This window comes from Acinetobacter sp. AOR01_HL, from assembly GCF_027855455.1.
Taxonomy (GTDB): Bacteria; Pseudomonadota; Gammaproteobacteria; order Pseudomonadales; family Moraxellaceae; genus Acinetobacter; species Acinetobacter baumannii.
Genome location: NZ_JAKTIM010000024.1, coordinates 1 through 57671, shown reverse-complemented (window position 1 = coordinate 57671; position 57671 = coordinate 1). Strand labels below are relative to the sequence as shown.

General features: G+C 39.8%; 50 protein-coding genes and 1 pseudogene (1 of these 51 running past the window's edge). 42 read left to right on the top strand and 9 right to left on the bottom strand.

Annotated elements, in window-relative coordinates:
* The 12 genes from MKL62_RS08165 to MKL62_RS08110 form a co-directional block, all read left to right on the top strand.
* Nucleotides 1-348 carry the final stretch of an oligosaccharide flippase family protein gene (locus MKL62_RS08165; protein ID WP_033917746.1) on the top strand. Its footprint begins 945 nt before the window's first position, so 348 of the gene's 1293 nt are visible here — the last part of the coding sequence; its start codon lies off the left edge, out of view; it ends in the stop codon at nt 346-348.
* Nucleotides 345-1235, top strand: coding sequence for a glycosyltransferase family 2 protein (locus tag MKL62_RS08160; protein WP_033917745.1), 891 nt, complete (start codon nt 345-347; stop codon nt 1233-1235). The genes MKL62_RS08165 and MKL62_RS08160 overlap by 4 nt, the downstream gene beginning before the upstream one ends.
* Before the next feature lies 1 nt (nt 1236).
* Nucleotides 1237-2319: a glycosyltransferase family 4 protein gene (locus tag MKL62_RS08155; RefSeq protein ID WP_033917744.1), complete on the top strand. Its 1083-nt coding sequence runs from the start codon at nt 1237-1239 to the stop codon at nt 2317-2319.
* Nucleotides 2316-3452: a hypothetical protein gene (locus tag MKL62_RS08150; protein WP_033917743.1), complete on the top strand. Its 1137-nt coding sequence runs from the start codon at nt 2316-2318 to the stop codon at nt 3450-3452. The genes MKL62_RS08155 and MKL62_RS08150 overlap by 4 nt, the downstream gene beginning before the upstream one ends.
* The gene (locus MKL62_RS08145) at nt 3449-4531 is read left to right on the top strand and encodes a glycosyltransferase (RefSeq protein WP_033917742.1); all 1083 of its coding nucleotides are present in this window, start codon (nt 3449-3451) and stop codon (nt 4529-4531) included. The genes MKL62_RS08150 and MKL62_RS08145 overlap by 4 nt, the downstream gene beginning before the upstream one ends.
* Entirely contained in the window at nt 4521-5681 is a 1161-nt protein-coding gene (locus tag MKL62_RS08140) for a glycosyltransferase family 4 protein (RefSeq protein WP_270899756.1), read from the top strand. The genes MKL62_RS08145 and MKL62_RS08140 overlap by 11 nt, the downstream gene beginning before the upstream one ends.
* Nucleotides 5665-6279 (top strand): sugar transferase, encoded by a 615-nt coding sequence (locus tag MKL62_RS08135; protein WP_005112626.1) that lies wholly within the window; start codon nt 5665-5667, stop codon nt 6277-6279. The genes MKL62_RS08140 and MKL62_RS08135 overlap by 17 nt, the downstream gene beginning before the upstream one ends.
* A gap of 23 nt (nt 6280-6302) precedes the next feature.
* Nucleotides 6303-7178, top strand: coding sequence for a UTP--glucose-1-phosphate uridylyltransferase GalU (gene galU, locus MKL62_RS08130; protein ID WP_032007988.1), 876 nt, complete (start codon nt 6303-6305; stop codon nt 7176-7178).
* A gap of 115 nt (nt 7179-7293) precedes the next feature.
* A complete protein-coding gene (locus MKL62_RS08125) occupies nt 7294-8556 on the top strand; it encodes a nucleotide sugar dehydrogenase (protein ID WP_000686128.1) in 1263 nt (420 codons plus the stop codon).
* Nucleotides 8553-10223: a glucose-6-phosphate isomerase gene (pgi, locus tag MKL62_RS08120; protein ID WP_005112622.1), complete on the top strand. Its 1671-nt coding sequence runs from the start codon at nt 8553-8555 to the stop codon at nt 10221-10223. The genes MKL62_RS08125 and pgi overlap by 4 nt, the downstream gene beginning before the upstream one ends.
* Nucleotides 10216-11235 (top strand): UDP-glucose 4-epimerase GalE, encoded by a 1020-nt coding sequence (gene galE, locus MKL62_RS08115; protein WP_005112620.1) that lies wholly within the window; start codon nt 10216-10218, stop codon nt 11233-11235. Before pgi ends, galE begins: the two co-directional genes overlap by 8 nt.
* 316 nt (nt 11236-11551) lie before the next feature.
* Nucleotides 11552-13213, top strand: coding sequence for an LTA synthase family protein (locus MKL62_RS08110; RefSeq protein ID WP_109850635.1), 1662 nt, complete (start codon nt 11552-11554; stop codon nt 13211-13213).
* Between the two features lie 27 nt (nt 13214-13240).
* Here MKL62_RS08110 and MKL62_RS08105 read toward each other — a convergent pair whose 3' ends face one another.
* A complete protein-coding gene (locus tag MKL62_RS08105) occupies nt 13241-14611 on the bottom strand; it encodes a phosphohexomutase domain-containing protein (protein ID WP_000209946.1) in 1371 nt (456 codons plus the stop codon).
* Between the two features lie 368 nt (nt 14612-14979).
* On the opposite strand from MKL62_RS08105, the gene lldP reads away from it, so the two are divergent.
* From lldP to dld, 4 genes are all read left to right on the top strand, one after another.
* Nucleotides 14980-16647, top strand: coding sequence for an L-lactate permease (lldP, locus tag MKL62_RS08100; protein WP_011857993.1), 1668 nt, complete (start codon nt 14980-14982; stop codon nt 16645-16647).
* 19 nt (nt 16648-16666) lie between these two features.
* Nucleotides 16667-17419, top strand: a complete 753-nt coding sequence (gene lldR, locus MKL62_RS08095; RefSeq protein ID WP_001222772.1) for a transcriptional regulator LldR — start codon at nt 16667-16669, stop codon at nt 17417-17419.
* Nucleotides 17416-18567 (top strand): FMN-dependent L-lactate dehydrogenase LldD, encoded by a 1152-nt coding sequence (lldD, locus tag MKL62_RS08090; protein WP_000587282.1) that lies wholly within the window; start codon nt 17416-17418, stop codon nt 18565-18567. The genes lldR and lldD overlap by 4 nt, the downstream gene beginning before the upstream one ends.
* Before the next feature lie 325 nt (nt 18568-18892).
* Complete coding sequence (gene dld / locus MKL62_RS08085; protein ID WP_030423786.1) at nt 18893-20599, top strand: D-lactate dehydrogenase; 1707 nt, start codon at nt 18893-18895, stop codon at nt 20597-20599.
* A gap of 47 nt (nt 20600-20646) precedes the next feature.
* Here dld and MKL62_RS08080 read toward each other — a convergent pair whose 3' ends face one another.
* Nucleotides 20647-21861: an amino acid aminotransferase gene (locus MKL62_RS08080; RefSeq protein ID WP_000486246.1), complete on the bottom strand. Its 1215-nt coding sequence runs from the start codon at nt 21859-21861 to the stop codon at nt 20647-20649.
* Nucleotides 21862-22196: 335 nt separating this feature from the next.
* Nucleotides 22197-22331 (bottom strand): annotated as a pseudogene (locus tag MKL62_RS08075) (hypothetical protein).
* Between the two features lie 45 nt (nt 22332-22376).
* Between MKL62_RS08075 and MKL62_RS08070 the strand changes: the two are divergent.
* The 7 genes from MKL62_RS08070 (at nt 22377) to MKL62_RS08040 (ending at nt 29989) form a co-directional block, all read left to right on the top strand.
* Nucleotides 22377-23087, top strand: coding sequence for a GntR family transcriptional regulator (locus MKL62_RS08070; protein WP_001153625.1), 711 nt, complete (start codon nt 22377-22379; stop codon nt 23085-23087).
* Nucleotides 23080-23964 (top strand): methylisocitrate lyase, encoded by an 885-nt coding sequence (gene prpB / locus MKL62_RS08065; RefSeq protein ID WP_001118924.1) that lies wholly within the window; start codon nt 23080-23082, stop codon nt 23962-23964. Before MKL62_RS08070 ends, prpB begins: the two co-directional genes overlap by 8 nt.
* Nucleotides 23965-24219: 255 nt before the next feature.
* Nucleotides 24220-25377 (top strand): bifunctional 2-methylcitrate synthase/citrate synthase, encoded by a 1158-nt coding sequence (gene prpC / locus MKL62_RS08060; protein ID WP_000097515.1) that lies wholly within the window; start codon nt 24220-24222, stop codon nt 25375-25377.
* A complete protein-coding gene (gene acnD, locus MKL62_RS08055; RefSeq protein WP_001093589.1) occupies nt 25377-27983 on the top strand; it encodes a Fe/S-dependent 2-methylisocitrate dehydratase AcnD in 2607 nt (868 codons plus the stop codon). The genes prpC and acnD overlap by 1 nt, the downstream gene beginning before the upstream one ends.
* A gap of 125 nt (nt 27984-28108) precedes the next feature.
* Nucleotides 28109-28828: a hypothetical protein gene (locus MKL62_RS08050; protein WP_002123357.1), complete on the top strand. Its 720-nt coding sequence runs from the start codon at nt 28109-28111 to the stop codon at nt 28826-28828.
* Between the two features lie 327 nt (nt 28829-29155).
* Nucleotides 29156-29290, top strand: coding sequence for a zinc ribbon-containing protein (locus MKL62_RS08045; protein ID WP_001983336.1), 135 nt, complete (start codon nt 29156-29158; stop codon nt 29288-29290).
* 123 nt (nt 29291-29413) lie between these two features.
* Entirely contained in the window at nt 29414-29989 is a 576-nt protein-coding gene (locus MKL62_RS08040; RefSeq protein WP_000447801.1) for a DUF4126 domain-containing protein, read from the top strand.
* Nucleotides 29990-30110: 121 nt separating this feature from the next.
* On the opposite strand, the gene MKL62_RS08035 is transcribed toward MKL62_RS08040, so the two are convergent.
* Nucleotides 30111-30806 (bottom strand): SDR family NAD(P)-dependent oxidoreductase, encoded by a 696-nt coding sequence (locus MKL62_RS08035; protein ID WP_004836383.1) that lies wholly within the window; start codon nt 30804-30806, stop codon nt 30111-30113.
* 800 nt (nt 30807-31606) lie between these two features.
* On the opposite strand from MKL62_RS08035, the gene MKL62_RS08030 reads away from it, so the two are divergent.
* The 4 genes from MKL62_RS08030 to MKL62_RS08015 all read left to right on the top strand — a co-directional run bounded on the left by MKL62_RS08030 (nt 31607) and on the right by MKL62_RS08015 (nt 33978).
* The gene (locus tag MKL62_RS08030) at nt 31607-32308 is read left to right on the top strand and encodes a DUF1003 domain-containing protein (RefSeq protein ID WP_030423785.1); all 702 of its coding nucleotides are present in this window, start codon (nt 31607-31609) and stop codon (nt 32306-32308) included.
* A gap of 110 nt (nt 32309-32418) precedes the next feature.
* The gene (locus MKL62_RS08025; protein ID WP_002123285.1) at nt 32419-33084 is read left to right on the top strand and encodes an RluA family pseudouridine synthase; all 666 of its coding nucleotides are present in this window, start codon (nt 32419-32421) and stop codon (nt 33082-33084) included.
* 110 nt (nt 33085-33194) lie between these two features.
* The gene (locus MKL62_RS08020) at nt 33195-33569 is read left to right on the top strand and encodes a ribonuclease E inhibitor RraB (protein ID WP_001078193.1); all 375 of its coding nucleotides are present in this window, start codon (nt 33195-33197) and stop codon (nt 33567-33569) included.
* Nucleotides 33570-33597: 28 nt separating this feature from the next.
* Nucleotides 33598-33978, top strand: coding sequence for a nuclear transport factor 2 family protein (locus MKL62_RS08015; RefSeq protein WP_000059268.1), 381 nt, complete (start codon nt 33598-33600; stop codon nt 33976-33978).
* Between the two features lie 44 nt (nt 33979-34022).
* Here the strand turns inward: MKL62_RS08015 and MKL62_RS08010 are convergent, their stop codons facing one another.
* Nucleotides 34023-36122, bottom strand: a complete 2100-nt coding sequence (locus MKL62_RS08010) for a TonB-dependent receptor (RefSeq protein WP_030423784.1) — start codon at nt 36120-36122, stop codon at nt 34023-34025.
* Nucleotides 36123-36197: 75 nt separating this feature from the next.
* Between MKL62_RS08010 and MKL62_RS08005 the strand changes: the two genes are divergently transcribed.
* Nucleotides 36198-37343, top strand: coding sequence for an acetyltransferase domain-containing protein (locus MKL62_RS08005; RefSeq protein WP_002123341.1), 1146 nt, complete (start codon nt 36198-36200; stop codon nt 37341-37343).
* Between the two features lie 40 nt (nt 37344-37383).
* Here MKL62_RS08005 and MKL62_RS08000 read toward each other — a convergent pair whose 3' ends face one another.
* Nucleotides 37384-37851: an Lrp/AsnC ligand binding domain-containing protein gene (locus MKL62_RS08000; protein ID WP_001247568.1), complete on the bottom strand. Its 468-nt coding sequence runs from the start codon at nt 37849-37851 to the stop codon at nt 37384-37386.
* Nucleotides 37852-37987: 136 nt separating this feature from the next.
* Between MKL62_RS08000 and MKL62_RS07995 the strand changes: the two genes are divergently transcribed.
* The 5 genes from MKL62_RS07995 (at nt 37988) to MKL62_RS07975 (ending at nt 44150) form a co-directional block, all read left to right on the top strand.
* Nucleotides 37988-39253, top strand: a complete 1266-nt coding sequence (locus MKL62_RS07995) for a D-amino acid dehydrogenase (RefSeq protein ID WP_002123329.1) — start codon at nt 37988-37990, stop codon at nt 39251-39253.
* A gap of 20 nt (nt 39254-39273) precedes the next feature.
* Nucleotides 39274-40377, top strand: a complete 1104-nt coding sequence (alr, locus tag MKL62_RS07990; protein WP_002123309.1) for an alanine racemase — start codon at nt 39274-39276, stop codon at nt 40375-40377.
* A gap of 10 nt (nt 40378-40387) precedes the next feature.
* Nucleotides 40388-40747 (top strand): RidA family protein, encoded by a 360-nt coding sequence (locus MKL62_RS07985; protein WP_000071347.1) that lies wholly within the window; start codon nt 40388-40390, stop codon nt 40745-40747.
* Between the two features lie 162 nt (nt 40748-40909).
* Nucleotides 40910-42349 carry an amino acid permease gene (locus MKL62_RS07980; RefSeq protein WP_000205436.1) on the top strand — a complete coding sequence of 480 codons (1440 nt, stop codon included), beginning with the start codon at nt 40910-40912 and terminating at the stop codon, nt 42347-42349.
* Between the two features lie 370 nt (nt 42350-42719).
* A complete protein-coding gene (locus MKL62_RS07975; protein ID WP_030423783.1) occupies nt 42720-44150 on the top strand; it encodes an amino acid permease in 1431 nt (476 codons plus the stop codon).
* Between the two features lie 57 nt (nt 44151-44207).
* Here the strand turns inward: MKL62_RS07975 and MKL62_RS07970 are convergent, their stop codons facing one another.
* Complete coding sequence (locus MKL62_RS07970; protein WP_000861801.1) at nt 44208-45089, bottom strand: LysR family transcriptional regulator; 882 nt, start codon at nt 45087-45089, stop codon at nt 44208-44210.
* A 165-nt stretch (nt 45090-45254) separates the two neighbouring features.
* Here MKL62_RS07970 and MKL62_RS07965 point away from each other — a divergent pair, with 165 nt between their 5' ends.
* From MKL62_RS07965 to MKL62_RS07935, 7 genes are all read left to right on the top strand, one after another.
* The gene (locus tag MKL62_RS07965) at nt 45255-46772 is read left to right on the top strand and encodes a CoA-acylating methylmalonate-semialdehyde dehydrogenase (protein ID WP_030423782.1); all 1518 of its coding nucleotides are present in this window, start codon (nt 45255-45257) and stop codon (nt 46770-46772) included.
* An 11-nt stretch (nt 46773-46783) separates the two neighbouring features.
* Entirely contained in the window at nt 46784-47674 is an 891-nt protein-coding gene (mmsB, locus tag MKL62_RS07960; RefSeq protein ID WP_001017305.1) for a 3-hydroxyisobutyrate dehydrogenase, read from the top strand.
* 81 nt (nt 47675-47755) lie between these two features.
* The gene (locus MKL62_RS07955; protein ID WP_030423781.1) at nt 47756-49405 is read left to right on the top strand and encodes an AMP-binding protein; all 1650 of its coding nucleotides are present in this window, start codon (nt 47756-47758) and stop codon (nt 49403-49405) included.
* Between the two features lie 11 nt (nt 49406-49416).
* Nucleotides 49417-50544, top strand: a complete 1128-nt coding sequence (locus MKL62_RS07950) for an acyl-CoA dehydrogenase family protein (protein WP_001160766.1) — start codon at nt 49417-49419, stop codon at nt 50542-50544.
* 21 nt (nt 50545-50565) lie between these two features.
* Nucleotides 50566-51339, top strand: coding sequence for an enoyl-CoA hydratase (locus MKL62_RS07945; RefSeq protein WP_001198683.1), 774 nt, complete (start codon nt 50566-50568; stop codon nt 51337-51339).
* A 12-nt stretch (nt 51340-51351) separates the two neighbouring features.
* Nucleotides 51352-52377 (top strand): enoyl-CoA hydratase/isomerase family protein, encoded by a 1026-nt coding sequence (locus MKL62_RS07940; protein ID WP_001091038.1) that lies wholly within the window; start codon nt 51352-51354, stop codon nt 52375-52377.
* A gap of 119 nt (nt 52378-52496) precedes the next feature.
* Nucleotides 52497-53849: an MFS transporter gene (locus tag MKL62_RS07935; protein WP_001193289.1), complete on the top strand. Its 1353-nt coding sequence runs from the start codon at nt 52497-52499 to the stop codon at nt 53847-53849.
* Nucleotides 53850-53941: 92 nt separating this feature from the next.
* On the opposite strand, the gene abaI is transcribed toward MKL62_RS07935, so the two are convergent.
* A complete protein-coding gene (abaI, locus tag MKL62_RS07930; protein WP_086263473.1) occupies nt 53942-54508 on the bottom strand; it encodes an acyl-homoserine-lactone synthase AbaI in 567 nt (188 codons plus the stop codon).
* 84 nt (nt 54509-54592) lie between these two features.
* Nucleotides 54593-54988, bottom strand: a complete 396-nt coding sequence (locus MKL62_RS07925; RefSeq protein WP_031999926.1) for a DUF4902 domain-containing protein — start codon at nt 54986-54988, stop codon at nt 54593-54595.
* A gap of 758 nt (nt 54989-55746) precedes the next feature.
* On the opposite strand from MKL62_RS07925, the gene abaR reads away from it, so the two are divergent.
* Together abaR and MKL62_RS07915 are read left to right on the top strand one after the other, a co-directional pair.
* Nucleotides 55747-56463: a LuxR family transcriptional regulator AbaR gene (abaR, locus tag MKL62_RS07920; RefSeq protein ID WP_000446790.1), complete on the top strand. Its 717-nt coding sequence runs from the start codon at nt 55747-55749 to the stop codon at nt 56461-56463.
* A gap of 223 nt (nt 56464-56686) precedes the next feature.
* Nucleotides 56687-57619, top strand: coding sequence for an IS5 family transposase (locus MKL62_RS07915; protein WP_001040033.1), 933 nt, complete (start codon nt 56687-56689; stop codon nt 57617-57619).
* Nucleotides 57620-57671 lie beyond the last annotated feature (52 nt).

Sequence of the window (57671 nt, the reverse complement as noted above, 5' to 3'; positions counted from 1 at the left end):
GAGTTTTCAGCACATTATATTGTGACTTTTTTATATGGTAATGAATATCTTAAATCTATTGAAATTTTAAGGTGCTTATTGATTTTTCAGTTTTTTTGGGTAATAGGATTTTACTTTTCACGTTTAATTATTAAATTTAATGGATATAAATTTTTAGCATATAAATCAATATTCTGTTGTTTATTAAATTTAGCTTTATCTTACTTTTTTATAAAAAAATGGGGTGTAATTGGAGCAGCATATGCGGTTCTAGTTACAGAAATTATATCATCTTTGATTTTAAATTTATTTTATAAAAAGGCAAGTATCGTAAAGGTTTTATTGCCTATAGGAGCCTACAAAATATGAGTGTTGCATTAACAATTTTTACTCCAGCATATAATCGTGCTCATACTTTAGGTCGTTTATATGAAAGTTTAAAAAAACAAACTTTGAAAAATTTTGAATGGTTAATTGTAGATGATGGCTCAACAGATCATACAGAAATTGTTGTAAAAGAGTTTATACAAGAAAGTATCATAAATATACGTTACTTAAAACAAGAAAATGCTGGTAAGCAGGCGGCATGGAATAAAGCTGTACTTAATGCGAATGGATTTTTATTTTGTGGAGTTGACTCAGATGATGCTCTCGCTAAAGAAACAAATATAGAAGAAATATTCCAGAAGTATATATCTTTACTAAATTCTGACTTTATTATAGGCTTGAGATTTCTAGCTTATTCAAATGTTAAAAAGAAATTTGATGGAAAAAAAATATCTGAAAATATTGTAATAAGTTCATATTTTGAAGAATTCTCTAATGCAAAAAATTTTGGTGAAAGAATTGATGTTTTTAAAACAGATATTTTGAAATGTTTTTTATATCCAGTCGCTTCGAATATTAAGTTTATTCCTGAGATATGGTTTTACGTCCAAATTTCGCATGCAGGGTATAAATTTGCATATATACCTGAACCATTAAGATTGTTTTTTGATGATGCAACAGAAAATCGTTTAAGTAAAAGTTCATTATTGAAGCATGCTGAAGGACATTATATATCCCGTGCTACTATGTTGAAACTTATTCCTATATATGTGTACTTTGGAAATGTAATGGCTTGGGTTAAAACAATTATTAGATTTGGACAGTGTGCACATTATTTAAACAAGAGTTTCATGCAACGTAAGCAAGATACAAATATTATTTATGCTATTTTTTCGTATTTTTCAAGATTTATAAAAGTTGGTATATAGTATGAAAAAAATTTGTTTTATTATTGGTAATATTAATAATTCAGGTGGAACAGAGCGTGTTACTACTTTAATTGCAAACAATTTAGCTCAACAGAATAATAATGTCTTTATTTTATCATTAAGTCATGGAGACCAGCCTTTTTTTGAACTTAATTCAAATATTAAAATTCAGGCTTTATTTAATGAAAAAGTTTCAATGAAAAAGAATTTTTTCCAAGCAGTTAGAAAAATCCGGAATTTTTTGATATCTAAGCAAATAGATACCCTGATTGTTGTAGATAGTATCAGTTGCGTTTTTACAGTGCCTGCTTGCGCTGGATTAAGAATTAATCATATTTGTTGGGAACATTTTAACTTAAAAGTCAACCTTGGCTCTCGGTTTCGTGACTTGGGGCGATGGATGGCTGCAAAATGGGGTAATAAAATTGTTACATTGACTGAAAGAGATAAGTCTTTTTGGGATAAAAGATTTAATCTTACTCATACGAATAAAGTTGTTGCAATAGCAAATCCTAGTCCTTATGAGCTTCAAGACAATACCCCAAGCCTAGAACATAAAATTATTCTGTGTGTTGGACGTTTAACTTATCAAAAAGGTTTCGACTTACTCATACCTAGTTGGTCGAAAGTTGCTCATAAATTGGATGGTTGGAAAATTATAATCGTTGGAACTGGAGAGGATGAGGTTAGCTTAAAAGAAATGGCTGTAAACTATGGCGTTTCAGAGTCAATTATTTTTGCTGGTCAGCAAAAAAATATGAGTCAGTTTTATAATAAAGCTTCTTTTTTTTGTATGAGCTCAAGATTTGAAGGACTTCCTATGGTTTTGTTAGAAGCTAGAAGTTATAAATTGCCTATAGTTTCTTTTGATTGTGATACTGGTCCAGCAGAAGTGATAGAAGATGGGAAAGATGGCTTTTTAGCACAAGCTGATAATTTACATGATTTTAGCCAAAAAATTTTAAAAATGGCTAAAATGGACGAAAATACTTTTTTGAATTTTGTAGAAAGTTCAAAAAGTACTTCGAATCGTTTTGAAATTCAAAATATCATTAATTTATGGATTGAGTTATTAAGCCAATGATCCAGTTAAAACGAGAGCCTAGCATATTTTTCTTATGTGCTTTATTTTTTTGCTTTACGTTAGATGTACAAGCTCCTCTTGCCTTTTATGGAACGCAGTTTATTGGATTATCAATTTTAACCTTGTGTCGATTTTATATTTATCCTTATATAAGATTAGATATTATTAAAATTTTAATTTTATCTATAGTTCTCTTAGAATTTCTTTGTTTTTTCCAATATTTATATATTCAGCAAATAATTCTAATACTTGTATATCAAAAAGTAATTTTCTTTATAGCCGTTGCTTTATTAATGTATGATTATATTATTAAGGCAAATATAGATACTTTAAGAAAATCTATCGCATTTTATATTTGTTTTTTATCATTTATAGTGATTGCACAATTTTCTTCTTTTTATTTTTTAGGTGTAGATCGTAGTTTATTAGATTTTGGTATTTTATTAGGCGGAGAGGAATCTCGAACATGGTATGTTGGGGATTGGATGTATAGACCAACTAGTATAACATCTGAACCAGCAGTTTTTGTTGGAGTTCAATTTGGGTTATTAACTTTACAGTATTTTATTGATAAAAATGCTAAATTTTCCAGAGTATTAGGTATTCTGTCTTTGACACTTTCCATGTCATTTCTGGGTTTAATTTTATCAGCTTTATATCTTCTTATTATTTATTCAAAAAATATTAAAAACTATATTTTTGGCGGAATTGCAATTTTTGTTTTTTATTTATTTAGTTTTGAGATGATTAATGAAAGAATTCAGCGTTTTAATGATGGAGATGATGGAAGTAATAATGTAAAGTTACAAGCTATACAATATTTTTTTTCAGACTTTAATATGATTGTTGGTGGATATGGATTTCTTTTACCCTCAGAAAATTCACCTCAGTTTTACGAAGCATTATTGGATTTAACTTTTTATTTAAATACTATAACAGTATTTGGAGTTTTAATTGGCTCTTTTATTCTTATTTTATTTGCTTATTCATTATTTAGGTCAAACACAACAATTAAAGAGAAGTTGTTGATTTGTTTGTCACTGATAAAGCTTTCTAATCCTTCTGTATTGTTTTTTGCATGCTTTGCACTACTTTGTTTTTCAATTTTAAATAAGAGAAATTTTTTAAAATGAAAATATTATATTTAATCACGGGTCTTGGCGGAGGGGGGGCTGAAAAAGTAGTAGCTGACCTTGCTGATCAAATGCATTTGCGAGGGCATTATGTAAAAATAGCTTATTTAAAAGGAGAAGCTATTGTTAAACCTCAGTCTGCTGATATTGAATTAATTTGTTTGCAGCTAAATAAAGTAGCACAGTTTGGTAGCGCTCTTAAGAAATTTAAAACTGTTATTGAGCAATTTAAGCCCGATGTTGTACATGCACATATGGTACATGCAAATATTTTTGCAAGATTAGCCCGTAAATATGTTTCTTTTCCACGTTTAATTTGCACTGCACACAATTCAAATGAAGGTGGTTTATTAAGAATGCTAGCTTATCGCTATACAAATAATTTGTCTGATATTAATACAAATGTAAGTAAAGAAGCTACTGAATCCTTTCAAAAAAAGAAAGCTTTTGATTCAACTGCTATCACTATTTATAATGGAATAGATTTAAATAAATTTAGGAAAAAGGTTGTTGATAAAAATATAATTTTATCGAATCAGGTTAATCTAAATCAAAAAATAATTTTGGCTGTTGGTCGTTTAAATGAGCAAAAGGATTATCCAAACTTACTTAAAGCTATTAGTCTCTTAAAAGAAAATTCTTCTGAAGATTTTAAGTTATTAATAGCAGGAGATGGTGAGCAAAAGAAAGCTATCGAAGAGTTAATAAGTAAACTCAATCTTGATAATGACGTTATTTTACTAGGTAGGCGAAATGATATTGCAGAGTTGATGTCAATAGCTGATTATTTTGTACTTTCATCAGCTTTTGAAGGATTTGGCCTTGTAGTTGCAGAAGCTATGGCTTGCGAAACATTTGTTGTGGCTACAGATTGTGGTGGCGTAAAAGAGGTTATGGGAGGTTATGGTTTAATGGCATCTCCTAAAGATTCAAAAGAATTAGCTGATCAATTGCGAAAAGCAATAAATATGCCTTTAAATGCTCGTTTAGAGAATAATCGAAAAGCTTTAAACTATGTTCATGAAAATTTTGATTTAGAAAAAACAACATTGCAATGGTTAAAAATATATGAATCTTAGTAAGAAAATTGCATTGGTTGGAACAACAGGTTCAAGTTTTTATGGCTTCCGCGCTGATTTAATACGATCTCTCCTAAAAAATGGCCATCAAGTATATGCTTTCACTTCTGAATATACAGAAGACTGTTTAGAAAAAATTAAAGCATTAGGTGCTGAACCTATTACTTACCAATTAAGTCGCGGAGGACTAAACCCTTTTGCCGATATTGCGTCCACATATCAGCTTATTCGGAAAATAAAAAAAATTAAGCCAGATATCGTTTTTTCATATTTTGCCAAGCCTGTTATTTATGGGACATTGGCTGCAAGCTTTGCAAAAGTACCTCACATTATTGGGATGCTTGAAGGGCTCGGTTACACCTTTACAGAACAACCAGAAGGTCAAAGTAGCAAAACGAAACTTATTCGTAATATTCAGGTCTTATTATATCGTTTAGCCTTTCCCAGATTAGACGATATGATTTTTTTAAATCCTGATGATGAAAAAGATCTTATACATACATACACTCTCCCAGTCAAAAAGGTACACATTCTGGGTGGCATCGGTTTAGACTTGAAAGAATATAGCTATAGTGTTGCTCCAGTAAGTCCAGTAAGTTTTTTATTTATTGGTCGTTTATTAAAAGAAAAGGGTATATTTGAATTTATTGATGCAATTAGAATAGTAAAACATAAATATCCTAACACAAAGTTTACAATACTAGGTGGCTTAGACACCCAGAATATGGGAGCATTGTCGAAGTCTCAGCTAGATGAACTGATCGCAGAGGGTTTATTTGAATATCCTGGTCATGTTTCTAATGTAAAAGACTGGATCGCTAACTCGAGTGTATTTGTACTTCCTTCTTATCGAGAAGGTGTACCACGGAGCACACAAGAAGCTATGGCTATAGGACGTCCTGTTATTACAACAGATGTCCCAGGATGTAGAGAAACGGTAATTAACGATGTGAATGGCTTTATTGTTCCTTGTTGGGATGCTAAAGCTTTAGCAGAAAAAATGTGCTTTTTTATCGAGTCACCATCTCAAATAAATCTTATGGGGCTAGAAAGTATGAAAATGGCCCATCAAAAGTTTGATGCTGAAAAAGTAAATAATAGATTATTCGAAATCATGGGTTTAAATAGTTCTTATGAAAAGATTGGTTGATATTTTCATTGCTACAATAGCCTTAATCCTTCTATCTCCTATTTTTTTAATAGTGGCATATAAGGTAAGAAAAAATTTAGGTTCACCTATTTTCTTTCTTCAGGAAAGACCGGGCAAAGACGGCAAAATTTTTAAAATGATTAAATTTCGGTCCATGAAAGATGCTTTAGATAAGAATGGAAATCTCTTGCCCGATGAGGAAAGAATTACACCTTTCGGACAAAAATTACGTTCTACTACTCTCGATGAAATGCCTCAGCTTATTAATGTATTAAAAGGTGATATGAGTATTGTTGGTCCACGCCCTCAGCTTGCCGATTTTATGAAACATTATACACCAAGACAAATGCGACGCCATGAGGTGAGACCAGGGATGACAGGCCTTGCTCAAGTGAGTGGAAGAAATAATTTAAGTTGGGAAGAGAAATTTGAGCTAGATGTTGAGTATGTTGAGAATCATAATATCTGGTTAGATTTTAAGATTATGGTAAAAACAGTTTTGGTTATGCTAAAAAAAGAAGGTATCAATGCGCCAGATCAGTTAGTAGGAGCCAGTCGTTTCTCTGGTTCTCCAAAAAAAGATGAAGTACAGTATTAATTGTTAACTATAAAGTTAGTCATATGATCAAAAAAGCAGTTTTACCTGTAGCTGGTTTAGGTACACGTTTTTTACCAGCAAGTAAGTCTATCCCAAAGGAAATGGTAACGGTCGTTGATCGTCCTGCAATTGAATATGTAGTACGCGAGGCGGTAGAGGCTGGAATTGAACAAATTATTTTAGTTACTCATTCATCGAAAGCATCAATTGAAAATTATTTTGATCGTAACTTTGAGTTGGAAACCACTCTAGAACAAAAGAAAAAATTCGATTTACTTGCAGAGATTACTCAAATTGTGCCTGAGCATGTGAGTGTAGTAAGTGTAAGACAACCTCAGCCTTTAGGCTTAGGGCATGCTGTGTTATGTGCAAAGAGTGTTGTCGGTCAAGATGATTTCGCTGTGCTATTACCAGATGTATTGGTGAAAGATAGCTCTGGACAAAATGATCTATCCCGTATGATTTCTCGTTACAACTCAAGCCAAGCTGCTCAAATCATGGTTGAAGCAGTGCCAGACCATTTAGTAGATCAATATGGGATTGTGGATGTAAAACATAGCCCAAATGAAGGTGAAAGTATTGTCATGCAGGGCATTGTTGAAAAGCCCGCAGTAGGCTCTGCACCGTCTAATTTATCTGTGGTTGGCCGCTATGTATTGCCTGCAAAGATTATGCAATTACTTGAGAACACACCGAAAGGTGCAGGTAATGAAATTCAGTTAACTGATGCAATTGCAATGCTTCAAGAGACAGATATTGTTGAAGCTTATCGTATGCAAGGTCAAACATTTGATTGTGGTAGTAAGATTGGCTATTTAAAAGCTGTACTACACTATGGAGTTGAACACCCTAAGTTAGGAAATGATTTTAAACAGTTGATTCAGGAACTTAAATTATAAAATTTTGTAGCTCTGCTTAACTATTTGTAAAAACGAATGAATATATGAGCAGAGCAATATATTCTCTTCCTGTAAAGGGAAGAGAATTTTATAGAATATTAAAATCAGGTGTACAATGAAAATCGCGGTATTTGGAACCACCTTACATGCTGGTGTAATGGCAGCATTATTAGCTGAATATGGTAATCAGATCTATTGGTGTACAAGTGTCACCTGTGAAGAAAACATTTCTATACTTTCTTATCAAGATCAAGAAGTTAATCATTATTTAAATAAACAGAGAAAAGCAGGTTTTTTAAAAGAAAGTCCTTTTTCTGAAATTCCTTTAGATATTGAAGTTTATTTATTTTGTTTTAGCCCAACACAAATCGAGCTTGCTTTAAAAACAGTTGAAAAGTTGAGCGAGCGCCCGATAGTTCATCCACGTTTAATGATCAATGGCTCTACTTTTGGTCTACATGGTACGGATCAATTAAAACAACATTTGCCAAAAGATGAGTGGGTTTATTTTCCTGATGTGATTCAAGAAGGAAATGCGATTAATAGCGTGCTGAACGTAAAACATGTAATTGTTGGTGTTGAATCGAGCTATGCTCAAGACACCATGCAAGAGTTATTACGTCCTTTTTTCCGTTTTAGCTATCAATATTTATTTATGCCAATTTTAGATGCTGAATTTACGAAGCTCAGCATTTCGGGAATGTTGGCAACCCGTATTAGCTATATGAATGATTTGGCGATGGTGGCCGAAAAACTTGGTATTGATATTGCTAATGTAAAACATGGTATTGCTGCAGATACACGTATTGGTGCAGCCTATTTGTCGGCAGGTGTTGGATTTGGTGGTGAAAACTTTTCACATGATATTTTAACGCTTTCGAGTACTGTATCTGGAACAGGGGCTAAAAGTCGGTTGCTAGAGCAAGTGTGGGCGATTAATGAACAACAAAAAGAAATTTTATTCCGTAAATTATGGAATTATTATCACTGTGATTTGAGCGGTAAAACTGTTGCGATCTGGGGGGCTTCATTTAAGGAAAACACCTCTAGCACTCATAACTCACCTATTCATATTTTGTTAGCTGCATTATGGGCACAAGGGGTAAAAGTGCGTTTGCATGACCCACAAGCCTTAGATGAGATCGCAACAACTTATGGAGACCGTGAAGATCTTGTTTTATGTGCTGACCAATATGAAGCTGCACAGGGAGCTCATGCTTTATGCTTAGTGACAGCATGGAAACAATATTGGAGCCCTGATTTTAAACAGTTACAACAAGTAATGCAGCATCCTCTTATTTTGGATGGGCGTAATATTTACGATCCGGCATATGTGAAAGCAAAAGGTTTCGCTTATGAAGGAGTAGGTCGATTATGAGTAAATCTATCGAGAAGTTTCCTAAAGAGTTAGTCTCGCCTATAGCACAGCTTCATTCCTTGGTTGAGAAGAATTCAAAATTACATATCAAAGAATTATTTGCAGCCGAGCAAGACCGCTTTCAAAACTATTCGGTAAAGTTCGATCAATTGGTTTTTGATTATAGTAAACACCGTATAACTAAAAGTGTTTTAGAACAATTGTTTGCTTTAGCAAAGACGAAACAATTAACTCACTGGATTGAGCGCTTATTTTCCCAAGACAAAGTCAACTGTACTGAGCAGCGTTCAGCTATGCACTGGGCCTTACGTTTACCATCGGAATATTCTAAATTTCCTGAACTCACAAAACAGGTTCATACTCAATTACAGCGTATGTATGCTTTGGTTGAAAAAATCCATGCTGGGCAATACCGCGGTGCTACGGGTGAAGTGATTCAGGATGTCGTTAATATTGGTGTAGGTGGTTCCGATTTAGGGCCTCAAATGGTGACCCATGCACTATGCGATTTTAAAGTAAAAACTGCCAAACCACTTAATGTACACTTTGTTTCGACTATGGATGGTAGCCAGTTATCAGACCTACTCCATCAACTGCGTCCGGAAACAACTTTATTTATTATTTCTTCAAAGTCATTTGGTACCATTGATACCTTATCAAATGCACAAACAGTTCGTCAGTGGCTTGAAAAAGCTTTAGGAAAGCATGACCGCGTTGTAAAAAGTCACTTCATTGGTGTATCTACAAAAGCTGAAAAAATGACTGAGTGGGGTATTGCTCCTGAAAATCAGTTGTTACTTTGGGACTGGGTAGGTGGACGTTATTCTCTTTGGTCTTGTATTGGTTTCCCTATAGCTCTAACGATTGGTATAGATGGCTTTCAACAGCTTTTAGCTGGCGCACATGCTGTCGATGAGCACTTTCAAAATACAAGCTTTGAGCAAAATATACCGGTTCTCATGGCATTACTCGGTATCTGGAATAATAATTTTTTAAATATTCAAACCCATGCAGTATTACCTTATGACGGAAGATTAAAGTATTTTGCTGCCTATTTGCAGCAGCTTGAAATGGAGTCTAATGGTAAGTCGGTACAACGTGATGGCCAAAAAGTTGAATTAGATACTTGTCCGATTGTATGGGGTGAGGTTGGTCCAAATGCCCAACATGCATTTTATCAGCTACTTCATCAAGGAACACAGGCAGTAAGCTGTGATTTCATTGCACCGATCCAACGTTATAATGCAGATCACTTTACGTATGTGGAGAATGCTGAGGCATTGATTGAACAACATCACCTCGCATTATCGAATTGTTTGGCGCAATCACGTTTATTGGCTTTTGGTAATGAAGCTTTGGATTCAGCTGAATTAAAGAATTTACCAATTTATAAACAATATGAAGGTAATCAGCCAAGCTCGACATTACTTTTAAAAGAACTTAATCCATATAGTTTAGGGATGTTGATTGCTTTATATGAGCATAAAGTATTTGTTCAGTCTGTAATCTGGAACATTAACCCATTTGATCAATGGGGTGTTGAAAAAGGTAAGCAGATTGCTGATCAGTTACTTCCAATTTTAAATGGTGCTCAAAATGATCTTTCAACACTCGATGCTTCAACACGTGGTTTGATTAAAATTTTATTAGGAAAAGTCGATGGCTAAAATTTTAGTTACGGGTGGTGCAGGTTATATTGGCTCACACACTTGTGTAGAGCTTTTAGAAGCAGGCCATGAAGTTATTGTATTTGATAATCTTTCAAATAGCTCAAAAGAATCTTTAAATAGAGTTCAAGAGATCACTCAAAAAAGTTTAACTTTTGTAGAGGGTGATATACGGAATTCTGGTGAGCTTGACCAAGTGTTTCAAGAGCACGCAATTGATGCGGTTATTCATTTTGCAGGTTTAAAAGCAGTAGGTGAAAGCCAGGAAAAACCGCTTATTTATTTTGATAATAATATTGCGGGCAGTATTCAACTGGTGAAGTCAATGGAGAAAGCTGGTGTTTATACATTAGTATTTAGTTCCTCTGCGACCGTATATGATGAGGCAAATACCTCTCCGCTGAATGAAGATATGCCAACGGGTATGCCAAGTAATAACTATGGATATACAAAACTAATTGTTGAGCAATTATTACAAAAACTTTCAGTAGCTGACTCTAAATGGTCTATTGCTTTACTACGTTATTTTAACCCAGTAGGTGCACATAAGAGTGGGCGTATTGGTGAAGACCCGCAAGGTATTCCAAATAATTTAATGCCTTATGTGACTCAAGTTGCTGTGGGTCGCCGTGAGAAACTATCTATTTATGGTAATGATTACGATACAGTAGATGGTACAGGTGTACGAGACTATATCCATGTTGTTGACTTGGCGAGTGCACATTTATGCGCTTTAAATAACCGTTTACAGGCGCAAGGTTGCCGTGCATGGAATATTGGTACAGGTAATGGTTCATCTGTTTTACAAGTCAAAAATACCTTTGAACAAGTGAATAGTATACCTGTTGCTTTTGAGTTCGCTCCACGTAGAGCAGGGGATGTTGCGACTTCTTTTGCGGACAATGCTCGTGCAGTTGCTGAGTTGGGCTGGAAACCTCAATACGGTTTAGAAGATATGCTTAAGGATAGTTGGAATTGGCAAAAGCACAATCCGACGGGTTATAAGAGATAATTATTTAAATTTTCTAAATTCAAATATATAGCAGTTGTTGGCTAATAGAACGTGTGTTTTCTAAAAGAGGCTGCAGTTGTAGTGACTACTTTCATGCTAGTATTCGCCACTATTACGTTAGCCTCTTTTTGCAGTCATGGTTTTTCTACGTCAACAACTGTTATTTATCTTTATTGCCTTTTTATCTACCTGTGTAGGTGTATATGTTGCATGGGATATGAATCTAACTTGGCATAAGTTTTATACCTATTTGATTTCAGAAAAGGCTATTTTTTCAATTCTTTTTAACTATGCAGTCATTCAGCTATTTTTTATTATACTTGGACGTAAATACACTGCACTGTGTTTAAGCCAATTATTTGTTATATTTTTAAATTTTATTAATAAAAAGAAGCAACAATATTTATTTAGTAATTTAAGTCCAGAAGATATTTTCTTACTTCCAGAAGCAATGAAGGCCACCCCTTGGCACTTACAACTTATCTTTTTTACCCTCATTATTTTCTTTCTTATCATACTCCTCATTGCTGTACGCAAAGAAAGTAAAGCGACTTTTCATACTTATGTCCCTAATATTATTATCTTTGGACTAATCAGTAGTGGTTTAATTTACTTAAATTTTATTAGGAACCCTACAGGCGCTTGTTTTTCCGAAAATAAACCTATGATTTGTGCTAGCTTGCAGGAATTCCCGAATACCAGAAATGACTGGATCGGTGATTACCGAAAAATTCAAGATTATGGGTTTGTGACTTTTTACGTTTCTAAAGTATTGGATAATGTAACCAGCGTATTGTTACCTAGTCGTAAAGTATCTGAGCAAGACATACAGCAAATTTTGCAGCAACATCAGTTGGTTCAACCTTTAGAAAAGAATGAGAGAGAATATCCGAATATTATTATTGTTATGGAGGAGTCTTTTTGGGACTCTCATCATTTAGAAAATGGATTACCTAAAGATTTATTATCTTTTATTCACCAAAATCAAGTTTCTAATTTATTGTCGCCTTCATTTGGTGGGGGTACGGCGAATGTAGAATTTGAAGTGCTTACGAGTCTGAATACGACTTTTTTCCCAAATGAATTGTTATATGTCTCTAAACTAAAAAAATCAATTTATGCTTTGCCTTATTATTTAAAATCAATTGGTTATCAAACGGTTGCAATGCATAATAACTACAGTTATTACTATAATCGTAATAAGGTATATCCAGAGTTAGGATTTGAGAAATTTATATCACTTGAAAATATGATCGCCCAAAAAGATCGGAGTAACATATTTAATCAAGGGGGCTGGGCCACAGATGATCTTATTTTTGATTCGATTAAGTCTACTTTAAAAGAAAATGAGCAGCAGCCAAAGTTTATTTATGCGATTACTGTCGAAAATCATCCAATGTATAATGATGATCGCTTTGGTAAACAAAATTATAAATTTAATAAAGAGTTGTCTGAAACTGAAAAACAAAAACTAAGTACTTATACTGCTGGAACTGTGCGTGCTAACCAAAAGTTAAAAGAACTCGCTGAATATTTAAAGACAGTAGATCGACCAACAATTTTAGTGGCCTTTGGCGATCATTTGCCGAATCTACAAGAAGTTTATGAGAGTTATGGATTTTTTAAAGATGATCCTGAGCGAACTAGCTTAAAAAATTACCAGACACCGTTTGTGGTATGGAGCAATTATAAATTAGATAAGAAGCCTTTGAAGCAACCTTATATTGCTGCAAGTTTCGTTGCTCCAAAATTATTAAAGCTGGCAGGGTTGCCTTTGTCAGATTACTATCAATTTGTTGATGATGTCTCGAGTTGTTATAGTGCCATTCACCAAAAATTTATTAATGAAAATCCAACGTGTAATTTTGATAAGAAAGTATTGTTAAAAGGTTATGAAAATCTAAATAAGGATGTATTAGACGGACATAATCATACTTATAAAATTATGCAGAATAACAAAGAAGAGATGGAACAATAATGTTCCATCTCTTTGATATGAGTTCTATTAAGACTGAATTAAACTCGTCAACTCATCTACATAATATTGCATTGGCTGAGCTTGACGGTCTGCACGGCTTTCAATGTTGAGGCGTAATAACGGTTCAGTATTTGAAGCACGGACATTAAAACGCCATGCGCCAAAGTCGAGGCTTACACCATCGGTACGGTCAATTTCCGGGTTTTGAGCAGCATAGAAATCAAAAATTTTTTGAATAGTGATTTGTGTATCAGCTACTTTAAAGTTGATTTCACCACTACAAGGAAACTTGGTAATCATATTTTCAACGAGTGTTGAAAGTGATTGTCCTGTTTCAGAGAGTAGGGCAACAGTAAGTAACCACGGAATCATACCGCTATCGCAGTAAGCAAAGTCACGGAAATAGTGATGGGCACTCATTTCACCGCCGTATACGGCATTGTGTTCACGCATAACATCTTTAATAAATGCATGCCCCGATTTCGACTGTACAGCAACACCTTTATATTCGTCGACGATATCAAATGTGTTCCACACTAAACGTGGATCATGCACAATTTTTTCGCCTGACTGTTTGATTAAGAAAGCTTGAGCCAATAGGCCGACAATATAGTAGCCCTCAATGAATTGTCCTTTTTCATCGAACAAGAAACAGCGGTCAAAGTCGCCGTCCCATGCAATACCCATATCTGCTTTATGCTCAAGAACAGCATTTCGGGTACTGTCACGGTTTTCAATTAAAATTGGGTTAGGGATGCCATTTGGGAAAGTACCATCTGCTTCATGATGAATTTTAATAAATTCAACCGGTACATTAAGCGCTTTAAATTTTTCTTCAATAGCATCAATCACATGACCAGCTGCACCATTACCCGCGTTTACCACTAACTTTAATGGACGGATTTTTGTAGGTTCAATATAAGTCAGTAGATGGTCAACGAACTCAGGCAAAATGTTATAGCTTTGTGTTGCACCTTTTTGGCTAACTTCTTCAAAGTTATTGGTCTCTGCTAAAGCCTGAATTTCTTTTAAACCAGTATCGGCACTAATTGGACGAGCATTTTCTCGAACCAATTTCATACCGTTATAGTCCATTGGGTTATGACTCGCAGTTACTTCTATACCACCTTGTACGTCTAAATGAAAAGCGGCAAAGTACACTTCTTCAGTACCCGTCATGCCTAAATCAAGCACATTCACACCCGCATCATTTAAACCGCGTATGGTCGCTTGTTTTAAAGCCTCACTGCTTAGACGAATATCACAACCTACAACCACAGTCTTTGGTTTATAGATTTGTCCGTAAGCGCGGCCAATTTTATAGGCGATTTCTTCATTCAATTCGGTGCCGAGTTTGCCTCGGATATCATAAGCTTTAAAACACGTTAAAGTAGTCATTATTCAATTCAATACATGTGGTTTGAGTTGTGTGCACATTATACATAGATCATCAAATTGGTACGTTTATAGTTTTTATATTCAAATACTTCATTTCTGTAGGTCATATTTAAGTTTATAAGGAAGCTTTTTACGACTTTAGTCGAATAAAAAAAATTATAGATGAGAAATGGCTTGATTTTTCTTGTCCCTATTGGTCATACCAATTGTGATAATTATTTAATCATTGATTTTACCAATAACTGTGTTTATGATGCAGCATGTGGTTTAAGGAATAGCATTTGCATTTAAATTTTTAATTGGTCATACCAATTTGTGTAAATGTTGAGATTTTAAGGTACAAAAATTCGCCCCGGCATTTCAAGGAGATGACAATGCTCAATATGTGGCAACAACTTTATGACCCTTTAAATAATATTTGGCTGTCTAGTGCGGTTGCATTAATCCCGATTATTTTCTTCTTTTTGGCCTTGGCTGTTTTTCGTTTAAAAGGCAGTATCGCGGGTACGGGCACAGTTATTATTGCATTACTGATTGCACTCTTTTTCTATCAAATGCCGGGTCAAATGGCCTTTGCATCAATCATTTACGGTTTCTTCTACGGTCTATGGCCAATTTCATGGATCATTATTGGGGCAGTTTTTCTATACAAGATTTCGGTAAAAACAGGCCAGTTTGAAGTTATCCGCTCAAGCATTCTATCTATTACCGAAGACCAACGTCTGCAAATGTTACTCGTTGGTTTTGCATTTGGTACTTTCCTTGAAGGAGCTGCGGGCTTTGGTGCTCCTGTCGCAATTACCGCTGCACTACTTGTCGGTTTAGGGTTTAAGCCACTTTACGCTGCTGGTTTATGTTTAATTGTAAATACAGCACCAGTTGCATTCGGTGCAATGGGTATTCCAATTATTGTGGCAGGGCAGGTTTCCGGTGTAGACACTATGGAAATTAGCCAGATGGTGGGTCGTCAGTTGCCTTTTTTAACCATTATTGTGCTGTTCTGGATTATGGCGATTATGGATGGCTGGCGTGGTGTTAAGGAAACTTGGCCTGCGGTATTGGTCGGTGGTGGTGCTTTTGCGATTGCTCAGTATCTCACCTCTAACTTTATTGGCCCTGAGTTACCAGACATTACCGCAGCAATTGCTTCATTGGTCAGCCTGACGTTGTTATTCCGTGTTTGGAAACCAAAACATATTTTCCGTTTTGAACCTGAAGCGGGTCAGACTTTGACTCAGCAACCTACAACAGTTCAACGTTATAGTATTGGGAAAATTGCAAAGGCATGGTCTCCATTTGCTATTTTAACGGTAATGGTCACGATTTGGAGCGTTAAGCCATTTAAAGCATTATTTGCAAAAGATGGTGCTCTTGAACACTGGATTTTTAAACTTGAAGTGCCGTATTTACACAAATTGGTCGAGAAAATGCCACCGATTGTGTCCGAGATGAAACCATACGAAGCGATTTATAAGTTTGACTGGTTCTCTGCAACAGGTACTGCAATTTTTATTGCTGCGATCATCACAGTTATTTTCTTAAAAATGAAAGCAAGTGAGGCAGTAACAACCTTCGGTGAAACGCTCAATGAGTTAAAAACACCGATTTACTCGATTGGTATGGTGTTGGCGTTTGCTTTTATTGCGAACTATTCCGGTTTATCTGCAACTTTGGCTCTGGCTCTATCGCATACGGGTCATGCGTTTACTTTCTTCTCGCCATTTTTGGGTTGGCTTGGTGTGTTCCTTACTGGTTCAGACACTTCTTCAAATGCTTTGTTCTCGGCACTACAGGCAACTACAGCTCAGCAAATTGGTATTCCGGAAGTGTTATTGGTTGCTGCCAATACCAGTGGTGGTGTGACAGGTAAAATGATTTCGCCACAGTCGATTGCGATTGCTTGTGCCGCAGTAGGGTTAGTTGGAAAAGAGTCTGACTTGTTCCGTTTCACGGTAAAACATAGCATCATATTCACTGTCTTTGTTGGCATCATTATTACGGTTCAGGCTTATCTGGTTCCGTGGATGATTCCATAACTCCAGTGAAGGAAACGCGATGAGAATCTCCGATCAAGTGGTCATGAAATTGCAGGCATTAATTGAAGAGCGTCACATGAAAAAAGGTGATCGTTTGCCTGCCGAGCGCCAGCTTGCAACTAGCTTAGGAGTTTCTCGTCCATCCTTACGTGAAGCAATTCAACAGCTCAATAGTCAAGGTGTACTGATTAGTCGCCGTGGCGATGGAACTTATATTCAGCAGTTACCTGAACAATGGCCACAGCAACTGATTGTGAACCCAATCAGCAACCTGATTGAAGAAGATCCTTTATACCGTTTTGATGTGCAAGAGGCGCGTTTGGTGCTTGAAGGGGGGACGGCATGGTATGCCGCATTACGTTCGACCCCAGAAGATCGCGCCAAAATTCATCATTATTTTAATGAAATTAGTCGCCATCAAAATGCGGGTGACTCAGCACAGGCTGCGGTCGCGGATGCTGAATTCCACTTGGCGATTGCAGAAGCCTCCCACAATGTGGTGCTGATTCAAATGATGCGAAGTCTATTTGATTTGCTGCAATACAACGTCTTGTTAGGGCGTAAAAAAGTTTATAACGACCCCGTAAATGGTGACTTGCTCAGCGAGCAGCATTTTCAGGTGATGGATGCTATTGATCGTAAAGACCCCGAGGCCGCACGCCAAGCTGTCTGCGGTCATATTGAATTTGTGATTAATCATGTGCGTTCTCTGGATGAAGACGAAGCTCGCCAGAAACGTGCAAACCGTTTAAATAGAGTTGATTCAAAATGATTATTTCTTCTGGCAATGATTATCGTGCTGCGGCACAACGTCGCTTACCCCCATTTTTATTTCACTATATTGATGGTGGAGCGTATGCGGAATATACCTTAAAGCGTAACGTACAAGATTTGTCAGAAATTGCATTGCGTCAGCGTGTGCTGAATGACATGTCCGCGTTGAGTTTAGAGACAAAACTGTTTAATGAAACGCTGTCGATGCCAGTTGCCTTGGCGCCTGTGGGTTTAACAGGTATGTATGCACGCCGTGGTGAAGTACAAGCCGCAATGGCAGCCGATAAAAAAGGTATTCCATTTACGCTTTCAACGGTTTCTGTTTGCCCGATTGAGGAAGTTGCACCTGCAATTAACCGTCCGATGTGGTTCCAGCTTTATGTGTTACGTGACCGCGGTTTTATGCGTAATGCTTTGGAACGTGCAAAAGCGGCAGGTTGTTCAACACTGGTGTTTACCGTAGATATGCCTGTGCCGGGTGCACGTTATCGTGATGCCCATTCGGGTATGAGTGGGCCAAATGCTGCGATGCGCCGTTATATGCAGTCAGTGTTTCATCCGCACTGGTCATGGAATGTGGGCTTAATGGGACGTCCGCACGACTTGGGAAATATCTCTAAATATTTAGGTAAGCCGACTGGGCTTGAAGATTATATTGGTTGGTTAGGCTCGAACTTTGACCCATCCATTTCATGGAAAGACCTTGAGTGGATTCGTGAGTTTTGGGATGGCCCAATGGTGATTAAAGGTATTTTAGATCCTGAAGATGCCAAAGATGCTGTGCGTTTTGGTGCAGATGGCATTGTGGTATCAAATCATGGTGGTCGTCAGTTAGATGGCGTGATGTCTTCTGCTCGTGCATTGCCTGCAATTGCTGATGCAGTAAAAGGTGACTTAGCAATTTTGGCTGACTCAGGCATTCGTAATGGTTTAGACGTGGTGCGCATGTTGGCGCTTGGTGCGGATACGGTTTTACTTGGCCGTGCGTTTGTTTATGCCTTGGCAGCAGCAGGTGGACAAGGTGTGTCGAACTTACTTGATTTAATTGATAAGGAAATGCGTGTTGCGATGACGCTCACGGGTGCTAAGTCGATTTCAGATATTAATGCGGATTGTTTAGTACAGGCGATTAAACAAGGACTTTAAGACATAGTAAGTAAAGCAATAAGCACAGCCTCAAAATTTGGTGATTTGCTGATGTTTTACGTATAGGCATTTGTCACTTTTGAAAGGTCAAAAGTAACCAAAAACCTTTTGTTGAGCAAACAGTACTTCCTTGTACGGTTGCTCAACAGGCGGCATCCATGCCGCCAACGCGTAGCCAATTTGCATTAAATCTAATACCTAGAGATTAGCTGCTGGTGCTAAGCGTCAATGAGCTGCTTACATCGAACTTTTCTCTGTAAGACCCCATTGTGTTTCTCTAAATTTAAAAAAACTATGTGGTATGGATGACCAAAAGGAAACCATCATGCAAACATTTTCTCCTCAAGCAGTGATCGAACGCTTACAAAATATTGTAGGGCGTTCTTATGTTTTGACCGATGATCAAAGTACGCGTCAGTACCGTCAAGGTCGTCGTTTTGGTGAGGGGAAAGTGCTTGCAGTGGTTGTACCAGGGACTTTGCTAGAGCAATGGCAAGTGTTGCAGGCTGCAATTGAGGCGGACTGTATTGTGATTATGCAGGCAGCAAATACAGGACTCACCGGTGGTTCAACTCCGTATGGCGATGACTATGATCGTCCTGTTTTGGTTATGAGTACCCGCCGTTTAAAGGGTATTCAAGTCATCCATGACGGCAAGCAAGTCATTTGTTTACCGGGTGCGACCTTAGATAATTTAGAGCAAATTTTAAAAGGCTATAATCGTGAACCTCATTCGGTGATTGGTTCATCTTGTATTGGTGCTTCGGTACTTGGTGGTGTGTGTAATAACTCTGGTGGTGCACTGGTACGCCGTGGTCCTGCGTATACGGAACTGGCGTTATATGCTCAGGTCAATGCTGCTGGTCAGTTAGAACTGGTGAACCATTTAGGGGTGAATTTAGGCTCGACACCCGAAGAAATTTTGACGCGTTTAGAGAAGCAACAATACCAAGCTATAGATATTTTAGATGACAGTGAAAAACAGGCGTCTGACCATCGTTATGCCCACGATGTGACTCAAGTCGATGAAGATACGCCTGCTCGTTTTAATGCAGACCCGTCACGATTGTTTGAAGCATCAGGTTCGGCAGGTAAAGTCTGTGTGTTTGCTGTACGCCTTGATACCTATGAAAAAGTAGAGAGCAGTGTTTTTTATATTGGTAGTAATGATGCCGATGATTTAACGGCTATTCGTCGCTACTTACTGACCTCACTGCCAAGCTTGCCAATTGCGGGCGAATATATTCACCGTGATGCTTATTTGATTGGTGAAAAGTACGGAAAAGACACCTTCTTATTTATTGAAAAGTTTGGTACAGCCAATGTTCCAAAAGCCTTTGCGATGAAAGACAAAGTCGATGGCTTTTTAGAAAAATTTAAAATTAAAGGTTTAACAGACCAGATTTTACAGGCGATTACCTTCTTTTTACCGAGTCATTTGCCTAAGCGTATGACCGAATATCGAGATCGTTATGAGCACCATTTGGTTTTACGTGTCGAAAATAATTCAAAAGCTCAGACCGAGCAGTTTTTAAAAGAATATTTTGCAGTGCATCAGTCAGGCAACTATTTCGTATGTAGCGAAGAAGAGGGGCGAAAGGCGTTCTTACACCGTTTTGCGATTGCAGGGGCGGCAATTCGTTATCGTGATACGCACCGTAGTGAAGTTGAAGATATTGTAGCGCTTGATATTGCGCTACGTCGTAATGACCGCGAATGGGTAGAGCAACTACCAGCCGAGATGGAAAAGAAAATCATCCATAAACTCTATTATGGGCATTTCTTTTGTCATGTGTTCCATCAAGACTATATTCTTAAAAAGGGCAATGACCCTTTAGAAATGGAACATCAAATGTGGAAATTACTTGATGCGCGTCGTGCTGAATATCCCGCAGAGCATAATGTTGGGCACCTTTACATTGCCAAACCTGCATTAGCCAATTTCTATCAAAAGCTCGACCCAACCAATAGCTTTAATGTGGGTATTGGCCATACCTCAAAACTGAAATATTGGGGTAAGGCTAAATCTTAATATCGAGACATAAAAAAGGCGCCGAAGCGCCTTTTTTAATAGATGATTTATGCTGCTTCTACTGATTTAGCAAGCACTTCAGCCATCGCTTTAGCAACAGTGTAAACATTGTTCATGTTTAACCCTGCTACACAAATACGACCACTACGTACTAAGTAGATTGCATATTCTTCACGTAAGATATCAACTTGCTCAGCAGTTAAACCTGTGTAGCTGAACATACCTTTTTGGTTTACAAGGTAGCTAAAGTCACGGTCTGGTAATGCTTTAGTAAGTTCATCTTTCAAGATGCTACGCATTTTGATAATACGCTCACGCATCTCTTTTACTTCACCTTGCCATTGTTGGTTAAGTTCAGCGTCATTTAACACTTCATCAACTAACCAAGCACCTGTTGTAGGAGGGCTAGAGTAAATACGGCGTACAGTCGCTTTTAACTGACCGAATGTGCACTGAGCAGCTTCTGCATCGTCACATACGAAAGTTAAGCCGCCAACACGTTCGCCATATAAAGAGAAGATTTTAGAGAACGAGTTGCTCACAATGAAGTTTAGACCCGCTTGGTCTAAAGCACGGATTGCATACGCATCTTCTTCCATACCGTCACCAAAACCTTGGTAAGCGATGTCTAGGAATGGAATAAGGTTACGGTCTTTTAATACTGCAATTACTTGGTCCCATTGCGCTGGGTTTAAATCAGCACCCGTTGGGTTATGGCAGCATGGGTGCAACAACACAATGCTTTGCTCAGGCAAAGTTTTAAGTGTAGAAAGCATACCGTCAAAATCTACACCACGCGTTTCTGCATCGAAATATGGGTAGAAATGAGTCTTAATGCCAGCGCCATTGAAAATCGCAACGTGGTTGTCCCAAGTTGGTTGGCTTACCCAAACGTCAGAATTTGGGAAATAAGTTTTTAAGAAATCTGCACCAACTTTCAATGCACCTGAACCACCAAGCGTTTGGATGGTTACAGCACGGCCAGCTTTAACTGCTGGGCTGTTTGCACCAAATAAAAGTGCTTGAATGGCTTCACGGTAAGGTTTGAAGCCTTCCATTGGCAAATAAAGTTTGGTTTTACCGTTCTTAGGCTCAATACGCTTTTGCGCCTCGATAATGGTCTCTAACTGAGGAACAATGCTGTCTTCGTTATAATAAAGACCAATACTCAAGTTTACTTTTTCAGAACGAGTATCAGCATTGAACTGTTCCATTAAAGAGAGAATTGGATCGCCTGCGTATGGGGGGATATGTTGAAACATCAAAAAAGTCCTTTCATTCAACAATATGCATAGTGCTGGGTTTTTTCTGTCTCGAAAAATACGCTACAACTATGTCGATGCTCAATAATGTATCAATAAAGCTACCGTGAAGCACCTGATAATTTCACTAATATCGATATTTTCTGGATGAAAATGATAAAAAGATTTAAAAGAAATTACGGTAAATAGAAACTAATTTCTAACTCATGCTTTCATTCAAGCAGATTGTCTACAATCTTGCTGTAATACATTGGTTGTAGACTAAAGTTTGAAACAAAAGATTAGAGGCCGAAAAGCAACTAAAAAAGTGCCATAAATCTATAGGTAAATTAATATTAAGTAACTGTTTTATATATATTAATTGACAAGTGGTTTAATGGTTTAAATATAAGGTGAGGTAACAGGCCGAACGATAAAAATTGACCTGATGCGTTCTGTCAAGTGTCAACAATCACCTTGATTTTTTTCATTCATACCGCTATAAAACTCATAATTGATTAAAAATTGTCGACAATATGCAAGATTTGACCTTCGCACCAGAGCCACTACAAAGTCAGGGAAGAACACTGACCGAGCATGTATTTAAGCAAATACAGACGGCGATTGTTTTGGGTCAAATTCCGGCAGGTAGCAAGATTTCCGAGCCTGAACTGGCGCGCACTTACGGCATTAGCCGTGGGCCATTGCGTGAAGCGATTCATCGCCTTGAAGGGCAACGTTTAGTTGAGCGTACTGCACATGTGGGCGCGCGCGTGGTTTCGCTCTCACTGCAACAGTTTAAAGAGCTTTACCAGATTCGTGCGTCATTAGAAGGTTTAGCTTGCAAACTTGCGGCACAGCATATTGATAAAAAGCAAATTCTGGCGCTACGTGATGTCTTGCGTATGCATGCTGAAGATGAAAACTTTAAAGCAGGTAAGGGATATTACTTGCAAGAAGGGCAGGACGATTTTCACTACTGCATTATCAAAAGTAGTGGCAATAAAACCCTAGAAAAAATGCTATGTGATGAGCTTTATCATCTCATCCGTATGTACCGAATTCAGTTTTCAAACACACCCGATCGACCAAGCAAAGCTTGGGACGAACATATCCGTATTTTAGATGCAATTGCAGAAGGCGATGGTGAACTTGCCGAGCTGCTCATGCATCGACATATCAATGCTTCTTACAAAATTATTGAGCAAACACTGCTACAAGCACAAGGAGAACATAACAATGGCTAAACAATCCGCAGGTCAGCTATTTCGCGATGCCGTAGCCCAAGAAAAGCCATTACAAGTGGTTGGAACCATCAATGCCAATCATGCACTTTTGGCAAAACGTGCAGGTTATAAAGCGATTTACTTATCAGGTGGTGGTGTAGCAGCTGGTTCTTTAGGCTTACCTGATTTAGGAATCAGTAACCTTGATGATGTGTTGACTGACGTACGCCGTATTACTGATGTATGTGATCTTCCATTATTGGTCGATGCTGACACAGGTTTTGGTGCTTCTGCATTTAACATTGCACGTACTACGAAATCACTTATCAAGTTTGGTGCTGCGGCAATGCACATTGAAGACCAAGTGGGTGCAAAACGTTGTGGTCACCGTCCGAACAAAGCCATTGTGACTCAAGAAGAAATGGTTGACCGTATTAAAGCTGCGGTTGATGCGCGTGGTGATGACAGCTTCGTGATTATGGCGCGTACTGATGCGTTAGCGGTTGAAGGCTTACAAGCTGCCATTGACCGTGCGGGTGCCTACATTGAGGCAGGTGCAGACATGTTGTTCCCTGAAGCAATTACCGAGCTTGATATGTACAAGCAATTTGCTCAGAAGACAGGCGTACCAATTTTGGCAAACATTACCGAGTTTGGCTCTACACCACTGTTTACCACTGAAGAGTTGGCATCTGCTGATGTAAGCCTTGCGCTTTATCCGCTTTCTGCTTTCCGTGCCATGAACAAGGCAGCCGAAACTGTGTATGAAACCTTGCGTAAAGAAGGCACGCAAAAGAACGTGGTTGATATTATGCAAACGCGTAAAGAGTTATATGAACGCATTAACTACTACGCGTTTGAAGACTACTTAGACAACGCATTTGCTAAAAAGAAATAAGCTCTCTTTTAAAAGAAGGGGAAGCGATGGTCTTGGCTATCGTGAGGGCGGCATGGATGCCGCTACGTTGGACTGCGATATAGGGATATATCGTCAGACCAACAAGGATTTTTGCTTACTTTTCATCCGTGAAAAGTAAGGCGAACGGCAGGTTAATCCAAAAATTGGATGAGAACTCGGCAAGACGCTGTCGCGTTTTCACCCAAGTAAAAATTGAACAAACAACAAATTCTGGTTGATATAAAGGATGATTCTATGAGCTCAAATGAAACAACAACAGGCTTCAAACCAAAAAAATCAGTTGCACTTAGCGGACAAGTTGCAGGCAACACAGCACTTTGTACCGTAGGACGTAGTGGTAACGACTTGCACTATCGTGGCTATGACATTCTTGACCTTGCGGCAGGTAGCGAGTTTGAAGAAGTTGCTCACTTGCTCGTACATGGCAAATTACCAAACAAAGCTGAACTCAAAGCATATAAAGCAAAATTAAAAGCACTTCGTGGTTTACCGGCAGCACTTAAAACTGCACTTGAGCAATTACCACCATCTGCACACCCAATGGATGTGATGCGTACTGGTGTTTCAGTTCTAGGTTGTTTAACTCCAGAACATGAAGACCACAACGAAGCTGGCGCAAAAGACATTGCTGACAAATTAATGGCAAGCTTAGGTTCAATGCTGCTTTATTGGTATCACTTCAGCAACAACGGTCGTCGCATTGAAGTTGAAACAGATGACGACTCAATTGCAGCGCATTTCTTGCACTTACTTCATGGCGAAAAACCATGTGAAGAGTGGATTCAAGCGATGCATACATCACTTATTTTGTATGCTGAGCATGAGTTCAACGCATCTACATTTACGTCACGCGTGGTTGCAGGTACAGGTTCTGACATGTACTCGGCAATTACAGGCGGTATTGGTGCACTTCGCGGACCTAAGCACGGTGGTGCAAACGAAGTTGCATTCGTGATTCAACAACGTTACGACAATCCAGACGAAGCAGAAGCTGACATCCGTAAACGTGTTGAAAATAAAGAAGTCGTAATCGGATTTGGTCACCCTGTATATACAGTTTCTGACCCACGTAACGAAGTGATCAAGAAAGTGGCGCATGACTTAGCACAAGCGCAAGAGAACACCAAAATGTACCTCATCGCTGAGCGTTTAGAAGCAGTGATGAAAGAAGTGAAAAACATGTTCCCGAACCTCGATTGGTTCAGTGCAGTAAGCTATCACTTAATGGGTGTTCCAACTGCAATGTTCACACCGTTATTCGTAATTGCACGTACAGCAGGTTGGTCAGCACACGTGATTGAACAACGCCAAGACGGCAAAATCATTCGTCCAAGCGCGAACTACACAGGCCCTGAAAACCTCGAATTTAAACCATTGGCGGAGCGTGGTTAATGAACACAAAATACCGTAAACCGCTGGCAGGTACCCAGCTTGAATACTACGACGTGCGTCAAGCCGTTGAAGATATTCAGCCAGGCGCATATGAAAAACTGCCTTACACCTCTAAAGTACTCGCTGAGCAATTGGTACGCCGTGCCGATGCCGAGAACTTAACTGCTTATTTAACGCAGTTGATTGAACGCCGTCAGGACTTGGACTTTCCTTGGTATCCTGCACGCGTGGTGTGTCATGACATCTTGGGACAAACTGCATTGGTTGACCTTGCAGGTTTGCGTGATGCGATTGCTGAGAAGGGCGGCGACCCATCTAAGGTTAACCCAGTTGTACCAACACAGCTCATTGTTGACCACTCTTTAGCAGTGGAATATGGTGGTGCTGACCCAGACGCTTTTGCAAAAAACCGTGCTGTTGAAGACCGCCGTAACGAAGACCGTTTCCACTTTATTGAGTGGACCAAAACTGCATTTAAAAATGTCGATGTGATCCCTGCGGGGAACGGTATTATGCACCAGATTAACCTAGAGAAAATGTCTCCGGTGATTCAGGCACGTGATGGCGTAGCATTCCCAGACACATGTGTCGGTACAGACTCACATACACCACATACAGACGCTTTGGGCGTAATTTCTGTGGGTGTTGGCGGTTTAGAAGCTGAAAACGTAATGTTGGGCCGTGCATCTTGGATGCGTCTGCCAGACATTATTGGTGTTGAGTTGGTTGGTCAACGTCAGGCAGGCATTACTGCAACAGATATCGTGTTGGCTCTAACTGAATTCTTGCGTAAAGAGCGTGTGGTTGGTGCTTACCTTGAGTTCTTTGGTGAAGGCGCTGACAGCATGTCTGTGGGTGACCGTGCAACCATTTCGAACATGACACCAGAATATGGCGCTACGGCTGCGATGTTCTATATCGACCAAAACACAATCGACTACTTACGCCTAACAGGCCGTGAAGATGCTCAAGTGGCATTGGTTGAACAGTACGCAAAAGAAATTGGCCTTTGGGCATCTGAAATGACCAAAGCAGAGTACCCACGTGTACTACGTTTTGATCTATCGACAGTCACACGTAACATTGCTGGTCCATCAAATCCACATGCACGTGTTTCAACTGCGGACTTAAAAGAAAAAGGTATTGCGGGTGTTGTTGAAAACCGTTCTGATGGCTTAATGCCAGATGGCGCAATCATTATTGCTGCAATTACTTCATGTACCAACACCTCTAACCCACGTAACACCGTGGCGGCAGGTTTGTTGGCACGTAAAGCGAATGAACTTGGTTTGGTTCGTAAACCTTGGGTGAAATCATCATTTGCACCGGGTTCAAAAGCGGCTGCACTTTACCTTGAAGAAGCAGGTGTTCTAAAAGACTTAGAGAAACTTGGTTTTGGTATTGTGGCTTACGCTTGTACAACGTGTAACGGTATGTCTGGTGCGTTAGATCCTGCTATCCAGCAAGAAATTATTGACCGTGACTTGTACGCAACCGCAGTACTCTCTGGTAACCGTAACTTCGATGGCCGTATCCATCCATATGCAAAACAAGCATTCTTGGCATCTCCACCGCTTGTTGTGGCATATGCAATTGCAGGTACGATTCGTTTTGATATCGAAAAAGATGCGTTAGGTTATGACAAAGAAGGTAACCCGATTTACCTCAAAGACATCTGGCCATCTGACGCTGAAATTGATGCGTTAGTTAAGCAAGCCGTGAAGCCTGAACAGTTCCGTAAAGTCTACATTCCAATGTTTGACTTGGGCGAAGTTGAACAAGCGAAGAGCCCACTTTACGACTGGCGTCCGCAAAGTACTTACATCCGCCGTCCACCATATTGGGAAGGGGCGTTGGCTGCACCACGTACTTTGGCGAATATGCGTCCGCTTGCGATTTTGGGTGACAACATCACGACCGACCACTTGTCGCCTTCAAACGCGATTCTGATGGACTCGGCTGCGGGTGAATACCTTCACAAAATGGGCGTACCAGAAGAAGACTTCAACTCATACGCAACGCACCGCGGTGACCATTTGACTGCACAACGTGCAACATTTGCAAACCCGAAACTGTATAACGAAATGGTTCGCCGTTCAGACGGTACCATTAAGCAAGGTTCAAAAGCGCGTGTAGAGCCAGAAGGCGAAGTGATGCGCATGTGGGAAGCAATTGAAACCTACATGAACCGTAAGCAACCGTTAATTATTATTGCTGGTGCTGACTACGGTCAGGGTTCAAGCCGTGACTGGGCTGCAAAAGGTGTGCGCCTTGCAGGTGTTGAAGCGATTGTGGCAGAAGGTTTTGAGCGTATTCACCGTACTAACTTGGTGGGTATGGGCGTGTTACCACTTGAGTTTAAACCGGGTGTAAACCGCAAAACTTTGAAGCTAGATGGTACAGAGCTTTATAGCGTGATTGGTAATATTGCGCCGCGTTCGACTTTAACTTTAGTGATTGAACGTGCCACAGCGGATGGTAAAGAAGAGATTCTTGAAGTACCTGTGACTTGCCGTTTAGATACAGAAGAAGAAGTTTCTGTATATGAAGCGGGCGGTGTATTACAGCGTTTTGCACAAGACTTTTTAGAAGGTCAGGTGGCTTAACATTTAGTCTGTAATTGATTGAAATTTATTCTAAAAAGCCTTATCTTGATGATGGGGTTTTTTATGGGAACTAGTAAACCTTAAAAGGCATAAATAATTAGAAGTGGGTATATTGAGGGATGAACATGACAGAAAAAGATAATAATTTAAATGCAAGTTTTTTAGATCATAGAGTTGCAACTTATAAGGCTATTGCAGGTTTGATACCAGGATTTGGTTCGATCCTTTCAGAGGTTGTAGGAGCTATTATTCCTGATCAACGAATGGATAGATTAGTAAAATATATAAAAATATTGGATACAAAGGTTCAGAAAATTAATTCTGATTTATTAGAAATTGCTAAACAGAATGAATTGGCTATAGATCTGATTGAAGAGGGATTTGTTCAGGCATCGAGATCACTCTCTAACGAAAGAAGAGAATATATTGCAAACGTAGTAGCAAATGGTATATCAGATGAAGAAAAAAATTATGCAGATAGTAAGTATATTTTAAAATTATTAGGTGAGCTTAACGATCAAGAAGTGATTTGGCTGCGCTTTTTTTTACATCCCACCTTTGATGGTGATGAAGAATTTCGTCAACAACATCAAAATGTTATAGAACCAATAGCAACTTATATAGGTGCAGATGAAAATATATTAGAGAAAAAGGATATTCAGGAGAGCTATAAATCACATTTAGAGAGATTAGGACTTATTCGATCAAATTATCGAATTGATAAGAATACTGGTTTACCGAAATTTAATCATCAGGGAGTACCTGAGGTTTCTTATAGATTTGTCACACCACTTGGTAAAATGATGCTAAAGAAAATTGGTCTTATAGATTCAGCGAATACATAAGTTATTACATAAAAAAAAGCCCGACATCCTGTCGGGCTTTTTCGTATTTGGTTGCTAGATATGACTCCTGTCGTATCTCACGATCCTGATGCATGAACCTATTATTGTTGTTTTATGTTCCGGAACATCCTGTTCCTGTATGAGTTCATATTAGAAAAAAAGCAGAGGGTAGCCAATCCGCTAAATCCCTAAATCTGTGTAAGATAAATCGTACAAATAACATTTTTTGCATTTATGCCATCATCATCGGGCGAAATGGACAATTGACATTCACTCTAACTGGGTTATATTCCTGTTTAATATATATACGATTATAGGAATGTAATCATGGTAACAGCTGGCGAAAAACCTGGAACAGGCTTCTATTTCTGTGCTCAGTGCGGACATAGAGTGTTTTTAGAAATTAATACCGACCCTTTACCACCTTGCACAAAATGCTACTGCACGCAATTTAAACGTTAAGAATGAAATAATATTTGCGTTTGCATTTAACAAAAAGCCCTGTCACCAGATGGGGCTTTTTGTTAATTTAAAAATAAGACTTACATAACAAGACCCGTGATGGGCATAAAGAAGGAAACCGTTATGGAAACGATATTGGGTTTATGTATTGGTGTGGGCCTGAGCGCTGCCTGCGGTTTTCGCGTGTTTGTACCGCTATTGGTTATGAGCATTGCCACCATGATGGGCTGGTTTGAGCCATCAAAAGGCTTTGAGTGGTTAGCTCTGCCATCGGTGTGTTTGGCTTTAGGTGTGGCAACGGTGTGTGAAGTCGCAGCTTACTATATCCCGTGGGTCGATAATGCCTTAGACACAGTCGCAACCCCTGCGGCGATGATCGCGGGTACGTTAGCGACAATGGCGGTCAGTAGTGGAGAAATGTCTCAGTTTGCCAGTTGGGCAGCAGCCATTATTGTTGGTGGTGGTACGGCAGGTGTGGTGCAAATGAGTACCGTTGCTGCACGTGGTGTTTCAACTGCAACCACGGGTGGCTTGGGTAATTTTATCGTTGCAACAGGGGAGTGGATTGGAGCAATCTTACTTTCAGTTTCAGCTATGTTGGTGCCTGCGCTTGTTGCAATAGTGGTACTGATTGCGGTTATTTGGGTGGTGCGTTGGATTCGCCTTAAAAAGCAAGAACAGGCACATACCCCGCTATAGGTGAGTGTAAATATCATTTTTAAATGACCATAAAAAAAGCCCGACATCCTGTCGGGCTTTCTTGTATTTGGTGATTAGATATGACTCCTGTCGTATCTCACGCTCCTGGTGCTTGAACGTATTATTGTTGTTTTATGTTCCGGAACATCCTGTTCCTGTATGAGTTCTGGTGTAAGTACCAGAACTGCTCCGCAACTGTTTCTGGGTGTACCGTGTAGGTTTTATCTTTGGCTTCAGGTCTGCCATCTACGAAACCATTTACAATCACTTGGCTCACATAAACATTTGAGTCAGCAAGACTATGGGCAAGCAAGTTGGTGGTTTTGTATTGAGCGGCAGCAGTAGTTGCTAACGATGAATACTCTTTGGCAACCAAGTCGATGCCCACTGCATCGAAAGCAAAAATTCCGTTTGTCGATAAAATGCTACCGTGGTTTTTCTCTAAATCACCTAGACAAGCCTGTACCGTCGCAATATAGCTCGACACGCGAATATGAAAACTTTTGGTAAGTTCTAGTGGAGGGGTTTCTAAAATATTGCCTTCAATATCATGGAAAGCATTCCAATGAATATTTTTAATCTCTCCTAATTGATCTTTAATACGTTTAATAAGATTTGGTATATCTTCAAGAACAGCTAAATCACATGCAAAAGCGTAAGCTTCAATACCTTGTGCCTTAAGTTCTAGAATAGCCTTTTCAAGTTTTTGGGCGTTTCGTGCCACTAACCCGATTTTATAGCCTTCTTTACCAAACTTATGTGCTACGGCTTTGGAAATACCTGTTCCATAACCAAAAATTATAATATTGTTGTTCATTATAAAGTTCCAAAAAACCAATCATTTGGTTAGAAATAATTTATAATATGTTTTTATAATGTATTCAAGCGCAAAAGTTATCTCTAAGAATAGTACGCAAAGAATAAAAATACTTAAAAGCGGGATTAAGAAGTCGGCTTTACATGATTTATTCGGCTAAACATAGACTGATGAAAGAGTTCTCAATTTAGTCTACAAATTTTTTACTGGTAAAATAAACCGAAAAATACAAATAAAGTGGAATTTAAATTTAATTAATTATAGGTAAATGGGAATATATTCTTTTAAATTTGCATAATGGCGTAAAAATTCCCAAAAATAATAAAAATTCGCTTTTCTTAGAAAAACAATCCCGCAGGCTGCTGGCTAAACTATATCTCAAGGGTGTGATAGGGATCGAAAAGAGTAGCATGCACCGAAATGTATAACGTTAGTGTGTACTCACCCAAAAGGTCTCGATTCGGCTTAGGACGCTATAGATCAAAAGTTTATAGGCACAAGGTTATAACTTACAAAGTTATGATTGTTGAAGTAAACCATAGATGTTTTCCCTTGACACCCTAAAAAATTCTCAATAATAAAAATGATATTTTACAAGAATATAATTTATGAATAAGCCTAATCTTTCTGCGCTACTCCTGACATTTAAATCTCATTATATGAAGCCTGTGATTTCTGCCCACCGAAAAATAGTTTCAGCGACTTTACAGATTTTAGGTTAGAGCGCTATTTTTATTTACGATGTGATCAACCAAAATCGTTTATATACTAATCTTATGATCAATTGCGAGCTGGATAATATGGAGAATAAAAATCAGTGTCGCCAATGCGCCGTATGTGGAAAGAGCTTTCCTTTAAAAGATTTAGTATCTGGTGAAGTCATCCGTAACGTGATTAGTGATGAAATTTTAAAAGACCATCCAGATTGGAGTTACTCAAGCTTTATTTGTCGGGCCGATCTGGCAGATTATCGAATTAAATATGTGCAGTCGCTATTACGTTCGGAAAAGGGTGAGTTATCTAACCTAGAAAATGAAGTAATTGGCAATATGCAACGGCATGAATTAATTAGCCGAAATACAGAGTCAGATTTTGATCAAAACTGGACGTTTGGAGAAAAACTGGCAGATAAAATCGCATCATTTGGTGGTAGCTGGGCTTTTCTTATTTGTTTTGCTTTATTTTTAACGGGGTGGATTGTTTTAAATACGGTTGTGATGGTGGTCCGTCCCGTCGACCCTTATCCTTTTATTTTGCTGAATTTAGTGTTGTCATGTTTAGCTGCAATTCAAGCACCTATTATTATGATGAGTCAAAACCGTCAAGAAGCAAAAGACCGTTTACGTTCGCAACATGACTATCAAATTAATTTAAAAGCCGAGCTTGAGATTCGCCATTTGCATGAAAAAATGGACCATCTTTTATCGCATCAGTGGGAAAGACTTGCACATATTCAAGAAATTCAGCTCGATCTTTTAGCTGAAATGAATAAAAAACGATAAAGATTTTCTGAGTTTCACGTGGAACATAAGTAGGGCGCTATAGATTATTTTGCGGTAGGTCTGAAATTTCTTTATGATTTGCCGCCATGCTCCCTTGCTGTTTCACGACTATGCCTTTAAACGACAACTTTGTTTACGTTCCACCACAAGATCCGCTTTCAATTTTATTTGAAGATGACGATTTAATTGTGGTTGATAAACCTGCGGGTTTGTTGTCGGTCATGGGCCGGTTACCTGAACATCATGACAGTGCGTATTTAAGGGTGCTAGAAAAGTTCCCTTTAGCAAAGGTTACGCACCGTTTAGATATGGCAACCTCAGGTTTACTTATGTTTGCCAAGCATCGCGATGCAGAAGTTGCGGTAAGTAAAATGTTTCAGGCTAGAACAGTCAAAAAACATTATATTGCTTTGGTACAAGGCCAAGTAAAACAAGAGGGCAGTGTTGAAGCTCCACTCATTACTGACTGGGAAAATCGCCCAAGACAAATGGTACATTTTGAATTAGGCAAACATGCTAAAACGTTGTTTCAACCATTGGTTTATGATGAAACAACAGATCAAAGTCGTGTGTTGCTGGAACCTGTGACAGGGCGTTCGCACCAGTTACGTGTACATATGATGCATATTGGGCATCCGATTATGGGGGACAAGTTATATCATCCTGAACCTAAACGATTTCATTTGAATCGTATGGCTTTACACGCTGCATATCTTGCTTTTCAACATCCTTTGAAGGGAACAGATGTGGTGATTGAGTCACAAGTGCCTTTTTAAAAAATTAAAATTTGATGCAATTCGCAACTGAATACATATCCAAACTGCAATAAAAGTCGGTTATTCTTAATGCCGAATAATACAAATAGAGCAACAACAAGGACAATCTAATGAACCGCGATTACGAACAATTTCCAGATGATGATAACGGCAATGTACTTTGGCAAATGGTTGAAGACGGGGATGATTTAACCGAGCTTCATGAAATTGAATTTTCAATTGCATTTCAAGATCAACAAAATGCAGAGCAATGCGCGATGCATTTACTCTATCAAGAGCAAAAAATTTCTCTTTTCCAAGATGATTCCGTTGAACCGAATGAATGGATCATTACCATCTTTGTTACGATGGAACCAGAGTATTCAGATATTGTTGATCTGGAGCAGTGGTTTTCGACAATCGCTGAGCAATTTAACGGCGAATATGATGGGTGGGGCTGCATGGCTTATGTCTTCGACGAAGAAGAAGATGACATTTTACAGTAAAGCCTAAATATAGCCGGGAGGTTCTACAATGAGCTTATCTCAAAAAGAAATTGCGGTACGTTTTTTAGAGCTTGCTGCCGCTGGCGAGGTCGATGAAGCCTACGGCAATTACACCGCCCCAAACTTTAAGCATCACAATCCTTATTATGCTGGTGATAAGACTTCTTTGAAGGAAGGGATGCGTGAAAGTGCAATTGAAACTCCAAACAAAGTTCTTGAAGTTCAGCATGTCATTGAGGATGGTGCTTTAGTTGCAGTACATTCGAAACTGGAAATGCAAATGAATGACAAGCTAACAATTTTAGCTGTGGTTCATATATGCCGTTTTGAAAATGGAAAAATTGCGGAGTTTTGGGATATTGGGCAAATACAGCCCGATCCACTCGTTAATGAAAATGGTATGTTTTAGTGAAAAGCCCGAAACTATTCGGGCTTTTTTATTTTATAGATAAATTAAAACTTCCACTGTGCCGAAATTGAGGCGTTCAATGGTTCACCCGGTTGAACCCATAAATCGCTATAGCTTGAGACATAGTAGGTCTTATCAAATAGGTTATTTACATTCAGCTGATAGCGTAAACGTTCAGATGGTGCATAGTAGCCATTTAAATTGACCAGCGTATAACTCGGTAAGTTAAAGCCATTATCAAGATTATGTCCGCTGCGCTCACCGACATAGGTAAGGTTGGCACCTACACCCGCTTTTCTTGCACCGTCTTGTAGAAACTCATAATTGGTGCTTACGGAGCCTTGGTGTTTTGGAACATTGCTTAGACGAGCGCCTTTTGCCAAGTCTTGGTCTTTTTCAATTTGAGCATCGGTATAACTATAGTTGGCATTAACGAACCAGCGGTCATTGATCTGGCTATTTAAGTCAAATTCAACTCCTTTACTACTCACTTCGCCTGCGGCGGTTTGAAAGTTACTGTCGATTGGGTCAGTTGTGAGTACATTTCGTTTTTTCATTTCAAACAAAGCGAGGCTCAGCACACTTTGGTCGTTTATTTTATATTTGGTACCGACTTCATAGCTTTCGCCTTTTTCAGGAGCGAAGGTCTGTCCATTTCGGTTCATACTACTATTCATGGCAAATGAGCGGCCATAGTTGCTATAAAACGCCCATTGCTCAGAGGCTTTAAAATTTACTCCGAAACGTGGACTATTCTGGTGAAGTGTCTGGTTGCTTTCAGTTTGAGTCAGGTGATTTTTAAAGTCTTGTTCGACTTGATCAAAACGGTTACCAAATAGCACACTCCACTGGTCATTGAAAAAGATCTGATCTTGTACATTAAGCGCGAAGTAACGCTGGCGCTCTTTGGTGTCGGTAAACGGAGTGAGATTCGGTAAATATTTGCCATATTCAGGTTGGTAAATATCAATTGTGTTTACTGTAGTAGATGAGTTTGAATCATGGTTGCGACGAAGCTGGTTTTGTTTGTAGTCGAGTTGACCAAGCTCGGTTGAAAGTAAAATTTCATGACGAGCCCATGAGGTATCAATCTTGCCAAGTAACTCAGTCTGAGCCAGCACATCTTCACTTGTATAATCACGATAGCGGCGTTGGCGCTCTAAAGTACGGCCATCGGCTTGCATACGACGAGGTTCGGTTGCAAAGCCGACCATTTGTGCATCTTTATAACTGACCGCACTATTTAGTTTCCAGTCAGGGTTAAACTCGTGACTCAGACGTAATTGGTAAAAGTAATCTTTTATTTTCAGATCACCATCGTCAGGCTCACCTGTAAAGGTTTTCGGGTCCATCACAAACTGGTGATTGACTGTGCTGACACCGCGGTCAAAGGTTCCTTTATGTTCTGTAAATTCACTATCAAAGTCGAGTTGCGTTTGGTCTGAAATTTTCCATGTGAGCTGCGGTGAAAAGAACCAGTGTTCACTGCTGACATGATCACGGAAGCTTTGATTATCTTCGTGAGCCACTGCTAAACGATAGGCCAGTTCATCGTTAATAGGGGCAGTATGCTCCAGACTTATGCGATATTGTTCTTGGGTATTGGCACGTAGGTTAAGTTCACTTTCGCTTTCCCACTGTGGTTTTTTACTGTTGAGGTTCAGTAAACCTCCTGTTTCGCCGCGACCATATAGCGCCGCCATTGGTCCTTTTAAAAATTCTAAAGATTCAATATTTACGACATCTTTTGGAGCGCTAATTCCTCGGTTAACACTCAAACCGTTACGGATCATAGCCGCACCTAAATTGGGATCGGTACTAAAGCCACGAAATGAGTAGTTATCCCAAAAACCACCACCAAAACTATTTTGATGAAAAACCCCACTGACTAAAGTTAATGCATCATCAATCCGTTGCACGTCTTGCTGTTCCATTATTTGTTTAGAAAGATAAGCACGGTTAAAAGGGACATCTAAAACATCGTGAGTAAATTTAGTTGCCGAGCTATTTTGGCTCACATCTTCTCGAGTACTTTCAGCCTGAACCCGTATGGTCTCAAGTACCGTTGACGTTTCCTCTCCCCAAGTGAGTGTCGATATAAATGATAGACCTAACGAAGACAACAATCCTAATTTGTGTCGCATAAATAATCAGCCATAAAAAGACAAAAGGAATTAAATGTAATAGTATAACGTTACATTATTTTGTTGATTACTGCTATGTCTTTAGAAAAGAATATTGAACGTTTACAGTCAATTGATGCATTGCGCGGTTTGGTGATCATCATTATGTTGCTCGACCATGTAAGAGAAACTTTCTATTTACATAAACAGGTTACCGACCCAATGGACGTAACAGTAACAGAACCGGCTTTATTTGGCAGTCGATTATTGGCCCATATTTGTGCTCCGGTTTTTGTACTTTTAACTGGTATTTCTGCATTTTTATTTCAGTCAAAAAAACAAGATTTACAGCAAACACGTGCTTTTTTATTAAAGCGTGGCTTATTTTTGATTGCACTAGAGCTCACGCTGGTGAACTTTGCATGGACAGCAACTTTTCCACCCGAAGTCATTTATTTACAAGTGATCTGGGCGATTGGTATTAGCATGGTGGTGCTAGCTTGTTGTGTAAGTTTGCCTTTGCCTGTTCTTGCAGGTGTAGCGTTGGTGATTATTTTTGGACACAACTTGCTAGATTCTGTGCATTTCTCACAAGGCATCCTACAGAATATATGGTTCGTTTTACATGAACGTGGCTGGCTTGAGTTTGCGGGTATCAAGCTTCGTACAAGCTATCCGGTTTTACCTTGGATTGGGGTGATTTTATTAGGCTACGTTTTAGGTCAGTTCTTTAATTCAAAATATATAGCAAAGCAAAGAAGCCGCGCTTTACTCAGTCTTGGTTTGGCAAGTATCGGGTTATTTGTTTTACTACGTTTTATCAATGTCTATGGTGACCAGCCGTGGCAACATTTTGAGTCATTACAACTGAGCCTCATGAGCTTTTTTAACCTCACCAAGTATCCGCCGTCTTTATTGTTTATTTTGCTAAATGTTGGAATTGGCTTGCTTGTGCTCGTTGCTTTTGAACGTATGCAGCAATATTCATTTCTAAAACCATTGGTCGTGTTTGGTTCGGTGCCGATGTTCTTTTATTTACTGCACTTATATGTGTTGAAACTGATGTATGTGTTGGCACTCAGTGTGTGGGGAGCTAACTACGGAAACTATTTGTCGGTCAATCATGTGTGGATGCTGTGGTTAATCACGATTGTGTTGTCTTTTGCACTCTATCCAGCGGTTAAATGGTTCTCGAAATTTAAACATCAAAACAAGCATATTTCGATTTTAAAATATTTCTAATTTTCAAAAGGTGAGTAAAGCGAGTTCAGTAATGCTCGCTTTACTTGCTTACATCTAGATATAGAGTTTCTTTCACTTCTTCCATGACGACATAACTGTGTGAAGATGCCGAAGCTGGGAGTTTCTTTAATAGATCTCCTAACAAGCGACGATATGCACTCATTTCTTTTAAACGTGCTTTTACAAGGTAGTCAAATTCACCTGAAATGAGGTGACATTCGAGTACTTCAGGAATCTCAACTAAGTCTCTAGCCACTTGATCAAATACATCGCCAGATTTGGCAGATAACTTGATTTCTAAAAAGACAAGCAGGTTACGGTCAACGTAGGCTGGGTTTAGACGTGCGTAATAACCCATGATAATGCCATCGCGCTCAAGGCGCTTTACACGCTCTGAACAAGGGGTGGTAGATAGGTTGACTCTTGATGCCAATTCACTAATCGCAATTCGTCCTTCACGCTGCAAAATATCCAGAATCATGCGATCTATACGATCTAAGGGGCGCATAGATATTTCCTCTTTTTTTAAAATTCTCGCGAGAAAAACATAAATTTACCTAGATTATAGCCTGAAAAACAGTGAAATAAACTATTGAAGCAGAAATATACTAGTGAAATAAACTGGTGTGCGTGAGGGAATGGAAATGCGCGTAATTGTACTAGGTAGCGGCGTTATTGGAGTGGCAAGTGCCTATTATCTGGCTCGACAAGGAGCTGAGGTTACTGTTCTCGATCGCCAGTCAGGTCCTGCTGAAGAAACAAGTTTTGGTAACGCAGGGCAAATTTCGCCTGGGTATTCGACCCCTTGGGCAGCACCAGGAATTCCTTTTAAAGCTGTGAAATGGATGTTCCAACACCATGCACCGCTTGCGATTAATTTAGATGGCAGCATGTGGCAATTACAGTGGATGGCGCAAATGCTGAAAAACTGTAATCCACAAAGTTATGCTGTGAACAAAGAACGTATGATGCGTGTAGCTGAATACAGCCGTGACTGCTTACGTGAACTCAGAAAAGATACGGGTATTCACTACGAAAACCGCGCCAAAGGTACTTTGCAGCTATTCCGTAAAGAAGCACAAATGGAAGCGGTTCAACGCGACATTAGCGTGCTTGAAGAGTGCGGCGTAAGCTACGAATTATTAAATGCTAATGAACTCGGTCGTGTAGAGCCTGCTTTGGCAAATGCACAAGATAAACTCGTGGGTGGTTTACACTTACCAAATGATGAAACAGGCGACTGCTATTTATTTACCAATGCTTTAGCTCAAATTGCCAAAGAGTTAGGGGTTAACTTCCAGTTTAACCAGAATGTAGAAAAATTGATTGTTGAAGGCGATGAAATTAAGGGCGTTCAGGTCAATGGTAAGGTCTTAACCGCAGATCGTTATGTTCTAGCATTTGGTAGTTATTCACGTGATTTCTTGAAACCACTTGATCTACAGTTGCCTGTATATCCTGTAAAAGGTTACTCGTTGACGATTCCTATTGTTGACCCTGCTTTTGCTCCACAATCTACCGTGCTGGATGAAACTTACAAAATCGCGATTACTCGTTTTGACCAACGTATTCGCGTAGGTGGAATGGCTGAGCTAAGTGGTTTCAATTTAGGTCTAAACGAAGACCGCCGTGCAACCTTGCAAATGGTGACTCAAGACTTGTTCCCGGGTGGTGATATGGAACAAGCATCTTTCTGGACAGGTTTACGTCCAATGACACCAGACAGTACTCCAATTATTGGTGCGACTCGCTTTAAAAATCTGTTTTTGAATACAGGTCATGGCACTTTAGGTTGGACCATGGCGTGCGGTTCAGGAAAATTAATCAGTGATATCGTATTGAATCATAAGACTGATATCAGTACCGATGGTCTTTCAATTCAGCGTTATTCACACGCACATGCGGCTTAACGGACGTTAGGAAAGTAATCATGCCTCGTCCTATTACCGCAGTGATCCACCGTCAAGCCTTACAAAATAACTTGGCGGTGGTACGCAAGGCTATGCCAAACAGTAAGGTCTTTGCCGTTGTCAAAGCCAATGCTTATGGACATGGAATTGAACGTGTCTATGAAGCATTTAAAGCAGCAGATGGCTTTGCCTTACTTGATCTTGATGAAGCAAAACGAATTCGTGCTCTAGGTTGGACGGGTCCGATTTTATTGCTCGAAGGGATTTTTTCTCCTCAAGATTTATTTGATTGTGTGCAGTATCAGCTTAGTTTCACCATTCATAGTGAAGCGCAAATCGAGTGGGTAGAAAAGCATCCTTATCCTGCTCAATTTGATGTTTTTTTGAAAATGAACAGTGGTATGAACCGTCTTGGTTTTAAACCACAGCATTATGTGCAGGCTTGGGAACGTTTAAATAATTTGGCAAATGTCGCCAAGATTACCCACATGATGCATTTTTCGGATGCAGATGGTGATCGTTTCGGTCAGCAAGGTATTGATTATCAAATTACTGCCTTTGAAGAAGTTGTGAAGGATTTACCGGGTGAAAGATCGGTAAGTAATAGTGCGGCAATTCTGCGTTATCAAGACCAGCTCAAATCAGATTATGTCCGTAGCGGCATCATGCTTTATGGCAGCTCGCCAGATTACCCAACCCATAGTATTGCGGACTGGGGCTTGCAGCCGACCATGAGCTTACGTAGTGAAATTATTTCCGTTCAGCATTTGGAGCCGAATGAAAGTGTAGGTTATGGCTCAAACTTTGTCGCAGAGCAACCCATGACGATTGGGATTGTGGCTTGCGGCTATGCCGATGGTTATCAACGTATTTCGCCAACAGGCACTCCGGTTTTAGTGGACTCAGTACGCACGCGTACAGTTGGCCGCGTCAGTATGGATATGTTGGCAGTTGATTTAACGGGTATTGAGAGTGCCAAAGTTGGTAGTGAAGTGGTGCTCTGGGGTCAGTCAAGTACAGGCGTCGTTCTACCTATTGACGATGTTGCAGTTTCATCCGGTACGGTGGGTTATGAACTGATGTGTGCCGTCACCGCCCGTGTTCAATTTATTAATCAGGTATAAGGAAATCCGAATGTCTAATTCAGATATACAAAAGATTAACACTAACGAAGTCATGAGCGCCGTGACTGTTTTTAACAAAGTAGTTTATCTGTCAGGTCAGGTACCTAAAAATACCGAGCAAGACGTGGCAGGCCAAACTCGTGAAATTCTTGCAACGATTGATGAACTTTTGGCATTAGCCAATACCGACAAATCTCGCTTGCTCTCTGCACAGCTCTATTTGAAAAATCTTTCTGACTTTTCAACCGTAAATGCAATTTGGGTTGACTGGTTAAAAGGGTGTGTTGCTCCATCGCGTGCCACAATTCAGGCCGATTTGGTCAATCCAGATTGGTTAATTGAAATTGCCGTGACGGCAGCACAAAAGTAATTCGGCTTTACTCCAAAAACGATGATGTATCTAACAGAAGGAAGATAGATACGGTTTAACCAGTCGTTTTTTGGTGAACAGATTCAGTGACCTATGGCATACGGTTCAATTTTCGCCATAGGTTGCTGATCTTAACAAAGGAATTCAAAAAGGAATTTTAATATGACAACGGCTCGTCATTCAGATACGGAAAATTCTCCCGATCATCTGCAACGAAAACTGTCTAACCGTCATTTACAACTGATTGCAATTGGCGGTGCAATTGGAACTGGCCTATTTATGGGCTCAGGTAAAACCATCTCCCTCGCAGGTCCTTCAATTCTCTTTATTTATATGATTATTGGAGGTATGTTCTTTTTCTTAATGCGTGCAATGGGTGAACTACTCCTTGCAAATCTGCATTATAAATCTTTTGTTGATATGGCTCATGACCTGATTGGTCCTTGGGCTGGTTACTATTTGGGTTGGACCTATTGGTTAGGTTGGGTGCTGGTCGGTATTGCGGACCTTTCAGCAGTTATTAACTATTTGAGCTTCTGGCTACCCGATGGTGCAAGCTTCTCACCAATACAGCAGGCCATGATTAGTGCAGGCTGTGTGTTGTTTGTGATGGGTCTTAACCTCCTTACAGTACGACTATTTGGTGAAATTGAATTCTGGTTTGCCCTTATTAAGATTCTGGCAATTATTGGCCTGATCGGTGTGGGTGGCTATATGATTTTCAGCCATTTTCAAGCTCCGCAAGGCGCTGTTGCCAGCATTAGTAATGTCTGGTCACATGGCGGTTTATTCCCGAAAGGTACAGAAGGCTTCTTGGCAGGATTCCAGATTGCCGTTTTTGCGTTTGTCGGGGTTGAGTTGGTTGGTACGACAGCTGCTGAAACCAAAGACCCGCAGAAGAACTTACCGAAAGCAATTAACGCGATTCCGGTACGTATTATTTTGTTCTATGTATTGGCGTTATTTATTGTGATGTCGGTAACACCGTGGGATCACATTCGTGCAGATAAAAGCCCGTTTGTTGAGTTATTTTTAAATGCGGGTATTCCGGTTTCTGCGATCATCATGAACTTGGTGGTGCTATCTTCGGTCATGTCTTCAATGAACAGCGGTGTGTTTTCAACCAGTCGTATGCTGTTCGGTTTATCAAAAGACGGTCAGGCACCGGGAGCATTTGGACGTTTATCAAAACGCGCAGTCCCTTCAAATGGTTTGATTTTCTCTTGTACTTTCATTATGGGCGGGGCAGTGCTTCAGTACTTTGTTCCAAACACAATGGAGGCATTTACATTAGCAAGTTCACTCTGTGTGATTCTATTCATTAGTGTCTGGAGTCTCATTATGGTGTGCTATTTACGCTATCGTAAATTACGTCCTGAATTACATGAAAAATCTACATTCAAAATGCCGGGCGGCATTTGGATGAGTTATGTTGTTTTGGCATTCATGCTTTTCACTTTGGTGATCTTGGCATTAGAGCCTGATACCTTAAAAGCGCTATATGTCAGTCCAGTATGGTTGATCATTTTAGGTGTGACTTATCATGTGCTGTATAAACCGCGCATGAAAAGACTAGGACGTGAACTCGTCAACGACCATTAAGTTTTATTAAAAAGCCAATCGAACATGATTGGCTTTTATTATTTTCTTTAGGTTTTTTATCGGAATAATATTGTTTATTTTTGAGTCATCAGTGCAGTTTTGGAGGGGGTGGTAAAGCGACATCGAACAATATCGCATGCTACACTTCGGCTCATCTGGTGAATTGAGATTGGATAATTAAAATTGCCGTGAAGGCAGTACATAAATAACGCAATTTAAAAAAATAGGGATAAAAGATAGATCAATTAAGGAAAAAATATACTTGAACATCTTGTCCCGATGTATAGACTCAGCAACCCACGATATACGGTTCGTTTTCTCCCTATATGTTGCTGATTGAAATTAAGCAAATATAAAAAGGACTTCTAATATGACAATGGTTCATCATTCAGATGAGGCAAGTTCCCCTGATCATTTACAACGGAAATTAAGTAATCGCCATTTACAGCTCATTGCAATTGGCGGTGCAATCGGTACGGGTCTATTTATGGGCTCGGGCAAAACCATCTCCCTCGCAGGTCCTTCGATTCTCGTTATTTACATGTTAATTGGCGGTATGTTCTTTTTCCTTATGCGTGCATTAGGTGAATTACTGCTTGCTAATTTACATTACAAGTCATTTGTTGATATGGCATATGACTTAATCGGCCCATGGGCTGGCTATTATATTGGCTGGACCTATTGGCTAGGCTGGGTATTGGTCGGTATTGCCGATCTATCAGCAGTTATTAATTATTTAAGTTTCTGGTTGCCCGAGGGTGCCAGTTTCTCACCAATGCAACAGGCCATGATTAGTGCGGGCTGTGTACTATTCGTGTTAGGACTTAATTTGCTTACGGTCAAGTTGTTTGGTGAAGTAGAATTCTGGTTCGCACTCATTAAGATTTTGGCAATTATTGGCTTAATTGGTGTGGGTGGCTACATGATTTTAACCCACTTCCAAGCTCCTCATGGTGACGTTGTCAGCATCAGTAATGTCTGGTCGCATGGTGGTCTGTTTCCAAAAGGTGTAAGTGGATTTTTAGCCGGATTCCAGATTGCCGTATTTGCCTTTATTGGTGTTGAGTTGATTGGTACCACTGCGGCTGAAACGAAAGATCCTCAGAAGAACTTACCAAAAGCAATTAACGCGATTCCGGTACGTATTATTCTGTTTTATGTGTTAGCACTTTTTGTGGTGATGTCTGTAACACCTTGGGATCATATTCGTGCCGATAAAAGCCCGTTTGTTGAATTGTTCTTAAATGCAGGTATTCCGATTTCAGCAATTATCATGAACTTGGTTGTGCTGTCTTCGGTCATGTCTTCGATGAACAGTGGCGTGTTTTCAACGAGCCGTATGTTGTTTGGTTTATCAAAAGATGGTCAGGCACCGAGTGTTTTGGGACGTTTATCAAAACGTGCTGTACCGTCAAATGGTTTAATCTTCTCATGTATTTTCATTATGGGCGGAGCAGTGCTTCAGTACTTTGTTCCAAACACAATGGAAGCATTTACTTTGGCAAGTTCGCTCTGTGTGATTTTATTCATTAGCGTGTGGATTTTAATCATGGCGTGTTATTTACGTTATCGTAAAATTCGCCCAGAGTTACATGCAGCATCTACCTTTAAAATGCCGGGCGGTGTGTTGATGGCTTATGCCGTTATTGCATTCTTCTTGTTTACCTTGGTGATTTTGGCATTAGAGCCAGATACCTTAAAAGCGCTATACGTTAGCCCAGTATGGTTAGTGGTTTTAAGCGTGACCTATTATGTGTTCTATAAACCGCGTATGAGAAAATTAGGTCAAGAAATCTTTTAATTAACCTGTCTCGATTTACCAGAAAGCCAATCATATGATTGGCTTTTTATTTATTATTTAATCAACCAGTAAATGTTGGTATTTATCGGCCTGTTTACGCAAGTAATCCCAGACCAGTTTAATGCGCGGCTCATGCTGTAAATCAACGAAGGTCAGCATCCAGAAGGTATGGGTAAAACGAACTTGTTGTTCTAACACCTCTTCAAGCTCAGGCTTATCATCTGCCAAAAACTTGGGCAAAATTGCAAGACCTGCGCCTGCGCTGACCGCAATTTGTTGCGCCAAAATGCTGCTACTGCGAAAGTTCGCGTTAAGCTTTAAAGGTAAGCGTTCTAGACAATATAGCTCGGGGCTATACACCAGATCATCAATATAGTTCACAAAGCGGTGCTGGGTTAAATCTTCCAGACGGCGAATTGGTGGGTTTTGCGCTAGATAGTTTTGGCTACCATAAATTTTTAAACAGTAATCAGATAAGCGCGTAATGATATAAGGCCCTGAGGTTGGGCGTTCAATCGACACCACAATATCTGCCTCACGGTGCGAGAGCTTAATCATTTTTGGTACGGGTATCAGGTCGATGGTAAGCAGCGGATACTGTATGGAGAACTCAGCCAGTAAGCGGGCTAAAAATGCAGTTCCAAAACCCTCAGGTGTGCCAATTCGCACACGACCTTGCAAAGGTTGATGTGGTTTTTCAATTTGTAAGAAAGCTTGTTCCATTTGTTCAACTCGAGGGACAAGTGCCATCCCTTCGAGAGTTAACTCATAGCCCGTTGCTTCACGTTTAAATAGCGTAGTACCTAAAGCAAGTTCTAGAGCCTGAATCCGTCTAGCCACCGTACTGTGCTCGACACCGATAATACGTGCAGCATTGGTTAGGGTTTTAGTGCGTGCTAAAACCAGGAAAAACTGTAGATGATCCCAATCCACTTTCATTTTTGTTATTGTCCCTGTGCATATTTGCACAACAATCGTGCATGAATTTGCGTTGGTGGTCAAAGATTTCTTTGTTAGTCTCAAATAAAACCTGAATAAAGAAAATGCATAGAAAAGTATTTTCTAATAACTGAACACAATAAAAATATGACCTACGGAGAGGTTATGAACACAATCCAGAAAATCGAATTGGACACCGCTAAATTACTTATTAACGGACAGTTTATCGAATCTAAAACACAAGAATGGCAAGACATTGTTAACCCTGCAACTCAGGAAGTGATTGGCCGCGTGCCTTTTGCAACGGTTGAAGAAGTCGACGCTGCTATTCAAGCTGCACAAGATGCTTTTGCTTCTTGGCGTCAAACCCCAATTCAGGCACGTATGCGCATCATGCTCAAGTTGCAAGACTTGATTCGTGCCAACATGAAAGAGATTGCCCAAGTACTAACGGCTGAACAAGGTAAAACCTTGGCAGATGCCGAAGGCGATATTCAACGTGGTCTAGAAGTGGTTGAACATGCCTGTTCAGTTGGTACTCTGCAAATGGGTGAATATGTCGAAGGTGTAGCGCGTGGTGTAGACACGTATACCTTGCAGCAACCTTTGGGTGTCTGTGCGGGTATTACGCCGTTTAATTTCCCTGCCATGATTCCGCTTTGGATGTTCCCAATGGCAATTGTGTGCGGCAATACCTTTGTTTTAAAACCATCAGAACAAGACCCGTTATCAACCATGATGTTGGTTGAACTTGCGATTCAAGCAGGTATTCCAGCAGGTGTGCTGAACGTTGTGCATGGCGGTAAAGAAGTGGTTGACCGTTTGTGTACCCATAAAGACATTAAAGCGATTTCATTTGTAGGATCAACAGCGGTTGGAACACATGTTTATAACCTTGCAGGGCAGCATGGCAAACGTGTGCAAGCCATGATGGGTGCAAAAAACCATGTGGTTGTGATGCCGGATGCCAATAAAGAACAAACTTTAAATGCTTTAGTAGGTGCAGCGTTTGGTGCTGCTGGGCAACGCTGCATGGCATTGTCGGTTGCAGTGATGGTTGGCGATAGTAAACAGTGGATTCAAGAGTTAGTTGAAAAAGCCAAAACTCTAAAAGTAAATGCAGGTCATGAACCAAATACTGACATTGGTCCAGTGATTTCAAAACGTGCCAAAGCGCGTGTAATTGACTTGATTAATAGCGGTGTTGAGCAAGGTGCAGAGTTACTACTCGATGGTCGCAATGTTCAAGTACAAGGTTATGATTCAGGTAACTTTGTGGGTGCCACGATTTTTAGTGGCGTAAATACCGACATGCGTATTTATAAAGAAGAAATCTTTGGCCCGGTACTTTCAATTATTTGTGTCGATACACTCGATGAAGCGATTGCTTTGATCAATGCCAATCCATTTGGTAACGGTGTAGGTCTATTCACACAAAGCGGTGCCATTGCACGTACTTTCCAAAACCTCATCGATATTGGCCAAGTCGGTATCAATATTCCAATTCCTGTACCAGTGCCTTTCTTTAGTTTTACCGGCTCAAGAGGCTCAAAACTAGGTGATTTAGGACCATACGGCAAACAGGCTGTGCAGTTCTATACCCAAACCAAAACGATTACCAGTCGCTGGTTTGAAGATAGCCATGAAGTTGGCGGTGTAAATACAACCATTAGTTTACGTTAAGGGGATCACGGATGAATATCGCCTTTATCGGTCTAGGTAATATGGGCGGCAGAATGGCCCAAAACCTACTAAAAGCCGGACTCAAAGTTTATGGTTACGACCTCAGTGAAGTTGCTATTCAGCACTTCGCCGAGGCAGGTGGTGTGGTCTGCGACAGCCCACAGAATGCAGCTAAACAAGCAGATGTAGTCATTACCATGTTGCCTGCGGCGAAGCATGTTAAAGAGGTTTACTTGGGTGAAAATGGTGTCTTGGAAGTGCTAAAAGCAGGTAGCTTATGCATTGATAGCAGCACCATTGACCCGCAAACCATTAAAGACATTGCTGCTGTTGCACATAGCAAAAATATTAAAATTTGTGATGCACCCGTTTCTGGTGGAACCATTGGTGCTCAAGCAGGAACCTTGACCTTCATGGTCGGTGCCGATGAACAAACCTTTAATGAGGTGAAACCTGTGCTCAGCCATATGGGCAAAAATATTGTCCATTGTGGTGATGTAGGGGCAGGTCAAATTGCCAAAATTTGCAATAACCTGATTTTAGGAATTTCAATGGCTGCGGTGGCCGAAGGCATGGCACTCGGTGTGAAGCTAGGCATCGACCCACAAGCATTGGCAGGTGTAATTAATACTTCAAGTGGCCGTTGCTGGAGTTCGGATGTGTGTAACCCATGGCCACATATTAATGAAAATGCGCCCGCATCTCGAGGCTATCAAGACGGTTTTGCGACACAGCTAATGCTAAAAGATTTAGGACTCGCTGTAGAAGCCGCAGGCCAAGTGAAACAGCCGGTTTTATTAGGTGGCATGGTACAACAGCTTTATCAGCAAATGTGTATGCGTGGTAATGCTCATCTCGATTTCTCGAGCATTATTCAGCAATACCTGCCACAAGAGGCATAACGGTAAAGCCAAAGGATGGCTTTAAACGAATAAATCAAACCCTGTCGTGAATAACAACAAATCCGGACTGAGGGAAAAGATATGATGGATTATCAAAATGCTGTACAGGCTTTCGATTTGGAAAGCACTGCTAAACAGATGTTGTCAGGTTCACTCGATGCACTGAACGCATGTTATGAATGTTGTGATAGACATGCAGATGGCGACAAGATCGCGCTGTACTGGCAAGGAAAAGACGGTCGCAAAGAACAATATACCTTCCGTGAACTAAAAGAATGGTCGAGTCAGTTTGCTAACTTTTTAAAATCACAAGGTGTGAAAGCGGGAGACCGTATTTCAGGCTTATTGCCAAGAACACCTGAACTGATCGTGACCATTTTGGCAGCTTGGCGAATTGGTGCGGTGTACCAACCCCTATTTACTGCCTTTGGTCCCAAAGCGATTGAGCACCGTATTCAACTTGCTCAAAGTAAGCTGGTGGTGACTGATATGGGTAACCGTAGCAAGCTCGACGAAATTGAAAAGTGCCCTGCAATTATGACAGTGGCCGACGCACAAGGTACTCCGCTTAAAGCAGGTGATTTTAATTTCTGGAATGAAGTGAAGCAGCAGTCCGATCAATGTGATCTGGTGATGCGTAACATCCAAGATCCTTTCTTGCTTATGTTTACGTCTGGCACTACAGGACCAGCGAAACCATTGGAAGTGCCACTAAAAGCACTGATTGCTTTTGGTCGCTATATGCAAGATGCCATTGGTTTAACCGAAGAGGATTCATTCTGGAATATTGCAGATCCGGGTTGGGCGTATGGGTTGTACTATGCGATTACTGGACCGTTATTTTTAGGCCATGCCACTTTGTTCTATGAAGGCGGTTTTAGTACCGATAGCCTATGCCAAATTGTGAAAGATTATAAAGTTAACAACTTGGCAGGTGCACCAACTGCTTACCGCATGATGATGGCAGCTGACCCAGCACAAATGGCGCCGTTAAAAGGACAATTCCGTGTGGTGAGTAGTGCAGGAGAGCCGCTAAATCCGGAAGTAATTCGTTGGTTTAAACAAGTCCTTGATGCTCCAATTTATGACCACTACGGGCAAACTGAAGTAGGCATGGTGGTGTGTAATCATCATGGTTTAAAACATGAAATTCATGCTGGTTCAGCAGGTTTTCCAAGTCCGGGCTATCGTGTTGCGATTGTTAATGAACAAGGTGAAGAGCTTCCGCCAGACACACCGGGAATTTTAGCAGTCGACATTAGCCAGTCTCCAATGATGTGGTTTGGTGGCTATAAAGAAAGTCGAAAATCGCCATTTGTTGGTCATTATTATTTAACGGGTGATACTGCCGAACTCCATGCCGATGGCAGTATGAGCTTTGTCGGCCGTAGCGATGATGTGATCACCACATCGGGTTATCGTATTGGACCTTTCGATGTAGAAAGCGCACTACTTGAACACGACGCTGTGATTGAAGCCGCAGTAATAGGCGTGCCTGATCCGGATCGCACTGAAGTGGTTAAGGCTTTTGTAATTTTAGCTGCGGGCGTACAACCTTCAGATGTGCTTGCTGAAGAACTCAGCCAGTTTGTTAAAAGACGACTTTCTGCTCATGCTTACCCACGATTAGTTGAATTTGTGAGTGAATTACCTAAAACTCCAAGTGGCAAAATTCAGCGCTTTTTATTGCGTAATCAAGAAATTGCTAAACAACAAGCTAAAGCAGGGTAAAGGAAATAATAATGCAATTTACCGAAGAACAATTACTCATTCGTGATATGGCGAAAAGTTTCGCCCAAGAACAAATCAAGCCTAATGCCAGTGATTGGGATCGAGATGGAACTTTTCCAAAAGAAACTCTGACTCAAATGGGACAACTCGGTTTTATGGGAATGCTTGTTTCAGAGGAATGGGGTGGTTCAGACACGGGTAACTTAGCCTATGTACTGGCACTCGAGGAAGTTGCAGCAGCGGATGGTGCAACCTCGACCATTATGAGTGTACATAACTCGGTTGGTTGTGTGCCTATTTTAAAATTTGGGACCGACGAGCAAAAAGAGCGCTTTTTAAAACCTTTGGCACAAGGTGAAATGATAGGAGCTTTTGCCTTAACCGAACCGCATACTGGCTCAGATGCAGCAGCCATCAAGACCCGTGCGGTAAAAGATGGTGACGATTACATTTTAAATGGTGCCAAGCAGTTTATTACCTCGGGTAATAATGCTGGCGTCATTATCGTATTTGCTGTGACCGATCCGAGCGCAGGTAAAAAGGGGATTAGTGCCTTTTTAGTTCCACGCGAGACACCGGGTTATGAAGTGATTCGTGTTGAAGAAAAACTAGGTCTGCATGCTTCAGATACGTGTCAGATTGCTCTAACAGATGTACGCATCCATAAAAGTCTCATGCTGGGTAAAGAAGGTGAAGGCCTGAAAATTGCTCTCGCCAATTTAGAAGGTGGACGTATTGGTATTGCGGCACAAGCCGTCGGTCTAGCACGTGCGGCGCTCGAAGAAGCAACTCGTTATGCCAAAGAGCGTATTACTTTTGGCAAACCAATTTTTGAGCATCAAACCATCGCATTTCGTCTTGCTAGCATGGCAACAGAAATCGAAGCAGCGAGACAGTTGGTTCACTACGCTGCACGCTTAAAAGAAGCAGGTCAACCGTGTTTGAATGAAGCTTCAATGGCCAAGCTATTTGCTTCAGAAATGACTGAGCGAGTATGCTCGAGCGCGCTACAAGTGTTTGGCGGCTATGGCTATCTCAGAGACTTTCCAATTGAACGTATCTATCGTGATGCCCGTATTTGCCAAATTTACGAAGGTACCAGTGATATTCAACGTTTAGTCATCGCACGTAGTCTATAAAACCAGAACAAGGAATAAATAATGCAGTGGCAAAGTATTTTATTAGAAAAGCGTAATGGGGTTGGATTGATTACATTAAATCGCCCTCAAGCGCTCAATGCCTTAAATAGTGAATTAATTAGTGAAATTAATCAGGCATTAGATCAACTCGAAAAAGACCGCGAAATTGGCTGTATCGTATTGGCAGGCTCTGAAAAAGCTTTTGCCGCAGGGGCTGACATTAAAGAAATGGCTGATTTGGCATTTCCCGATATTTATTTAGATGACTTTTTTCATCTTGCAGACCGTATTGCACAGCGCCGTAAACCTTTAATTGCTGCGGTGAGTGGCTATGCATTGGGTGGTGGCTGTGAATTAGCACTCATGTGTGACTTTATTTATTGTGCTGATAACGCCAAGTTTGGTTTACCCGAAGTCACTTTAGGGGTAATACCAGGTATTGGTGGGACACAGCGTTTAACCCATGCCATTGGTAAAGCTAAAGCAATGGAAATGTGCCTTACCGCTCGTCAAATGGGTGCAGTAGAGGCAGAACAAAGTGGTTTGGTTGCACGTGTGTTTAGTAAAGAAGAATTACTTGAACAAACCTTGCAAGCCGCTGAAAAAATCGCAGCACGGTCTTTAACTGCAAACATGATGCTCAAAGAAACCATTAATCGAGCTTTTGAGGTGAATCTCACCGAAGGTTTACGTTTTGAACGCCGCATGTTCCACTCCATTTTTGCAACTGCGGACCAAAAAGAAGGCATGCAGGCATTTGTTGAAAAACGGCAGGCAAATTTTAAAAATCAGTAAGAGATCAATAAAATGAATACAGAAAATCACTTAATGATTGAGCGACAAGGTAAGCTTGGCGTGATCACCTTAGATCGTGTGACTCATCTCAATGCATTGTCGCTAGATATGATTGAAGGAATTGGCGCCCAATTGGAGTTGTGGCGAAATGATGCTGCTGTTCAGGCGATCTTAATCAAATCAAATAGCCCAAAAGCCTTCTGTGCAGGTGGCGATATTCGCTATCTCTACGACAGCTATAAAAATGGCACAGCCGATTACAAAGGCTACTTTAGTGCCGAATATAAAATGCTCAATACACTGCGCGAATATGAAAAGCCAATCATCGTTGTGCTTGATGGCTATGTATTAGGTGGTGGTTTTGGCTTGGCTCAGGCGTGTCACATTGTGGTAAGCAGTGAAAAGTCCAGATTTGCCATGCCTGAAACAGCGATTGGTTTTTTCCCGGACGTTGGCGCAACTCATTTCCTGTCTCGCCTTGATGATATTGGCGTTTATATGGCAATTACGGGTGAGCAGATCAGCAGTAGCGATGCGCTCTATCTCGACTTAATTGACTACCATGTGCCAAGCGATCAGTTACAAGCTTTACAAGACGCTCTCGTTGAAGCGCCAAGTTTAAGCAAAGAGGGAATTGAACACATCATTACCCGATTTATTACTCGTCCTGCTGAAAGTGAGCTCAAACAGTTGGCAGAAGGTATCCGTAAACACTTCGGATATCAGCATTTAGATGAGATCGAACAAAGCCTTGAAAATGAACAGGATGAGAGCTTAAAGACTTGGGCGAGTAAAATGCTTAGTATTTTGCAGCAGCGTTCATTTATTGCCAAACAAACCAGCTTGAAACTGCAACATTTAGGCCGTGGACTTTCACTACAGCAGTGTATGCAGCTTGAGCGTGATTTACAGGATATCTGGTTTGAGCATGGTGACTTTATTGAGGGCGTTCGTGCGCTCATTGTTGATAAAGATAAACAACCACGGTGGCAAGAACGTAATCCTGAGCTGGAACAAATTTTAGAAAAACTAAGCTAAACCATTTTTTAAACACATAAAAAGCTTAAGGAGATCAAGCGAGACCTGAACATGCTTATGGTCAGGACAGATCATAAGCATAAAAAGACAAAACAAGAAAATCTAAAAAGGACATTACGATGCAAACAATACATGGAAACGGTTCACATCCTAAAAAGTCGTCACATCGATTAGCAGGCATCTCTAGCATGGTCGGCACCACGATTGAGTGGTATGACTTTTTTGTTTATGGTGCAGCAGCAGCCCTCATTTTTAACAAACTATTTTTCCCAAATCTGGACCCACTTACAGGTGTGCTTGCAGCATTTGCAACCTATGCTGTTGGGTTTATTGGCCGTCCACTTGGTGGTTTAGTCTTTGGCCATTTTGGTGACAAGATTGGCCGTAAGTCAATGTTATTGCTAACGCTGATGCTCATGGGGATTCCAACCGTACTGATTGGCCTCTTACCGACTTACGAATCAATTGGATATTGGGCGGCAATTGGCTTGGTGATCTTGCGATTTATTCAAGGTATGGCCATGGGCGGTGAGTGGGGCGGTGCCGTGCTTATGGCAGTAGAACATGCACCCGAAGGTGGTAAAGGGTTTTGGGGAAGTTTGCCTCAAGCCAGTACCGGTGGGGGCTTAATGCTCGCCTCAATCGCACTAGGACTGGTGTCGTTATTACCTGAGCAAGCATTGTTTAGCTGGGGCTGGCGTTTACCATTTCTTGCCAGCATTATTTTACTGGCAGTGGGTTGGTATATTCGTGTAAAAGTGCCTGAGTCACCAGACTTTGAAAAAGTAAAACAACAGTCCGAAGAAGTCAAAGTTCCGGCTTTTCAGGTTTTTAAAAACCATCCAAAGCAACTCATCACCATTATTTTGGCGAGAGCTGCTGAAAATGCATGGTTCTATATTGCTTCAACCTTTACGTTAGCTTACACCACCACACAATTAGGTATTCCACGACAAGACATTTTGTTTGCCACCATTTGCGGTGCAGCCGTGATTTTATTTATGACGCCGTTATGCGGACATTTGTCCGATAAAGTCGGTCAACGCAATATGTTTATGTTTGGTCTATGTGTATTGGCACTTTATTCTTATCCATTTTTTAGCATGCTCAATACCAAAGATCCGGTGCTGGTCTGGACGGCAATTGTTTTGGCAATTGGTGTGGTGTTTCCGATTATGTATGCGCCACAAGCTCAGCTTTTTGCGCGTCAATTTCCTGCTGAAATTCGTTATAGCGGTATTTCGATTTCGGTACAGTTGGCAGGTGTTTTGGGTGGTGGTTTAGCCCCTATGATTGCCACTAAACTACTCAGTATTGGGCAAGGCAATCCATATTTAATTATGTTTTATATCGGAAGTATGGCTGTAGTTGCGATTATATCGACATCATTCATGCCGCGTGATTGGAGCTATAAAAAGGATGAGACTTATTATAAGAAAGCAAACTTAAATCTAAAAACCAAGATTGATTGATATGCACTCATCTTGCTCGGTCATATGTATAGATTGCTATGTAAAAATTAGGACTCATGCCCCAAAGATAGGCATGAGTCCTATATAAGAAATTAGATATCAATCAAGCATGCAAACATCGAATATCCATCAATCGTCATTGGTGGACCTGCACGATGGGCACGAAAACCCGCAGCACGTAATAAACGTTCTACTCCAAGAGGAGAAGTCGTGATGAGTTGTTTTGCGCCTTGTTCTCTTGCAAAGTTGATTGCTTCTTGCAGAATTGCAATTGAGACCGGTGATGACACAGCCTGACTGCTAGAGGAAGGTGGATTTGAAAAATCTACGGCTGAAAACCTTGATAATTCCCAAATTTCTGGTGAGCAGGGAATAGGCATTCCATTGAGAAGTTGGGGAAATATTTCCCCGAGTAAATAGGGTTGTGTGGTGGGTAGTAGTCTGGCACAACCAATGATATTGGATTCTCTGTCTTGAGCCACGACATAAGCTGTATCGATTTTATCAAATTGATCTAGTTCTTCATCGTTTGGACAGTTCAACTCCCAACCCAAATATTCAACAAATACCCTGTAGCGGTAACTTTTAAATTTGGTATATAAGCCTTCTGAAAAATTGTTTTGAAATCCAGCAATAATATTCATTACAAGTGCTTCCACTTATTTTTCAAGTGACTTTACTGAACAGCTGGAAAGGCGGTAACTGTAAGAATTTACAGGTTTCTAAGAGAAGGTTTGACTTAATCAAGACTTGGTTAAGGACTTATTGATTTGGGCATAAATAAACGGTTCCCAGAACAAAGTGTCTATTTTTTTCTCGAGTAATGTTTCATTAATATCAAATCCGATATCCAGACCAGATACATCAACAATCATGATATTGCTTCGAGGTAACCCCACTCGTTTTACGGTAGTGATGCCATTATTCTCAATGAGTTCCCAATCCCATCCGGTACTTATAGCTGGAGTTTGTGAAGTTGCCCATTCAGTAAAACCATAATAGAAAATTTGAGACGCTTCAGTATGTCTAGATTCAACGGTAGAGATGATGTGTTGGAGAGGATAACTCATGAGTTGGTTTTCATTCATTCGAATAAAACCATCTGTTGAGATAGAGAAATGAGGGGGTATGCTAACCATGCTACCTGCTTAAGTACCCTAAATTAAGATTTAATGAATAAATAACATAAATTTTTGCCAATAAAATACTGTTATATTTAACAGGTTAACTGTAATTTGTTAGCACATCTTTAAGCTCTTCTTATTAGAGAGATTTTCAGGTAAAAATTATTTTTTTAAAGAGACTCCTTCGTTGGAGCTTATTACATAGTCAATATTGCTACTACTCAAATAATAATTACAAGTATAGGGATTTCTACAGTAATTGATTGGTTTTTAAAATATTATAATTATTTTTAGTTTTTATATATAAAAAATAAGAAAATTGGAGATATCGAATAATTGATAGACAATATTATTTAATTAAATTAATAAAAGCATACTATAAAGATTAAGTGGTCGACCTCTTTATAAATTAAAAAAATATATATTTTGGAATAAAATGCATCGTATAAATTTTAATTTTTAAAGCATAATCTGCGCATGAAATATAACAACCTTGAAAGCTTTCAGACATCTAGTTTATCTGAATAATTTGCAACCATTTTGGGCTTAAAAGTGTTGTTAATTGGATGATGAATTCAAAATCTTTAATTGAGAGCTCTAATAGAAGAGTAGGCACCGAAAATATATTTAGCAACTTCAGAATCTTTTAGATTTTTGAAGGACTTTATGGAAATTACGGTAAAAGATTAGACCTACACTTCAATTTGATTGCTTGGATTCACAATATGCAACCGAATAAAAAATAGTCTGTGAATGGAGTCTAATGAGAGCAAATGGAAAGTTGGCAAGAGGATTTATTATCAGCATTTTTGGTGGTAAAAAATGAATACCAGTTGTTTGAGATCGTTAAATCTACCGCATCAAGGCTCGGATTTGACTATTGCGCTTATGGTATGCAATCACCCTTATCTATTGCTGAACCAAAAACAATTATGTTGAATAATTATCCAGAAGCATGGCAGAAACGTTATGTGGAACGGCAATATGTGAAGATAGATCCAACTGTGCAGCATTGTATGGTATCACTTCAACCTCTTGTTTGGTCGAGTCAATCTGCAAAGACACAGGCAGAAAAAGATTTTTGGGAGGAAGCGCGTTCTTATGGTTTAAATGTCGGTTGGGCTCAGTCAAGCCGTGATTTTATTGGGACCCGAGGAATGCTAACACTGGCAAGATCCAACGACCAGTTATCAGAAAAAGAGCAAAAAGCACAATATACGAATATGTACTGGTTAACTCAAACAGTGCATTCCAGCATTGCTAAAATAGTAAATGATGTAGAGTTTGCTAAATTCAATCTTTATTTAACGAACAGGGAAAAAGAGGCGCTACGTTGGACTGCCGAAGGCAAAACGTCAGCAGAAATAGCTCAGATTCTTGGAGTAACTGAAAGAACCGTAAATTTCCATCTCAGTAATTCCATGCAAAAGTTAAATGTAAATAATAAAATTTCAGCAGCTATTCGAGCTGTAATGCTAGGGCTTTTGTAGAGAGTATAAATAACACAGGAATTTAATATTAAAATTAAATGGAATAAATAATTTTAAGATTTATATGTTTGATTTAAGTTAATCAAATGTTTTAAATTTAAGGAAATATAATAAATTGATTTTTAATATTAAAATAAAAATATCCATTTATTTGCTTTTATATTATATTGGCTTTGTTGCACAAACCTGTCTCTAAAGGCTTATTCCACAATATAATTTTGAGATGAATAAGCCTACACCTAAAATCTACCGTACAACCAATTGGCCCACATACAACCGAGCTCTCATTAATCGTGGGAATATTGCCATTTGGTTTGATCCCAAAACACAATGGTATGCTCAACCAAAAAGCCAACATGGTCGAAATCAAACTTATTCCGATACAGCCATCCAATGCTGCTTAATGATTAAATCCATATTTCGTCTTTCTCTACGCATGGTCACTGGCTTTGTACAAAGCCTGATTAAACTTTGCGGATTAGATTGGACAGCGCCAGACTATACGACGCTTTGCAGAAGACAAAAACATATTGATATTGCGATTAGCTACCAAAAAAGTAGCAATGGTCTACATCTACTCGTAGATTCAACTGGTTTAAAGTTTTTGGGCGAAGGTGAATGGAAACGGAAGAAACATCAGCCTGAATATCGTCGACAATGGCGTAAGCTTCACATTGGTATAGATGCTGAAACGCTGCAAATACGTGCAGTTCAGCTCACAACGAACAATATCAGTGATTCACAGGTGCTCGGTGATTTACTTGGTCAAATACCACTTGATGAGCGAGTAGATTCTGTCTATACCGATGGAGCCTATGACACTAAATGCTGCAGACGAGTGATCTCAGATCGTCAAGCATATGCGGTGATTCCGCCAAGAAAAAATGCGAAACCGTGGAAAGATACAAAAGTTCATTCGCAAGAGAGAAATGAATTACTAAAAACAGTTAAGCGTCTAGGAAGAGCCCTTTGGAAAAAGTGGTCTGGTTATCATCGGCGAAGTTTGGTCGAAACCAAGATGCATTGCATCAAATTATTAGGCGATAAACTCTACTCAAGGAATTTTGACAGCCAAGTGAATGAGATCCATGCACGTGTAGCCGTATTAAATAAATTTACAGAATTAGGCAGACCTCATACCCAAGTTGTAACCTAAATTTTAGCAACTTAGGAAAACTTTACCTTCAAAGGCTTTATGCAACAAAGCC

What these genes read in the sequence shown, in the direction of transcription:
- MKL62_RS08020 (WP_001078193.1), top strand. Translation starts at nt 33,195, where the DNA reads ATGAACCGCGATTACGAACAATTTCCAGATGATGATAACGGCAATGTA.
- abaR (WP_000446790.1), top strand. Translation starts at nt 55,747, where the DNA reads ATGGAAAGTTGGCAAGAGGATTTATTATCAGCATTTTTGGTGGTAAAA.
- MKL62_RS07915 (WP_001040033.1), top strand. Translation starts at nt 56,687, where the DNA reads ATGAATAAGCCTACACCTAAAATCTACCGTACAACCAATTGGCCCACA.
- alr (WP_002123309.1), top strand. Translation starts at nt 39,274, where the DNA reads ATGCCTCGTCCTATTACCGCAGTGATCCACCGTCAAGCCTTACAAAAT.
- MKL62_RS07940 (WP_001091038.1), top strand. Translation starts at nt 51,352, where the DNA reads ATGAATACAGAAAATCACTTAATGATTGAGCGACAAGGTAAGCTTGGC.
- prpB (WP_001118924.1), top strand. Translation starts at nt 23,080, where the DNA reads ATGGCTAAACAATCCGCAGGTCAGCTATTTCGCGATGCCGTAGCCCAA.
- MKL62_RS08140 (WP_270899756.1), top strand. Translation starts at nt 4,521, where the DNA reads ATGAATCTTAGTAAGAAAATTGCATTGGTTGGAACAACAGGTTCAAGT.
- MKL62_RS08145 (WP_033917742.1), top strand. Translation starts at nt 3,449, where the DNA reads ATGAAAATATTATATTTAATCACGGGTCTTGGCGGAGGGGGGGCTGAA.
- MKL62_RS08045 (WP_001983336.1), top strand. Translation starts at nt 29,156, where the DNA reads ATGGTAACAGCTGGCGAAAAACCTGGAACAGGCTTCTATTTCTGTGCT.
- lldP (WP_011857993.1), top strand. Translation starts at nt 14,980, where the DNA reads ATGACAATGCTCAATATGTGGCAACAACTTTATGACCCTTTAAATAAT.
- MKL62_RS08070 (WP_001153625.1), top strand. Translation starts at nt 22,377, where the DNA reads ATGCAAGATTTGACCTTCGCACCAGAGCCACTACAAAGTCAGGGAAGA.
- MKL62_RS07965 (WP_030423782.1), top strand. Translation starts at nt 45,255, where the DNA reads ATGAACACAATCCAGAAAATCGAATTGGACACCGCTAAATTACTTATT.
- MKL62_RS08005 (WP_002123341.1), top strand. Translation starts at nt 36,198, where the DNA reads ATGTCTTTAGAAAAGAATATTGAACGTTTACAGTCAATTGATGCATTG.
- pgi (WP_005112622.1), top strand. Translation starts at nt 8,553, where the DNA reads ATGAGTAAATCTATCGAGAAGTTTCCTAAAGAGTTAGTCTCGCCTATA.
- dld (WP_030423786.1), top strand. Translation starts at nt 18,893, where the DNA reads ATGCAAACATTTTCTCCTCAAGCAGTGATCGAACGCTTACAAAATATT.
- MKL62_RS08105 (WP_000209946.1), bottom strand. Translation starts at nt 14,611, where the DNA reads ATGACTACTTTAACGTGTTTTAAAGCTTATGATATCCGAGGCAAACTC.
- MKL62_RS08030 (WP_030423785.1), top strand. Translation starts at nt 31,607, where the DNA reads ATGGAGAATAAAAATCAGTGTCGCCAATGCGCCGTATGTGGAAAGAGC.
- MKL62_RS08160 (WP_033917745.1), top strand. Translation starts at nt 345, where the DNA reads ATGAGTGTTGCATTAACAATTTTTACTCCAGCATATAATCGTGCTCAT.
- MKL62_RS08015 (WP_000059268.1), top strand. Translation starts at nt 33,598, where the DNA reads ATGAGCTTATCTCAAAAAGAAATTGCGGTACGTTTTTTAGAGCTTGCT.
- galU (WP_032007988.1), top strand. Translation starts at nt 6,303, where the DNA reads ATGATCAAAAAAGCAGTTTTACCTGTAGCTGGTTTAGGTACACGTTTT.
- lldR (WP_001222772.1), top strand. Translation starts at nt 16,667, where the DNA reads ATGAGAATCTCCGATCAAGTGGTCATGAAATTGCAGGCATTAATTGAA.
- lldD (WP_000587282.1), top strand. Translation starts at nt 17,416, where the DNA reads ATGATTATTTCTTCTGGCAATGATTATCGTGCTGCGGCACAACGTCGC.
- MKL62_RS07980 (WP_000205436.1), top strand. Translation starts at nt 40,910, where the DNA reads ATGACAACGGCTCGTCATTCAGATACGGAAAATTCTCCCGATCATCTG.
- prpC (WP_000097515.1), top strand. Translation starts at nt 24,220, where the DNA reads ATGAGCTCAAATGAAACAACAACAGGCTTCAAACCAAAAAAATCAGTT.
- MKL62_RS07985 (WP_000071347.1), top strand. Translation starts at nt 40,388, where the DNA reads ATGTCTAATTCAGATATACAAAAGATTAACACTAACGAAGTCATGAGC.
- galE (WP_005112620.1), top strand. Translation starts at nt 10,216, where the DNA reads ATGGCTAAAATTTTAGTTACGGGTGGTGCAGGTTATATTGGCTCACAC.
- MKL62_RS08135 (WP_005112626.1), top strand. Translation starts at nt 5,665, where the DNA reads ATGAAAAGATTGGTTGATATTTTCATTGCTACAATAGCCTTAATCCTT.
- MKL62_RS08010 (WP_030423784.1), bottom strand. Translation starts at nt 36,122, where the DNA reads ATGCGACACAAATTAGGATTGTTGTCTTCGTTAGGTCTATCATTTATA.
- MKL62_RS08050 (WP_002123357.1), top strand. Translation starts at nt 28,109, where the DNA reads ATGACAGAAAAAGATAATAATTTAAATGCAAGTTTTTTAGATCATAGA.
- MKL62_RS07955 (WP_030423781.1), top strand. Translation starts at nt 47,756, where the DNA reads ATGATGGATTATCAAAATGCTGTACAGGCTTTCGATTTGGAAAGCACT.
- MKL62_RS07945 (WP_001198683.1), top strand. Translation starts at nt 50,566, where the DNA reads ATGCAGTGGCAAAGTATTTTATTAGAAAAGCGTAATGGGGTTGGATTG.
- MKL62_RS08080 (WP_000486246.1), bottom strand. Translation starts at nt 21,861, where the DNA reads ATGTTTCAACATATCCCCCCATACGCAGGCGATCCAATTCTCTCTTTA.
- MKL62_RS08150 (WP_033917743.1), top strand. Translation starts at nt 2,316, where the DNA reads ATGATCCAGTTAAAACGAGAGCCTAGCATATTTTTCTTATGTGCTTTA.
- MKL62_RS07935 (WP_001193289.1), top strand. Translation starts at nt 52,497, where the DNA reads ATGCAAACAATACATGGAAACGGTTCACATCCTAAAAAGTCGTCACAT.
- MKL62_RS07995 (WP_002123329.1), top strand. Translation starts at nt 37,988, where the DNA reads ATGCGCGTAATTGTACTAGGTAGCGGCGTTATTGGAGTGGCAAGTGCC.
- MKL62_RS08155 (WP_033917744.1), top strand. Translation starts at nt 1,237, where the DNA reads ATGAAAAAAATTTGTTTTATTATTGGTAATATTAATAATTCAGGTGGA.
- MKL62_RS08000 (WP_001247568.1), bottom strand. Translation starts at nt 37,851, where the DNA reads ATGCGCCCCTTAGATCGTATAGATCGCATGATTCTGGATATTTTGCAG.
- MKL62_RS07925 (WP_031999926.1), bottom strand. Translation starts at nt 54,988, where the DNA reads ATGGTTAGCATACCCCCTCATTTCTCTATCTCAACAGATGGTTTTATT.
- MKL62_RS08035 (WP_004836383.1), bottom strand. Translation starts at nt 30,806, where the DNA reads ATGAACAACAATATTATAATTTTTGGTTATGGAACAGGTATTTCCAAA.
- acnD (WP_001093589.1), top strand. Translation starts at nt 25,377, where the DNA reads ATGAACACAAAATACCGTAAACCGCTGGCAGGTACCCAGCTTGAATAC.
- MKL62_RS07970 (WP_000861801.1), bottom strand. Translation starts at nt 45,089, where the DNA reads ATGAAAGTGGATTGGGATCATCTACAGTTTTTCCTGGTTTTAGCACGC.
- MKL62_RS08040 (WP_000447801.1), top strand. Translation starts at nt 29,414, where the DNA reads ATGGAAACGATATTGGGTTTATGTATTGGTGTGGGCCTGAGCGCTGCC.
- MKL62_RS07975 (WP_030423783.1), top strand. Translation starts at nt 42,720, where the DNA reads ATGACAATGGTTCATCATTCAGATGAGGCAAGTTCCCCTGATCATTTA.
- MKL62_RS08025 (WP_002123285.1), top strand. Translation starts at nt 32,419, where the DNA reads ATGCCTTTAAACGACAACTTTGTTTACGTTCCACCACAAGATCCGCTT.
- mmsB (WP_001017305.1), top strand. Translation starts at nt 46,784, where the DNA reads ATGAATATCGCCTTTATCGGTCTAGGTAATATGGGCGGCAGAATGGCC.
- MKL62_RS07950 (WP_001160766.1), top strand. Translation starts at nt 49,417, where the DNA reads ATGCAATTTACCGAAGAACAATTACTCATTCGTGATATGGCGAAAAGT.
- MKL62_RS08125 (WP_000686128.1), top strand. Translation starts at nt 7,294, where the DNA reads ATGAAAATCGCGGTATTTGGAACCACCTTACATGCTGGTGTAATGGCA.